The organism is Lacrimispora brassicae (assembly GCF_054772055.1).
In genome coordinates, this window is sequence record NZ_BRYH01000048.1 from 1 (window position 1) to 57,671 (window position 57,671).

The following is a 57,671-nucleotide window of genomic DNA, read 5'->3' on the forward strand; positions in this document are numbered from 1 at the left end:
GGGTGTTTCCTCTTTCCTGCCCTGCTTTTTGGGCATAAAGGTATACCCATAGGGTATTTCCTCTTTCCTGCCCATGCTTTTTGTAAAAGGTATGTCCCAGGATATTTCCTCCCATGGCCCATTTGCCCAGCCATAATCCAGGGATTCCTATCCTCTGCTTTTTAATATTTCAGCCAGTTGGCTCCTTACCTCCTCCACAGAACCATTATTTTCGATCACCCGCGTACAGCGGCTTAAAAACTCTGATTCAGAGGATTGGCTTGCTATGATACGTTCTGAATGCTCTCTCGTATAGCCCCTGTTTTCCGCCAAACGGCGGATCCGGTTCTCCTTTGAGGTGCGGACGTACCACATTTCGTCCCAACTGTCATCTGACTTTTCATTTATAATTGCAAATTCTACCACAATAAGCCCTGCTTGGGAAGCAGAAATTTTATCATTTATGGTTTTCCATACCATAGGATGGATAATGTCATCCACGGTTTTCCTTGCCCTGTCATCCTGAAAAATGAGTGCAGCCAAAACCTTGCGGTCAATGGTCCCATCGGGATTTAAGAATCCCTTCCCCAGGGCTTCCGTCACCGCCAGATAGCCTTCTTCTCCTGGCTCCATCAACTGGTGGGCAACCTCATCCGCCTTGATCACTTCCCCACCGTACTCTTCCTTTAAAATAGAAAGAACCATGCTTTTTCCGGCTCCAACCCCTCCGGTCAGTCCAATCACTCTCATCCTGCCACCGACCCTTTACTTGGAATCAAACCAGGAGTCTCCTACATTGGCCTCCACTTCAAGGGATACTGCAAGGTCTGCCGCATGCTTCATCTCTTCCACCAAAAGCTCCTTTACCTGGTCTGCCTCGTCCCGGTATGCTTCAATGAGAAGTTCATCATGAACCTGAAGGACGATCCGGGATCTTAATCCCTGTTTTCTTAAGGCATTGTCCACCCGTATCATGGCGATCTTAATAATATCGGCCGCAGTTCCCTGAATGGGAGAATTCATGGCGACCCGCTCTCCAAAGGAACGCTGCATGAAGTTGGAGGATTTCAGTTCGGGAACAGGACGGCGTCTTCCGAACATGCTGACCGCATAGCCCTGTTCTTTCGCCTCAGCCACAAGGCCGTCTAAAAATGTCTTCACTCCCGGATAGGTCTCAAAATATTTTTCAATGTATTCCGATGCCTCTTTTCTGGTGATGCTTAAGCCTTCGCTGAGCCCAAAGGAGCTGATTCCATATACAATGCCGAAGTTCACGGCCTTTGCATTCCTTCTCTGAAGCGGCGTTACCTCAGGAAGGGGGACATGGAACACCTGGGAGGCTGTGATGGCATGAATATCCTCTGCCTGCTTATATGCTCCGATCAGACGCTGGTCCCCTGACATATGGGCCAGAACCCTCAGCTCAATCTGGGAATAGTCCGCATCAACGAACACACAGCCCTCCTGGGGTACAAAAACCTTCCTGATCTCCCTTCCCAGCTCCACGCGGACCGGAATGTTCTGCAGGTTTGGTTCCGTACTGCTGATTCTTCCGGTGGCTGTAATCGTCTGGTTAAAGGTCCCGTGAATCCGTTCATCCGGCCCAATATAGGTGGCCAGTCCATCCGCGTAGGTGGAATTTAATTTGGTCAACTGCCGGTAATCCAGGATCAGGCTGACCGCAGGCCAGTCAGAGGCAAGCTTTTCCAATACATCCGCAGCCGTTGAATAGCCGGTTTTTGTCTTTTTCCCTCCCGGGATCTTCATATGGTCAAAAAGCACCTCTCCCAACTGTTTCGGAGAATTGATGTTAAAGGTTTCTCCTGTTTCTTCAAATATCTTCTGCTCCAGCTCCGCGATGCGGACCTTTAGACGGTCCCCATATTCCTTCAGCCGCTCCCTTTCCACCTGGATTCCGGCCTCTTCCATGGAAAACAGGCTGTAGGTCAAAGGCATTTCGATCTCATAAAACAGCTTATTCATGCCCGTCTTTTCCAGTGCCTCATGAAGCAGATCCTGACACCTTAAGGCCACATAGGACATATAGCAGATACAGGAAACAGCTTTTTCCCTGTTTTCCTCAAGAGCACGCTTTAAGGAGCCTTTTCCAATAAGCTCTGTTCTGGATGGAATAGAAAGATCCAGGTAATCCGCCGCCAGATCGTTATATTCATAGGAAACCTTTAATGGATCTAAGAGATACCCGGCAATGCTTGCATCAAATACCGGGCTTTCCGACGTAAGCTTTAAGAAGGAAAGCTGGCTTTTCAAATGAAGAACTGCTGCCTTTCCTGCTCTTTTGCATATCTCTGTCCCTTTCTCTGCCAGATATTCCGGCTTAAGAGACTCCTGGGGAATGAAGCAGTAGCATTCTGTTTCGCTGAGACAAAGAGACAGAGCTGTCAAGGCCTTGTCCTCGACCACCAACTGGATCCCCAGGCGGCAGCCTTCCCCGCATCTTAAAAAAACAGCCTCAGCCTCTGAAAGATCCGTGACAACATGAAAGCCTGATTCCAGGGAGTCTTCCTCTTCTTCTCCCGGGAAAACGGCGGGTACAAAATCCATGTCAATAATCTTCTGGATCTCAGCCTGTTCCAGGGTTTTTGTGTAATCCAGGCGGACATCGCAATCCCTGTGAAGGGCAGCAAGTTCTTCCTTTCTCCTGACTTCTTCCTGATTTTCTGTAAGCGCCTCCCTGATCCTCTGAGACTCTATTTTTTCAATTTGCTTATAAATATCTTCAATGGTTTGATACGTTCTTATCAATTCACAGGCGGTTTTTTCTCCGATTCCCCGTGCTCCGGCCAGTCCAAAGACTCCTTTTAACTCCTCCGGCTCAAGGCCGAATTCTTCCCTGATACGTTCCGTGGAATAAGACTTAAATTCCAGGCCTTCTTCTCCTACAGCAGGAATCTTAAGGGTTACATGTTCCCCCACTGCCTGCAAAAGCTTCCGATCTCCGGACAGGAGCATGACTTCTCCCTCCTCTTCCTGACACCTTTTTGCCAGTGTAGCCAGTATATCGGAAGAAGTGTATCCTTCCTTATTAAAAACAGGAATCCCCAAGGAAGGAAGGGCCTCTTTTAAAAGCTCTTCCTGCTTTAAAATCCCTTCATACAACTCTGTACTTTTAAGGTTTTCCTTACGGATATCTTCTGTTCCTGAATCAAAGGCCGCAGCAAAATATTCCGCTTCTTTTGCCTCCATCAATTTCATGACCAGGCTTTGGACCCCTTTCGCTCCACTGGAAGGTAATCCATAAAAAGCATTCTCTATCATGCTGCTTCCGTCAATTAATATAATTCTTTTTCTGTCCATATTTCCTCTTTCCTGCCCACATTTATGGCATAAAGGTATACCCACAGGGTGTTTCCTCTTTCCTGCCCATTACTTTAGGGCAAAAAGTATACCCCAGGGTATTTCCTTCCATCATAGTAATCCCCACTGCATCCAGATCCTGCACTGCAGAAGGACCGTTAAGACCAGCGCCATGATACTGACCGTGGACACCGCATATCTGGCAATTTTAATACACCGTATCACCTGCAGCCTTTGCCTGGACTGTTCTATGGCAGCCTCCAGCGCTCCTTTTATATTATAATTCCCCGTTTCGGAGTCCAACTGCCTGATTCCTACGTCCACAGTAAAGTATATTTCCAGTTCCTCCCTGCAATCCGTACAGGATTCCATATGTTCCAGAAATTCCCTCAGCTCTTCGTCCGTCAATTCATCTTTGATGTATGGCATAACCAGACGTTCCGCTTCCTTACATGTCATGGTCCAGACACCTCCTTAACCTCATCTTCTGTCTATCATACAATATATTTTACTTATTTTCAATTTAATAATCGTAAAAAAACACTTGCCAAATGGAAAATCCTATGATAAAATAATGAACGTTGTAAACAACGCCGGCATGTCGGAATGGCAGACGAGGCGGACTCAAAATCCGTTGATGGCGACATCGTGTGGGTTCAAGTCCCACTGCCGGCACTACACCCTTGGCAGGGAGCAAGGTCTTGGAAACCTGAATTTTTTCAGATTTCCAGGGCCTTTTCTCTGTCCTTTAGGGCTCATTCCCAGTAATTTCCAACAATTTTCTTAATTCCGGAAAAATCCAGGCACAGCCGCAACATTTGTGGTATACTGTAAAAAAATCACGAAAAATGAAGGGAGGCAATTCTATGAAACGAAATACAGTCATCCCAGCCCTTTTCATCGGCTGCGCCCTGATTTTAAGCGGCTGCGGACACAAAAATTACATGAAAGCCAATATATCAGCAACCACTGTTGCCGGAGAATCCATGTCCTCCGCCGCAGAAGCCCCAAAGCCCGAAAAAAACGAAAGCTCTGACGGCAAAGGATCGGAAAACGAAACAAGCAAGGCTGCTTCTGCCGCCCGCATCACCACCGTTCTTTGCACCTATGAGGAAGGAAAGGCTTCCATACAATATCCGGCCGTCTCCGGATCAGAGGATGGAGCAAAAGAGAAAAAAATCAACGACCTGTTAAAAAGCAATGCCCTGGAAATACTAAAGGCATACTCCGTCAATCCGGAAAAGGACAACCTTTCCATTACAGCTAAAGTAATTTCCGCAGACAGGAAGCGGATCACTGCCGTATACACCGGGCTATTGTCCGGGGAAGGGGCGGCTCATCCGGTTAATGTGTTTTTTACCAACACGGTCGACATGTCCCTGGCAAAGGATATAAGGCTCACGGACTATGCGGACCCTAAGGCACTGGCGGAATACATTCGTTCCGCTGACTGCCAGTTTTATGATGTTTCCCCTGAGCTTAAGTCAGCCTTACTTCCTATACTTGCTGAAACCAGCCTGGACGAATACATGAAAATGTTTCAAACCGCGGATTTTCCCCTGGAATCAGCCGCCTCAGACAGCGCCCCTGTTTTCCCGGAATCCTTTAGCTATGAGGATCATGGCACCATCATCGTTTCCATTCCAGTACCTCACAGTTTGGGGGATTTTGCGCTTATAAAATATACTCCTGAGACAAAATAGGAAAAATAGTTGCCATTTACCCCTTTCTTTGATAAAATAGGACGGAAAATAAAAAGAAATGGGGTAGAAAAATGAGTGACAACGCAAAACTGACAGCCAGGGATTATCTGCTCAGCATCCAGCATCTGTTCGCCATGTTCGGCACTGCCGTAATGGCACCCGTATTGACAGGTCAATCCACCGCCGGCATTATTTTCTGCAGGCGCCGCCACCTTAATATTCCACTGCTGTACTAAAAGATTCCTGTATTTTGGGGTTTATCCTTCACTTTTCTGGCCGCCGTCACCAAAAGTATCCGGCCGGAAGGAACCGTGATCCCAGGAAACGTATCTTTAGCACAGAGTGGAATTATTTTTGCGGTCTGGACTATCTTATTTTTGCCTTGATTGCCTACATCTCGGCGGTGATAAAATCTAAAAGGTGTTTCCTCTTGTGATTACCGGTCCTGTGATCGTTGTCATTGGAAATCAGCCTGGCAAACACCGCATTAATGATGCTACCGGCAGTTTAAGCTTTGCAGGCAGAATTATTAGGGGCATCCCTTTAAACCTTGGAATTGTCACCTTTGCTATGCTTGTTGTCATCCTCTGCTCTATTTTTGCCCATGGCTTCTTTAAGCTGGTTCCCATTCCAGCCCCGAACCGGTCAAGAACGGTATTAAGATCCTGCGGTTGGGTATGCTCCCAGCGGTGGATATCCGCTCCCTGGGGGAATCTGCTCCTGACTTTGCACACAGCAGGAGTCTGACCGCAGTTAGACCGATTCTGTATTTGGGCTTGGATTCCCACAGCTTGGAGGGCTTAAGGTTTTAACTGACTCTGTTACATGAAACTCTCAGGTTCCTTTCCTGCAGTTATAATCGGTGTTTTCATAAACCTCATATTGCCGGAAACTCCTGATACAGTAAGAGCTTAAAGAAAGGATTAAAATTATTATGGACTTTTCAATGGACAATGTAACCATTTTTAACCACCCTCTCATTCAGCACAAGATCTCTATTTTAAGAGATAAGAAGACAGGCACCAACGAATTCCGTGCCCTCATCGAAGAAATCGCCATGCTCATGGGATTTGAAGCCTTAAGAGATCTTCCCTTACAGGAGGTGGAGGTGGAAACTCCTATTGAGACCTGTATGACTCCTATGATCGCCGGTAAAAAAATGGCTGTCGTTCCCATCCTTCGTGCAGGACTGGGCATGGTCAACGGAATCCTGGCGTTGGTACCCTCTGCAAAGGTAGGACATATCGGCCTGTACCGGGATGAAATTACTCATGAGCCCCATGAATACTACTGTAAGCTGCCAAGCCCTATTGAGCAGAGAACCATTGTTGTTACCGATCCCATGCTGGCAACCGGCGGTTCCGCAGTGGCTGCTGTGGATTTCATCAAGCAGCATGGCGGAAGGAACATCAAGTTCATGGCCATTATCGCTGCTCCTGAAGGCTTAAAGAGGCTTCAGGAGGCTCACCCTGACATTCAGATCTACATCGGGCATCTGGACCGCCAGTTAAATGAAAACGCCTATATCTGTCCTGGCTTAGGAGATGCAGGGGATAGGATTTTCGGTACAAAATAACAGGCAGTAAAGAGACTGCCCTAAAGCAGCTCCATAAAATACGAAGTAAAAACGCGCATTGACCGGCTTATAAAGCCGATTCAAAGCGCGTTTTCATTTGCCTGCTTTTGGATATACTTCTTCCTTATAGATTTTATCCGATTCCTTTATATAAAATGCTAAGTGCGAACACCAGGGCCGCAAGAAAAACATAGACATATTTTGCAGTAAAAAGGTAGGCCGCCCCTAAAGGCTTCTCCCGTCCCTTGTTTAACTCTTCCATGATCCTTCCATCCTTTAAAACCCAGTAAATCATGATGGAACACAAAACAGCCCCAAAGGGAACCACGTATATGGTAATTAAATCCATAAAGAATCCCATATATGGCTCATATTCTATGAAAAGCCCTGGAATAAATACCGCGGCTCCCACCAGAAAAATGGCTTTTCTCCGGGATAGGTGCAAATGAGTCTGGACAGCCTCTGAGCATACCTCAAGCATGTTCACCAGAGAAGTTACTCCGGCAAACAACACGGAAAGGAAAAACAGCACTGCCACCCATCTTCCCGCCGGTATCATGGAAAATACCTTGGGAACTGTGATAAACATGAGGGGAGGGCCGCTGGCTGGGTCCATCTGGAAGGCAAAGACCGCCGGAATAATGGCAAAACCGGCCAAAAGCGCTGCGACCGTATCCAATAATGCGGTAGTAATGGCTGCCTTGGGAATATCCTCCTTCTTATCTAAATAGCTTCCGTAAATGACCATTCCGGAGCCTGTAATGGATAAGGAAAAGAATGCCTGGCCCATAGCCATTACCCAGGTTTCCGGCTTCAGCAAGTATTCCCATCTGGGAACCAAAAGGTATTCATAGCCTGCCAGAGCACCTGGAAGAAAAAAGACCCGTACCGCAATAATGGCGAACAGGATAAAAAAGGATGGCATCATGATGGCATTTACCTTTTCAATGCCCTTTAATACACCGCCTGCCAGCACTGCCACCGTAATGACCACCACAAGGAAATGCCAGGGCACGCTGCCGAATTTTCCCGTCATGCTGGAAAAGTACTCTCTTGTATCTGAGTTCATCATGGCGCCGGTCAGGGAACCGAACAGATACTTAAGAACCCAGCCTACAATGATTGCATAGCCAATGGCAATGCCGAAAGAGCCGATCAAAGGAATTGCCCCGAAAAAGGCTCCTCCCTTTTTCCCCCTGGTCTTCATGGCATAATCGTAGGAACCTATTGGTCCTGTCCCGGTCAGCCTTCCAAACGCGAACTCACCGGAAAGTCCGACTATACCAAATAAAAGAACAAAGCCAAAATACACCAGTAAAAAAGCAGCTCCCCCATACTGCCCCAGGCGGTATGGGAACATCCAGATATTCCCCATACCTACCGCAGAGCCAACAGAGGCGAGAATAAATCCCATCCGCGAACCAAAGGTTTCGTTTTTCGCCCCAGAGTGTTGATTATCCATTGTACTGTTCCTTATTCCTCGATCAATTTTTTCTCTATAACTTCTCCCTGGTTCTTATAGATGGAGTTGGCATCTACACAGCCTCTGACACAGGAAAGAGGATAAATATTGGACTTCGGTCCGATCACGGTTCCAGGATTTAAGACTGCGCCGCAGCCGATCTCAACGAAGTCACCTATGATAGCTCCGAATTTCTTAAGGCCGGTCTCAATATCCCCGTCTTCTGCATGAACCGTAACCAGAGACTTATCGGTTTTTACGTTGGAAGCCAGAGAAGAAGCGCCCATATGAGACTTATAGCCTAAGATGGAATCTCCTACGTAATTATAATGAGGAACCTGTACTCCGTCAAAAAGAATGGAATTCTTAATTTCAGAGGAGTTTCCTATGACAGCGCCCTCTCCAATGATGGCATTGCCTCTAATAAATGCACAATGGCGGATCTGTGCGCCCTTGCAGATAATCACATGCTCACCCATACAGGCTGTTGGCGGAAGGTTTATGGATTTGTGAATCCACACGGCTTTTCCCACATGAACAAATTCATCCTTTGGAAGACGCGCTCCCAGGGAAACGATGAATTCGCTGATTTTGGGAAGGATCTCCCAGGGATATGTGGTCTGTTCAAATAATAATTTAGCTATGGTATGATTGATATCAAATAAGTCCTGGTTTGTCATATCTTCTTTTTTCATTTTAATAATCTCCTATTTTTGTTTTTTATAATTAGCTGCCGCAGTGTCAAATACGCTATGAAGGTCATAATGATTGTTAAGCCTCAAAACTCCTGAGGTCCGCCCGGCAACAAAATTTTCCAGTTTCTCCATATATTCTTCAGGGGTTATGGTCCCCTCCGCCACATAATTCAGCCCTTTTTCCCAGCTTGCCGTCAGTTCCGGATTAAGGAGCTGTCTGATGGAGGCATTGACCACATCAAAAATCATTTCTCCCAAAAGTGTGGGAATGATCACCTGGGTCTTGGTGTTTAGGGAAAGATACTTAATATGAAACAGCTTTTTTAAGATCTCAGCCCTGGTAGCACTGGTTCCGATCCCGCTTCCCTTTATCTGGGCCCGAAGCTCTTCATCTTCTATAAGCTGTCCGGCATTTTCCATGGCTAAGATTATGGAACCGGAGGTATACCGTTTAGGCGGAGATGTTTCTCCTTCCTTAATGGTCAGTTTCTTAAGAGGAAGCTTCATTCCCTTTTTTAAACTTCCAAGCATGGCGACAAACGCCGGATTATCCATTTGATTCTGAGAGGATTCCGGATTATTCTCTTCCTGGCCAGTTCCCTCAGAGGGCGCTTCTCCGCTGCATTCTTCCTGCTGCTTCTTTTTCCCCCAGGATACCTCTGCAATTTTTAAATAGCCGGCTTCCAGCATGACTCGGAAATTGGCATAAAAATGTTCCTTGACCGGTGGATCAGGGCACGGTGGATCCGCCACAAGCTCCAGTGCATATTTCTGGTAGACAGCCGGTGGATAAAAAACACTTAGGAATCTTCTTGCTATGACTTCATAAACCCTGCCTCCCAAAGAAGACAGCCCTTTTACTGCTGCAAGGCCCTGCCCTGTAGGTATGATGGCATAGTGGTCCGTGATCTGCTTATCATTGACATACCTGGTTTTTTCAATGGTCCGGTAAGAGCCTTTCTCCATGACCTCTGCCGCAGCTTCCGCCAAAGGCTCAAAACCCTTAAGCCCTCCAATGTTCTTATGGATCTCCTTTGCAACTGCCGTGGACAGGACTCTGGCATCGGTTCTTGGGTAGGTGACCAGCTTCTTTTCATAGAGCTCCTGGACCAGCTTTAAGGTTTCATCAGGGCTGATCTTAAACATCCTGGAACAGTCATTCTGAAGCTCCGCCAGATTGTAAAGCAGAGGCGGATTCTTTGTTTCCTTTTTCTTTTCTATGGAAGCAACGGTTCCTTCCATGGGGTCCATAAGAGACAGGGTGTTTATCAGCTCTTCTGCGTATTTACGTTCCTTAAAGCCGTTTTCCTTATAAAGAAAAGGAGATTCATAATACCTGGATCCGGGGGCGCTTCTCCATTCCCCGTCAAAATCCATGCCAGACAATTGGGGATTGGCCGGATCTTCCCTGGAAAAGGTTCCGATCACACGGTAAAATGGGGTCTTCACAAATTCCCTTATCTCCCGCTCTTTCCGCACCACCATTCCCATGACACAGGTCATGACGCGGCCCACGGATATTACCGTGTTCTTTCCGCTTTTTAAATAATTAGAAATGTGCTGTCCATACCTTAGTGTAAGCAATCGTGAAAAATTAATTCCCATGAGATAATCTTCTTTTGCCCTTAAATAAGCAGATGCGGAAAGGTTATCGTATTCGGATTCGTCCTTTGCTTCCCGGATGCCTCTTAAAATCTCATCCTCAGTCTGGGAATCAATCCACACACGCTTCTGCTTCTTGCCCTCAACTCCTGCCATCTGCGCCACCAGACGGTATATGTACTCTCCCTCCCGTCCGGAGTCCGTGCACACATAAATAGTATCCACATCAGGACGGTTCAGCAGACCGCTCACAATCTTAAATTGCTTTTCAACGCTTGGAATCACCTCATACTTAAATTCCCTGGGAAGAAATGGAAGGGTGGAAAGGCTCCACCGCTTGTATTTTGGATCATAGCTTTCCGGATAGCTCATCGTTACCAGATGCCCCACGCACCAGGTTATGATCACCTGGTCCGATTCCATGTATCCATCCCTGCGCCTTCCGTTAGCCTTTAAAGCATTGGCAAATTCCTGGGCCACACTTGGTTTTTCTGCAATGTATAACGATTTTGACATATCTCTCCCTACCGCCTTATGATAGTAACCCTTCTATTATACCATTAAAATTCACGAATAGCAAATCTTTCTGGCAACTATGATTTTCCAGAAACCTTTCTTTTATACTCAGACAGGATAACAGAAGCAAACATCAGAGCGCATCCTGCTGCCAGTTTTAACGTCACCGGTTCCTCCAGAAAGATAACGGAAAACCCCAGTCCGAATACGGCTTCAAAAGATAATATGATGGATGAAGTATTAGGGCTTAAATGCTTCTGCCCCACATTCTGAAAAAGGAAACAGAGCATTGTGCTGAAAATCCCCAGATACAGCAGGCTGGTCATCATGGAAGGGTCAATCACCTTAAAATCAAAGGAACCTTCCAAAGGAAACGCCATTGCCCAGCTCAATATTGCCGCCACAACCATCTGGATGACTGTCAAGACAATGGGGTCATGGTCCTCAGTATAACGGTCGATAAAAACGATATGAAATGCAAAGAAAAAGCCGCATACTAAAGTCATTAAATCCCCTGTATTTACAGAAAGATCTCCCTCCAGGGACAAAAGGGCAAGTCCCAGCACAGCGATCGCCGCGGCAGCCACATTGTTCCGGAAAGGCCTTTTTTTATTATAAAACCAATGAAGAAAGGGTACCAGGATCACGTACAATGTGGTGATAAAAGCATTTTTGCTGGCAGTGGTATATTTAAGGCCATAGGTCTGAAATAAATAGCTGATAAACAAAAATACGCCCAAAAGCCCGCCGCACATTACATCGGTTTTACGGATTCTTCTCACCCGTTTCCAAAACACAGCTACCAGCCCGGCGGAAGCAATGGTAAAGCGCAGAGCCAGCAGATAGGCAGGAGTGATCACTTCCACCGAATGTTTCATCACAACAAAGGCACTGCCCCATATGATTGTTGTTATAATCAGACCCAAGGCAGACAATGCCTTGATCCCTTTTCCGTCCTGTTTGTTCATGTATACACCTGATGTCCTTTCACATAAGAGCAGGGGCGCAGTATCCTGCGTCCCTGGTTTATCTTTTTGTTACCTTTTATTTTATATTGGAAAACTTGTAAATGGTGGCTGTCTTATATTCCTCGCCAGCCTTTAAAACAGGAGACTGGAATTCCGGTTTATTCACGGAATCGGGATAATACTGGGTTTCAAAGCAATAGCAGCAGCGATTTCCATAAACCGTTCCGCCTTTTCCCACGGTTCCATTTTTTAAGGAGTTGGCAGTGTAAAACTGTATTCCCGGAAGGTCTGTATAAACCTCCATCCGAATGCCTGTCTTATCTGACTCCGCTGCGGCACACAGGGAAACCTCTCCGGCCGGATGGTTTAAAACCCAGTTATGGTCATAGCCATTGCCAATAGCCAGTGCCTCATATTCTTCATTAATATCCTGTTCAATGGGCTTCATCACCGTAAAGTCCATGGGAGTTCCCTTAACAGGAATCAGCTCTCCGGTTGGAATGGAACCTTTATCCGTCCTTGTATAAGCATCCCCGTCGATCCAGACCCGCTGGTTCATGGCGTTTGTGCCATTCTGTCCATTCAGATTGAAATAGCTGTGATTGGTGAAATTAGCCACGGTATCTGCATCGCAGATCATATGGTAGGAAATCTCAAGGCTGTCATCGGCTGTAAGAGTATAGGTTATGGTAATGTTTGCATCTCCCGGAAATCCCTGGTCTCCATCTGGGGAAAAGAGGGAAAAGCTGATGCTGGTTCCCAGATCATTTTCCTCTGCCTCACTGTCCCAAAGGCGGCTATGGTAAAGATCCGGACCGCTGTGAAGATTATTTGGTCCATTATTGGCTTCCAGTATGTATTCTTTTCCCTTAATGCTGAATCTCGCGCCGCCAATGCGGTTGGCGTTCCGTCCGATGGGAGCTCCAAAATGAGGCGGGTTTAACAGATACTGGTCCACACTGTCAAATCCCAGGACTACATCAACCATAGTTCCATTTCTGTCAGGCACGTTCATGGTAACCCAAACTGCACCCAGATTCGTAAATGAAGCGGAAACTCCGTTTCGGTTTACCAGTGTATACAAATACACCTCTCTTCCATCGGACATGTTTCCCCAAAGCTCTTTCTTGTACGCCATGTTCTTTCCTCCATATACCTTTTTACTGAAAGCTCTCTCCCATAATGGAGAGAGCTTTATGATCCAATCATTCCTTGGCTTTAATATATCCCTTTGCGGTTAAAAGCTCTGCTGAGAGAACCGCTCCCCCGGCCGCTCCGCGGACCGTGTTGTGGGACAGGCCCACAAACTTATAATCGTAAACCGAATCTTCTCTTAAACGTCCTACGGAGATTCCCATTCCGTTTTCAAAATCCACATCAAGGGTCACCTGAGGACGGTTATCTTCTTCTAAATATTGTATGAACTGCTTGGGAGCGCTTGGAAGCTTTAGTTCCTGAGGAAGGCCCTTAAAATTCACTATGCGGTCGATCAATTCTTCCTTGGTTGGTTTTTTGCGGAATTTTACGAATACAGCCGCCGTATGTCCATTTAATACGGGCACCCGGATGCACTGACAGGTGATGACCGGTTCACTTGCTTTCACGATCTCCCCGTTTTCCACCTTTCCCCAAAGGCGGAGAGGCTCCTGCTCACTCTTTTCTTCTTCCCCTCCGATGTAAGGAATGATGTTTTCTACCATCTCCGGCCAGTCCTTAAAGGTCTTTCCTGCTCCTGAGATGGCCTGATAGGTGGTGGCTACCACTTCATATGGTTCGAATTCCTTCCAGGCTGTCAGAACAGGAGCATAGCTTTGAATAGAACAGTTGGGCTTTACCACAATGAATCCCCTGTCCGTTCCCAGGCGTTTTTTCTGATCCTCAATGACTTCAAAATGCTCAGGATTAATCTCCGGCACCACCATAGGAACATCTGATGTCCAGCGATGGGCGCTGTTATTGGATACCACCGGTGTCCCGGTCTTTGCATATGCTTCCTCAATGGCCTTTATTTCTTCCTTTGTCATATCAACAGCGCTGAAAACAAAATCAACACTGGCTGCAACCGCTTCCACTTCATTGACATTCATGACAGATAACTTTTTTACGGACTCAGGCATTGGGGTAGTCATTTTCCAACGGCCGCCCACTGCTTCCTCATAAGTCCTGCCTGCAGAACGGGGGCTTGCCGCCACAGTCACTACCTCATACCAGGGATGATTCTCCAGAAGAGATATAAATCTCTGTCCCACCATACCGGTTGCTCCTAAAACGCCAACTCGCAATTTCTTTTCCATCGCTTTCTCCTCTTTTCTTTTCATTTTGTATTCTTATGATATGCTAAATTCTTAACTATCCTATAACAAAGTGAAAAAAAAATCAATATTTATTCGCCAGAAAAATACATTTGTACGCCCACGGCATACGTTTTCTCGAAATGTATGCTGCAGTAAAGCACTAAAGGCGCACCTTACTGCCTTTTCCGTCACGTTTTCCAATCTTCAGCCGGTTTAAATGAACCTCTTTTTCCTTGTAATGAATGACCGGATCTTCCCCTATCAAATGCACTGCCTCCAGCTCTTCTCCAGGAGCCAGCTTGATGCCCCTCACGCCTCTGGCGTTCTTCTTCATCTCTGGGATTTCCTCTGTCAGGAAACGTAAAAATACGCCTGCCGACGTCTGAAGCACCACATCCATCTGCCCGTTTACAAGCTGGACCTTAAGAAGCATATCGTCATCCTGAAGCTTTGTGGCGGCCACTGTCCTGTTGTTGGTTTCAAATTCTTCTCCCGGTACCAGTTTTACAAGGGCCTGCTTTGTGGCAAAGAGGAATTTACGTCCTTTAAGCCCCTCTGCATGGCACAGGTGCACGATCTCTTCCCTGGTTCCGTCAAACTTGCTTAAGTTCTCAATGGGCGTCCCTTTATCCCGCAGCTTTCCGCCTGGAATATCCTGAACCTTCACCTGATGTAAATTTCCTTTATTGGTAAAGATGCAGATCTTGTCCGTGTTTAAACAGTTTACCACATAGGGGTTCTCGGTTTCAATGGTTTCTTTATTTCTCTCATAGGCTGCCTTGTCCAGGACCTTGCAGTAGCCGAAGCGGTCCATGACAAAGGTCACCTCAGACACTGCAACAGCCGTTTCATCATAGACGGCTTCCTTTCCGTCCTCGATTAAAGTCCTTCGTGGAGTGGCATATTCCTTTTTGATCTGGTTTAAATCATCCTTGATCACCCTGTCCATATTTTTCCTGCTGGAGAGGATTTTTTCATATTCCGCAATTTTAGCCAAAGTCTCTTTATATTCCTTTTCCAATTGGAGGATTTCCAGGCCGATCAGCTTATAGAGGCGCATTTCCAATATGGCGGTAGCCTGCTTCTCCGTAAAGTGCATGGTCTTTGCATCCTCTTCAAATCCCTTGACCTTGAAATTGATATTTGAAATGTCTCCGGTCATGAGACAGTTCTTTGCATCCTTTAAGTTTTTGGAACCTCTTAAAACTGCGATAATCAGGTCGATGATGTCACAGGCCTTAATAAGGCCTTCCCTGATCTCCTTTTTTTCCAGCTCTTTTTCCAAAAGGGTCTGGTATTTTCTGGTGGCATTTTTATATTGGAAATCCAGATAGTTTTTAAGAATACCCTTTAGGTTTAAAATCTCCGGCCTGCCACCTGCAATGGCCAGCATATTGACGCCGTAGGTGTCCTCCAGCTTTGTCTTCTTATAAAGGATGTTGCGGATCTTTTCCACATCCGCATCCTTTCGCAGTTCCAGAACGATCCGGATTCCTTCCTTGTTGGACTGGTTTGAAATATCCACCACATCCCCCAGCTTCTTGCTTTCCACCAGATCGGCCACATCTATCAGGAATTTATTGATCCCGGCTCCTATCATAGTGTAGGGGATTTCCGTGATCACCAGCTTGTCCTTATCTGCCTTCCTTTTTCCCAGCTCCACTTCAATCTTGCCCCGGAGCTTGATTTTTCCTGCGCCTGTTTCATAGATGGAGGGCAGATCGCTTTTATTGGCTATGATACCGCCTGTGGGAAAATCCGGCCCGGGTAAATATTCCATCAGCTCACGGCTGGAGATATCCGGGTTGTCAATATAGGCCTGTACTGCGTCAATGACCTCGCCCAGGTTATGGGCCGGGATGCTGGTACTCATACCTACTGCAATACCCTCCGCCCCGTTTATCAGGAGGTTGGGCACCCGTACCGGAAGGACCTCCGGTTCTTTTTCCGTTTCATCGTAATTGGGGACAAAGTCCACCGTTTTATCCAAATCCCTTAAATAGACTTCCTCTGCAAATTTTTCCAGCCTGGCTTCCGTGTAACGCATGGCCGCTGCCCCGTCCCCCTCAATAGAACCGAAGTTTCCGTGGCCGTTTACCAGCGGCATTCCCTTCTTAAATATCTGGGACATGACCACCAGGGTTTCATAAATGGAGCTGTCGCCATGGGGATGGTACTTACCCATGGTATCGCCCACGATACGGGCCGATTTTCTGTGTGGCTTATCGTGGTTTAAGCGAAGCTCGCTCATATCATATAATACACGCCGCTGCACCGGCTTTAGACCGTCTCTTGCATCCGGGATGGCTCTGGCTGTGATGACGCTCATGGAATAGTTCATGTAGCTCTTCTGCATTTCCTCGGAATACTCTGTTTTAATGATTTTTTCTGCCATATTTCCTCTCCTTACGCGTCAATCTCGGCTTCATCTGCATGTTCATAGATAAACCGCCGCCTGGGGAGGACGTCGCTGCCCATAAGCATTTCCGTTATTTCCGAAGCCATGCGGGCGTCCTCGATCTCCACCTGCTTTAAAACCCGCCGTTCCGGGTCAAGGGTTGTTTCCCAAAGCTGTTCTGCATCCATTTCTCCAAGACCCTTATAACGCTGTAAGGTAAATTCCCCGGTATGGGTCCTGCGGTAGCGCTCCAGCTCTTTTTCATCATAGAGATATTGCCCCTCCCCCCGCTTTGGAATGACCTTAAACAGCGGCGGCATAGCAATGAACACGTGGCCGTTATAAATCAGCTCCGGCATGAAGCGGTATAAAAAGGTGAGCAGAAGGGTATCAATATGGCTTCCATCCACATCCGCATCAGTCATGAGAATGATTTTATGGTACCGAAGCTTTGAAATATCAAAATCATTGCCATAGCCTTCGGAAAATCCGCATCCAAAGGTATTTATCATGGTCTTGATCTCCGCATTTGCCAGAACCTTATCCATGGAAGCTTTCTCTACATTCAGGATCTTTCCGCGAATAGGAAGAATGGCCTGGTACTGCCGGTTGCGGGCGGTCTTAGCGGAGCCTCCTGCGGAATCTCCCTCTACAATAAAGATCTCGCATTTTTCCGTATCCCGGCTTTCACAGTTTGCCAGCTTTCCGTTGCTGTCAAAGGAAAACCTGGATTTAGAAAGCATGTTGGTTTTGGCCTTTTCCTCTGCCTTCCGGATCTTTGCAGACTTTTCCGCACAGCCGATGACCGCTTTTAAAACCTCTAAATTGCGGTCAAAATACCGCTGGAGCTCGTCGCCGGTCACGGTGAACACTGCCTTTGTGGCATCTGCGCTGGCAAGCTTTGTCTTTGTCTGGCCTTCAAAAATAGGATCCGGATGCTTCACCGCCACAACGGCTGTCAGGCCGTTTCTCGTATCAGCTCCGGTGAAGTTGGTATCCTTTTCCTTTAATATCCCCAGCTCTCTTGCGTAGCTGTTGACCATCTGGGTAAAACGGGTCTTAAAGCCCGCTAAGTGGGTCCCGCCTTCCTGGGTGAAAATATTGTTGCAGAAGCCCAGAATATTTTCTTCAAAGGTGTCCACAAACTGCAGGGCCACCTCGATCTCCACCTTGTCCATTGTTCCCTTAAAATAAATGGGATCATGGATTGCTTCCTTTCCGGCATTTAATTCCTTTACATAGGCAATGATCCCATCCGGTTCATGATAGACGACGGTTTCCTCTTCGCCCTGACGTTTGTTCATATAGATGATTCTGAGAGCCGGATTTAAATAGGCGGTTTCATGAAGACGGCTTTTCAGCCAGTCCGCCTTAAAACGTGTTTTTTCAAAGATCTCCCCATCGGGCAGGAAGTTGATCTCTGTCCCGGTTTCCTTTGTTTTTCCTAACGTAGGAAGCAGGCCATCCACCAGTTCTACCGTTGGTATGCCCCGCTCATATTTGTCATAATGAATCAGACCATTTTTATATACTTTGATTTTCATGTGAACAGACAAGGCATTTACCACGGAAGAGCCCACTCCGTGAAGTCCGCCGCTGGTTTTGTAGGCATCATTATCAAATTTGCCGCCTGCATGAAGTGTAGAAAGAACCACACGCTCTGCCGATACGCCTTTGCTGTGCATTTCCACCGGAATTCCCCGGCCTGCATCCTTGACAGTGCAGGACCCGTCTGCTTCCAGGGTTACCCATATCTGATCACAGTAGCCGGCCAGATGCTCGTCCACTGCATTGTCTACGATCTCATAAATCAAATGGTTCAGTCCCTTTGTCCCAACGCTGCCTATATACATGCCCGGACGTTTCCGCACTGCTTCAAGACCTTCCAGTACGGTAATACTGTCCGCATTATACTGTGCTTTTGCCATGATACTCCTCCACATCTAGTATTGTCATGTTCCATTATACAATGCCTTTTCCATTTTTGGCAAGTTGCTGGCAATTTTTTTACTAAATTTCATAAAAAAGTATTGTATTTTCCCAGTGCTCTATGCTATAATATAAAACGTGTCAAATGACATTAAGCAGATATAGTTCATTGGTAGAACATCAGCTTCCCAAGCTGAGGAGGCGGGTTCGATTCCCGTTATCTGCTTTAAACCTTTTATTTACAAGGAAAAAGAGGGCTTCCATAACAAACTGGAAAGTCCTCTTTTTTTGCTTTGACACCACTTTGACACCACTTCTATTTTTTCACAGTATCTTTTCGATCTTTTTCATTTCCTCGGCTTTCGTATCTGGCAGTACATGCGAATATAAATCTGCAGTCATAGCCAGGCTGCTATGGCCTAAGATCACCTGCATGACCTTTAAAGGAATTCCCTGCTCCAGGCCTCTTGTGGCAAATGTATGACGTAAGGTATGTGGGGTTATTGGATCAAATTTTATACCATCTTTATTAATCTTATTGGCGATTTTTTTCATGTCTACCCGGATCCCCGTATCCCAAAATGCTCCGCCATCTTCATAAGTTAAGGCCATATTTTTTAGGTTATCTTCTTCTTTCCATTGTTCGCCCAGTTTTAACCGATTTTCAAGCTGCCTATGTCTGATGCTTTTCAGAAGTTCTTCTATATTATTAAGCATCGGTATATCTCTCCGGCTGCTCTCTGTCTTCGGGCTATCCTTGTACCTGCCTGACCCCTCACGAAGATATACCAGGGTCCCGGTTACATGGATCAGTTTATTCTTCCAATCAATATCAGACCATTGCAAGCCCGTTATCTCATTGACACGCATGCCCGTTGATAAAGCCATTACATAGAAATTATAGTATACAGACCCTTTTGCATATTTCAAAAAAGTATGCTGCTCTTCCAGTGACATTACTCTCTTTTCATTCTGGTTCTTTTTCCTGTATTTAGGAAAAACCAAAGCATCAGCCGGATTACTTATTATCAGCTTATTTTTTTGTGCCTGATTGAACATTCCCGATAAGATAACAAATGCAAAATTAACACGTGACTTAGAAAAACCTTTCTTGTAAAGGTCATTAATGATTTTCTGTAAGGCCTGGGGCTGTATGTCAGTCACTTTCCTTTTCCCTAAAACCGGCTCAATGTAGCTTGAAAATGTCTGCTTATACGTCTGTATCGTTGAAGCTTTGCTTGTATTATTCTTATATTGCTCCAACCATGTTTCAAACCAGGCAGAAACCGTAATATCTTTAGGCTTGCAGAAAATGCCATGCTTTAACTCATATTTCATGTTTTCCATTTTCTCCAGCAAGTCCTTCATATTTATATCATATATGGTATACCTCTCCCCATCATACTGAAAGCGGGCCATGTATCTCCCGTCAGAACGCAAGGTAATCCCTTTCGGTAACGTCTTCCCGTTCTTATCTACTGCCATATTATATACTCCTTATAAGGAATGCAACAATATAATTGCTATATGCTGCATTCCTCCAACATTTTTCAACATGAAGGTTCTCTCTACTTTTCCTCTTGATCCTGGAAAAGAAGTTCTGCAACATCCCGATCACAATTATGTTTGTCCATAAAGTCATATATCTTTATCTCTCGCTCCACATCATCTTCTTCTATTTCCAAAACACTGCGCAATGTTGATAGACCTTTCATAAGTTCAAAAATCATGACATTTGCAATATCAACCTTTGTACTTGCCTTGTCATAATAATATCCTATGGCTTTCCATACATCCGCTTGTGGTCTATTACTGAAATAATCCTCACTTAAATCCTCAATCATTACTTTTGCCCTTTGAGCCAATATCTCAATGTCTGTAAGTTTACTGCTGATGTAGAATTCTCTATCCATTTTGAAGATCCTCTCCTTTACGTTAGGGTTTGCAAAGGGATAAATCTGTGTTATAATCAGAGTACCCCTTTGCATTGGTGTGTGATCGGGTTTAATTTTTTTATTAGCCCTGTGCGTTTGCCGACGCATAGGGTTTTTACATTTGGTGTGTGATCTGGCAGCAGGTCCATGTAATTGCCGTTACTCACTGCTGCTTGTTATTCTTTTATTGGCCCTGAGCACTTACAGGCCTGTTATGCTACGGTAAACCGCTTTTCGCTTGTCTGACTCATGTACTGGCTGTAAAGCGTCTTGTGCTCTTTCTGGAAGCTCTTGGAATCGAATCGGTTCTTGATGATTGTTTTCCACTGTACCAGGAAAGCCCCGGCCTTTAATTCCTCGGCTCCTCTTGCATGCATTTCCTTCTTGATTTCCTCTTTCAGCTTATCCGCTTCTGCCTTAAGAGCTGCCTGCTGCTCTTCAATGGCCTTTAACTTTTTTACTCTGTTTACAATGGCTCTTTCTCCCATGTGGTTGATCTCCTTTCCTTCTGGTGGATTCTTACCGGGCTATTGTTCGCCAGTCTTGGCACCTCCTCACCGGGATTGAATCCTTGCGCCGTTCCGGTAATCTTCCTGACTATTGGTTTTGCCTCAGCTCACTCACAGGGATATTGACTGGAATTTCATAACCTTTTCGGGGTTATCGGTGCTTTGTTGTTTTGTTATCTTATATACCAATCATACACAAAGTTAAGTGAATATTCAACCGTCATTATACACAAAGTTAAGTGAATGTTTTTGGCGCAATTGTACACTTGTCTTTGTGTATATAAGATGCTATAATATGCTTATGATGGAAAAGATATATCTATTTTTATCCACCCAAAACAAGAAGGGATGTGAATGTATTGGCAATCAGTTATAAAAAGCTCTTTGTTCTTCTGGAGCAACAGGGTTGGACTACTTACAAAATACGTCAGGAAAAGTTGATAGGACAAGGAACTTTGACCGCTTTAAAAAATGGAACTGGCGGACTTGACAGCAAAACAATATCAAAAATATGCAAGGCTCTTAACTGCCAACCCGGTGACATTATGGAATATTTGCCTGATGATGAAGAATAGGCTTTAACTCCCACATCAGATATGCACATTGAGTCAGAGAGGATTTTAAAATTGAAAGAATAATTATGACAAGGCGGACCAACTATAATGCAATCCATTAACTATATATGATTTATCATCTATAGATACTTGAATAGTGATTCCAGATATGCTATATTAGAATTACAAAAGGAACAACCGCCCCCTACAAGGGGTTGGCCATGAATAAGATAGAAAATTCCGCCCTCAAACCGACCAAAGTTTACAAGGGTGGTTTTTCTATGCCTGTTTCCAGGACTTTATAGAAAAACGCTACTTACAATTAACGAAAATAAAGGTAAGTAATGCGATTATGAACATACCAAAGGCCATAAGGTCCTTAAAGTCATATTTCATCCGCACCACCTCCCATCTATGTATGATGGAAGGCCAACGCCCTTGCAGTGACACGATTATTCCTTGTCCCTATGGTAACATATCCCATTTCAATGTGCAATTACTTTTCCCAGGCAGTAGGCTATAACAGTCCTGCTGCCTTTTCGTCCTTCATGACGAAAACCTCCGCCCATTAACCAGCGCAATCTTGCGCTCGTCCTCTGGTGCGAACGTAAGGGGTATCATTCTGTGATCCCATTCAACACTAATATTGAATACCTGTGTTCTACGTCATGTTGACCCCTGCAATCTGAAAGGGACAATCTGTCCCTGACGGGAGTATGGACTGAGCACCCGTTGTTATAATAGGGGTGACAGATTGACACCCCTATATGATCACACTTTCCCTTCTGACCTATTGCAACCGCCGTAACTCCCCCTTAACCGCTTATGTATGCTTCATATTTCCTCTGTTTTGATCTATTAATCACTTAGTGGCACATTCCTCCTTTAGCCTTAATGATCGAAGTATGGACATTTCCTTGCTATAGACAGCGCAAGTGCTTCCCAAATTTGGGAAGCGGTTCCAATAGCGGTCAAAATATGGCTGAATACGGTTTTGAAGAGAAAAAAGACTTTTTTCCAAAAATGGAAGAAAGTACCGGGGCCGTCCCTCCACTGATTATAATGCAACTCCTCTTTCACTTATGGTCCATTGCAACTACCTCCACTACCCACATCCAAGGAGACAAAATACTCAACGCAAAACTGCGTTCAGCTTACTCCGCCCTGATGGCTCAAAATTTAGCCGTCCTTTGGTATGGACTGTGCAAAATTGCGTTGTCCTTTACTCAGCCGAATTTTCGGTTCTGCTTAATTGGGATTCTTTTCTCCACAAATGGAGGACTCCATCATGACTCTTCAAAATTGAGGAGTCCAAATTCTTTATCACAAGAAAGCCTAAGTAATTCAGTACAGCCGTATTCTCGGCTCTACTTGCTTTAGACTCTTTTCTACCCAAGTGGATAACTTCATCATGAGTCTCCAAAATTGGATTGTCTAAATTCTTTACCACAAGAACTATCAGACATTTCAGTACAGCGGAATTTTCCGCTCTATGTAACTTGGTTTCTTGTTTCATTACCTGTTCCGTAAATAACTCTGATTAAGTTGTTCATTTGGTCTTATTTTTTGCTTAATGGGAATCCTTTTCCACTGGCTCCACGATAAACCCCAATGCTTCCATTGGTACTCTTCGCACCCGATTTCCAAGAGCTTGCTGTGCCTTTTTTGGCAAATCAGATACCTTTACAGGCTGTCCATCGATTGTTACCCAGTTTGTCCAGGTTAAAGGTTCATTCCTTTTGATTTTTAACACCTCCTTTCTGACCGCTATAGCCTTTTTTTCCTAACCTCCACTTTTCAAATTCAGCGGTATCAAATACCCATTTACCGCCACCTTCTGTTTTAAGAGCAAAAGTCTGTCCTTTTGCGTGCACATTTTTATTAAGCTCCCGCCTTGAAAACCCCAGTTCAACTAACTCTGTAATACTCATAATAGGCCTTGGATACCGCATGATTATTCTCTCCTTTTTTATTCGACAATCCAATATCCTATTTTTCTGCCATCACCTCTAACAACCAGATCTTTCCTACTGGAAATCTCTCAATGTTTGCTTTCCAGTAATTAAAAGTACTTAGTGGTGTCCCAATCTTTTTTGCTAATTGAGCATTGGTAAGTTTATGTTTGATTTTTACCGTTGCAATAAGTATCCTTAATTCTTCTGCTCGTTGCTTCATGTGACTTTTTTGCATTCTGATTCTCTCCTTTACATATATGCTTTAAATATACTACTGCAAGGAGATTGTACCATAATTATTATTCCGTATAGCACTCCAGGTATCTTACACACAAATGCTTACTCTCAATATTCTGCCTGCTATATAATTTAACAGGCCACTAATTGCCACTATTTTTTATATGATATCTGGTGTTCCTGTTGTTCTGCTATATAGGCTGAAATTGTAGTGTTTTATAGTAGCTTAACTGCTTTGTCTTAATTGCCAGCTAGTTTACCGGTCCGCTATATATACAGATATGGCATCATAAGTCATCATCCATTTAATATTTTGTTCCAGGCAGACCTGTAGGCTATATGCTTAAAATGCAACTATTTGCAACCGTCTGTACGCTATACGGGATATTCCCGCTATATAGCCCAGTACACCAACAAATGTCAACATGCTTTCTCCATTTGATCTCGCAGTACTCTTCAAAAAGCCAACTGATTTGCCAAACAGCTATATAGGCAGATATTCCAACATTTTCCAACAAACAGTATATTACTCTTGATTACTCTGAGTCGGCAAAATTGCCGTACCAGCTTATGTATTGGCGGCGGAATTTTCCGCCACGAGAATACCGAACGTTCGCAACGTTCGTTTTGCAACGTTCGCTTTGCGTTGCATTCATTTTTTCTTAAAAGGGCCTACATTACATACTATTTTCATGATATAACCTACACTTTCCAGTTTAAATTACTCCAGCATTTTCCATCATTTCTATCCGAGGATCATACTGGGATTTACAAGGGTTTTGTGTGCATTATTGTGTGCAGAACTTTGCATACAATTTCCTGTATTGGAGGGCATGACAATGTATAATGTCTTAGGGTTTCTTAGTGTACACACCTTAACATTTTCTAACATCATTTGCTTTTAAACCTTATCATTTACAAGCATCATCGACCACATTCAATTATACTCTTTCTTAAAGATAGGGTGCTGAAATTTCAGCAGACTCCCAAGTACAGAACCGTGCTTTCTGCATTGTTTTGTTGTACTTTCTTTGCTGTACAACATTCCATTTGTCCCGACTTTTCCAGATAGCAATAATTTTCATCTGTGTCAAACCTCATATCTAAGGGCTGCCCTTTCCGTTGCACTGGTCCATGTCCGATTAAACCTTTCAAAGCCAGTTCCCCTTATCCCCTCACTATAAATAACATCTGTTTCTGGTAGAAATGGCCTCAGTTTATTCCTGTTATGCGATTTCCGCAATTCTCTCATTGCCTTATTTTCGTCCTGGCGGATAGCTTCTGGCCGAACCCCAAACGATTCGCCTATGGCAGCCAAAGTCATATTTTTCCGAAATCTCTTACGGATAATTTCCGGCTGATTCCCCGGTAAACTATCTACGCATTCCCATAGCACCGCCTTAAGCTGCTCCTGCTGCAGCCGATCAACAGTATCCCCTTCCATATCCTCACCGGAAGGAATAACATCCCCCACCGTGTATTCTCCCTCTTCTATGTTTTTTACAGGTGCATCTAAACTCGTTATGTTGCCAATACAGGCGTTTCTATGTATATCCCTTACTTGTTCTATGCTTAATCCCATAAAATAGGCTGTCTCGGCCTCTGAAGGCTCCCGGCCATGTTCCTTAATAAAGGAATCGCAGAGACGCTTATATTGCCTTAATCGTGCCTGACTCTGAAAGGAAATGCGTAAGCAAGAAGAATTCCGCTCTATGTATCGCATGATCCGCTGGCTGATCCAATATTCTGCATAGGTGAGGAACTTGCAGCCAGCTTCCGGATCGTAGCCATCTATTGCATCATAGAGAGCAAGATATCCCTCTTGCTCCAAATCCTCCAATTCCTCCCGTCCTCTATATCTCCAGGCAATGGAGCCAATAAAGGCTTTTACCTGCTCATACAGGGCAAGCATATCCTCTGCCGGATTAATACCGGCCTTGATCCTGATTACAAGCTCCTCATTATTCATATCCTGCTGCCTCCCTGCATTTTACAATATAGATTTAAACCTCAAGTTTTTTCAATGCCGCTCTTATTAGGGGGTATAAGAGGGGACTGAATTTTCAGCCGCCCTCTGAATAACCTACCTCTCATGACTTTGCATCACATTTTGCGATATTAATCATAACCCCTGGTAAAATTACTTTCTTTCCATATAAATCCCGTATCCTCCCATAACTTCTTAGGAGAAATATAGAAATTTCTTTTATTCTCGCTTCGTGTCATGTGTCCTATAGGTAGCCACCCATCTTCTATACCTTGGCGAACCCATGTAGCATCTTTCCCGTATACCTCTGCTGCAATTGTCATTGGTACTCCGCCAGCTCCAAATTCAGGATATTGAGCTGCGCTTAATAGCTTTCTTGTCACATGCTCCGCAATCTGTTGGGCATCATACAAAATTTTAACTTCCTGCTCTGCATTCATTTATTTTTCCCTCTACTTTCATAGTATTTAAAATAGTATTCTTATATCTTTTCTCTTTTTTAATACTATAAGTGACAAAAGCCGAGGTTTTAGGAGGTTCTTTAGACTCCCGATGTTACCAGCCTAACCCCTACACGGTCAGTTTCCTTGTTGTTATACTTATAGACCAACTGCCCGAACTTTGTACCGTCAACGATCAAATCTGCCTGTACGGTTCCGCCTCCGATTCCTCCCATTTCTTCAATAGCTTCCTTAAATGCCTGCTTCATTGTTTCAAGAGGGGATACAACCTCATAATCTTTGTTGTTATCGCCCAACATAGCCATGAAGTTGCCGGCTCTTGGGGGGACAACCGTTCCAGTAGCCAGACGTGGAATATGATCGGCATAGGCGGCATAATTGACCGGAGTCCTTGAGGCTGAAAACCCATTTCCAGAAACCGCCACATGTTTTATATTAAATCCAAATGACTTCCCACCAATTCCAGGAACCCAGTCCGGCACATCAAATTTCAATTTGTTCAAAGTATCAATAATAGAGTTTACTGCATTTGCTGCTATACTCTTCACACCATCAAACGCACTTTGGAAACCATTTTTAATCTTTTCAGAAAGGTTTGTCAGTGGCCGAACAAGATTACCCATTGAATTTTCAAGTCCCTGTATCAATCCTTCCATTAAATATTTTCCAATTTCAGCCATAACCGTAGATGGCGAATGAATCCCAAACAAATCCTTAATCCATTTCATGAATGGGTCAACTATATGCTTTTTAATCCATGCCCCAGGATCTTCGGAAAACTCTGCAATTCCTTCTGTAATACCTTCCCATAAAGCCTTTCCGATAACTTTCAGCATTCCCCATGCCGCTTTTACTACTGCCAAAGCGATCCGGATAACCACATCCACAACACTTGTAAACACTTTCCACCAGTCAACATTTACAAGGAATTCTCCCAGGTCCTGTCCTATTGCTTCCCAGTCGGTTTCTTTTAATGCTGTGCGTAGAGTTTCTAAAAGACCTAATGCAAAATCGCTCAATGTCTGACCGAAATCAGCCCAATCAATATTTGCAAAGAAGTTATTAAGAGTCTCAGAAATTTTCTTTCCTAACCCTGTCCAGTCTATGGTTTGGATAAAATTATGTATGCTGCTTATCATTCCCGACAAGGTCTTTCCCAGCGTTTCTCCAAATCTGGCCCAATCAATTCGATTTATTAGACCCATCACACCATCAGCCATAGCTTTTCCAATAGCCGGCCAGTCTGCAGTTGTAACAAATCCATATATCAAATCAATCTTTGCCTGAACAAAACTTCCGATTGTGGCACCAAATTTTTCCCAGTCCACCTCATATATAAGCCCGTTCAGCCCTTTTGCAAAAGCCTCGCCTAACTTTACCCAATCAATCCCATTTAACAGAAGGTATAACGTATTTACGATTGTATTAATACCCTTACCTAACATTCTGCCCAGTGAATCCCAATTGATCGTTGACACCATAGCATTAAACAAACTCACAAATCTTGTTACAATTTCTGTAATCCGTCCGCCCACATTATTCCAGTCAATCAAAGAACTGATTCGGGCTATAGCTCCATTAATCTTTTGTCCCAACAATTCCCCAATACCAGCGAAATCCTCACTATTGAGCAATTCCCGTATTTTATCTGCAGCCTTTTGCACATTCTCTGCTACTTCCACGGTTTTGAACATCTGATCCGGTGACGGTCCGGTATATTCTTCCTTGTCAGAGTTCTTGCCTTGTGCCTGAATCAAAGTATCAAAAGCGAATGTAGCTTTTTTAGTTTCTTTTGCTGCATCCTTTGTAGCTTTTTTGGTTGCTGCAAGACTGGCCGCATAATCCTCTTGAACAGCTATGGCTTTAGTAAAGGTATCTTTCCCGGCCAGAGCAGCCATTGTCTGCGCAATCCAGTTATTTAGCTCTACCATTTTTGATATCAGCTTTGTTAGAGCCGGTGCCACAAATTCTATGATAGGTGCGAATGCAACTGCAAAGCTGTTCTTAAGCATTGTGAGCGAAGATTTCAATTGAGACATTGTCTGGTTAACTTCACTCGAATAACGAGCCAGATTCTCAATTCCCCCTCTTATAGCAGATGTAATTCCTCTTATAGCCCGGTAAAACATGCTAAACACAAGTGTACGAAAAAGCATGCCCAGCATACTAAAACTCTTCCCCGTCTTCTGCGTGCCTTTTCTAAGACCTAACAAGGATTTTGTGATTTCTCCCGCTGACTTCATCACATTTTTAGCAAGGTTTTTCATCTGTCCTGCTGCCTTTACTGCCAAGTTCCCAAGAGATTGAAAGGCCATCTTTCCTACTGTTGCCATACCCTTTAACGCAGCTTGCGCAATAGCAGGGATCTTACTAAGGCCGGATCGTATAATAGTTGGGATATTCATAATTGCGGATATTAAAGTGTTTTTGACTGTGTTCATTCCCCACAAAACAGAATCTTTTAAACTTACCATTGAGGTCTGACCGGCAGCGGCCGTTGACTTTAATGCTTCAGAAGCTATTTTCCCTCCACTGGAGACCTCTTTTAAGGCACCTCCGGTCTGCTTTCCCGCATTTGATGTACTTCTCAGCGAGGAAGCTGCCTGTTGGCTATCCACGCTCATCTTGTTCATGACCATTCCCGCCTGCTGCCCGTATTGTTGAACCGCCTGCGCATAGTTCTTGATATTTGCTGCTGACTTGCCAAATACCATCTCCATTGCCTTAGGGTCATAACCGGAACCAACACCGGGTGAAGATTGCCCCACTTCTTTCATGGACTTTGAAAAAACATCTTTTACCTTGTTACCTGCCGCTTGAGCACTGGACACTATTTTTTCAAATTCTGATTTTAAATTCCTGGTTCCTTTCTCTGCCCCATCAGCATTGATTTTTGTATCAATAAGTACCGAACCATCATATTGCTCCATGTTTCACCACCTTAAAATAAAAAGGCCGACAGCTCCCATTTCTGAAAGCCATCGGCACCATTTAGCCATTAACAAACACCATTTTGTCTGTCATACTTATATACAATTTTTTTAATTACCTCCAAGATAATAACATCATCTTTGCGCTGTTTGATTTCAGCGGTATTCCCCCGGCTATGTATTTCTTGTATCACTCTCTGCATTTCTTCATTCATGTTCATCAGCTCCGGGGATCTTTTTTCTTATATTTCGCCGTATACTTGCCAACCCTTTCCCTGGTGGCCTTTTCCACTTCTTCAGTGATCACCTGAAAAGCTGCATCCATAAATGCTTCAAACAGCAGTTGCCTTTCCTTTCCCACAATAGCCATGGGGGACTGACCATCAAATATGGTGTCATATACGTCAGATTTAAAAATAAAATTCAGCTTCTCACGGATTACCTGATTGAACTTTTCCAACACTTCCGAAGTCTTTTCCAGTGTAGCATCATCATCAAGCGCAACGGTCCCATCTGGATTAAGGCTTACATCTTCCAGCCCGTCCTTCTCTTCTCTCAGTTCTTTCATTGCCTGATTAAATCGTTTCACGATATCAATATCAGTCGGGTTAAACCGGATTACCCTGCCCGGGTCATCGTTAATACAGAAAGATTTATAACCGTCCGAAAAATTGATGCTTTGCATTTTACTACTCATTGGCATTTCCCTCCATCATTGTTTCTTCACATTCCTTCATTGCCTTATCGTACTGCTCCTTATGTTTTCTCAGGCTTTCAGCTCCCCTCGTTAGAGATTCCAGCGTTGCCTTAAGAGCCAATGGTACAACCTCTTCTGCCTGCTTCATGGCAGGTTTAAGACCTTTTAATGCCTCCGTTACTCCACTTAATCCAGCTAAAATAATTTCTTTTTGATTTTGCGTATCATTCATGATTCTTTTCCTCCATCTTTCCGTAGATTGCCGTTAACTGACAGATAATTACGAACAATAAAATACCGACTGCTATCATGTTTATAAGTTCCTTTCTTCTTTTATTTTCAAGGCCTGAGTCTTTGATTTAGATACCGTTGCAAACCACTACACCCCCCACTCCGTTTTAAGCTGATTGAGAACCTTCATTTCCTCGGATGTATCTTTTCCTGGGTTGCTATCCGGGTGATATACCTTTGAAAGCGTCCGGTAAAACTGTTTAAGAGTTGCTTTGCTCTCCTCGTTTCCTTGTCCGCCTGCAGAGCCAAAGCTATTGGAACTGCTTCCAGTGTAGTTACTATAGAAATTCTCATAATAACTACGGCTTTGCTCCTGGCTCCTTTGCTCATATTCCTGTCTTTGCTTATAATTCTCTTCAATTTTTTTGAGATATCCTGGATTCCTTAGGTTTCCGAAAACATCATAGCAAGACTTATAATCACTCTCAGCAGACTCGTATTTTTTTATGAATTCAGCAACCTTCTGCTGATGCTCCTTTAGAATACATCTGTGTCTTTCCTTAGCCTTATATTCCTCTGTCTGATGGAATTCCGCTTCTACCTGATCAACGATAGGCTGAAACTTCTCATAAATCATGTTGGCAAGCGCTTCCTCCGACAGTCCCAATGTTTCCGCTTTATTACTCAACCTGCTGCCTTTTATGTAGTCACCGACCCAACTACCCCAGTCAATAAGATCATAATATCCAATGGTGCATATTACCGTTTGCTTTTTATGGACTCTGCCGCCTTCCCGGAAACTTTTATGGATACTGATGCGGTAAGCCTTCCTGATCTGGCGTTCATAGCGTTCCTGGCTGTATCTATATCCATAAGAGGTGTAAGGTTCTCCATTTATCGTCCCGTTGGTTTCATATACTTCAATTTCTTTTGGCTCACCCACCGGCACTGTTATTTTCTCAATTCCCTGAATAACGCAGTACATCCGTTTCCCTTCCCGTAGTTACTGCCTTATAGACCGTAGTAACCACGTCTTTTACTACCTATCGTTTATTCCTTTTTGCTCTTAAAAGAATCCTTCTGACAGGTAGTAGCCTGAATTCTTTCCTGACTTTGCGAACCAGCGCCATAAAAGGCGATCTCTGACGCATCTCTTCTTGAATCAACTCCCGGGCACTGACGCTTTCTGGTAATTGTAATGACTCGGCTTCTCTGTACAACTCTTTTAAGCGTGAATTACTCATATCCCGCAAGACTTGAACAGCAGTATTAATATTTGCATTTATGGATTCCTCAGAGCACATCCACTTGAACACATCACGAAGAGTATTTTTGTCAATGTAAGATTCCAGAATATCCCGGCACACCATAATTCCATTGGCAGTAAGGCAAAGTCCTGACATATTGATTAAATCGATTTGCACGTCCTCCATGTCTATTAGGTTCTCATCCGCTATGCGGTCACAACACAACCCGGTCCATGTTTCCACCTTGTCTATTTTTAAAAGGTTATACACACTAATCATCGGCGGACTTAAGTCCCTCCTTGCTTTAATTGCTGTTAAAGCCCGTTCCCTTGCTGATTCCATCCTTTTCTCCTCTCAATTCATGCTTTTCCCGGACAACACCATACTCCCGGCATCAGGAAAATGGTCTTCTATTTCCCTTCTACTTTTCTGCATCAAGAAGTCCTTGAATAAACTTCTTGTTCATTTCTGCTGCCTTTTCCCGGCGAATGCTGCGCTCTGGCATCTTCACATCTACAGAAATTGAAATAATCCGGTCCACGGTTCTATTATCCATTTTCAACTCCTCCGAATCGCAGTTACTGGTAAATATGGTTGGCAGGAATTCTCTCTTGCGATAGTCAACCAGGCGAAACAGGGCATTATCAATCCATTCATACTTCCCCGTCTGAGCCCCTATATCATCTAAGACCAAAAGCCTGGCTTGATAAAGTGAATCGGTCCTCTCTTTGCTTTCTTCTCGCTTGTCCTTTATCAATTCTACAAAATCAGGAACCGATATGAACTTTACCGGAATAGCATACTGCTCTATAATCTCATTGCAAAGACAGCAGGCCAGCATTGTTTTTCCTGATCCTTTAGTTGCAGAGTATATGTATAATCCCCTGCCCTGTCTTTCAAATTCTCTGAAATTGATAATAAAGGCATTTACAATTTGCTTCTGGAGCTTAACATTTTCGCCATATATGTCCCATTGAAAATCCTTTGCTCTTTTATACACATACTCCGGCGGAATCATGCTTTGGTTTCTCCGCGCCTCTGTCCCCTGCACAGTTCCATCTGGAACCCAGAACGGCTGTGTCTCACCATAATTTTCTACATCATAGATTATAAATGCCCCGCCAGGTACAGCATCTACCGACTTAACCAATGCTTGCACCGTATTTCCTGCGATAGTAATCTGCTGTTGACTCCCCTGTTTTAATACTGTCTCCGTTTTCTTTTTCCTCCTCTCCCTGCTGCTGGTTAAGATATCCTTCAAACTTTGTCCCGAACAATGTTTCTGGCCTTAAGTATTGCTCCATCTTTCCGCCCTTCCATTCGGCTGCCTTGTTGTCTATAACCTTCTTAAAATCCTCCAAGGTATATCCTTCTGCAAAACGAGCATTGATATGGCCTTGTGTAGCCCTTCCCTGCCACCGATATCCCTTACCCGTTTTGTCATTAAGATAATCAATAATTTCCTTGTAAGGGGGCTTGTCGAGATCCTTCTCGACTATATCTTTATATTCTTTCTTTAAATTCTTTCTTTTTTGGGTACAGACGTCTATACCTGTCGTAGTACAGACGTCTGTACCTGTTGAAGTAATGATATCTGTACCTGGTATAGACGTCTGCCACTGTGGCGGTAGAACAGACCACTCATTAATGTGTTTATTCAGCTTCACTTTCCTGGGACTATTAAAGGTTGATTGCTGCGTTACCACAATCACTTTCCCCTCTTGCAAACTGCTTATTACTGCAATTATACTACTCTTGCTAAGCCCGGTACCTTTAGCCACAAAACTGTTAGAAAAGTCACATTCCTTACGTCCAAATCCATAGGTATTTCTTATCAGGCAAAACAGTATCCTTAGCTGAGCACCATTAAAGTTGGCACGAGAAACAGCTTCTAATAGTTCATTGGCTATCCTGGTGTAACCGTCCTCCAGTTGAGGATTGCTCATCTTCGGTCACCTCCTGCTGCCTCAAAAGCCCTCTGGCCGAATGCAGCACCGCAAAGGTATTCTTGGCCCGGTTCTCCAAAGTCCTTATGAACTGCCTGATTTCTTGGTCATTCTCCGGAAGAAAGTACCCTCCGCCGTCTTGGCAGGTGGAAAGAATAACGGCCCCTGCCTTTCTCTCTCTGGCGATCTCGTTCTGCAGCTCCCGAACGCTGTTAAATCCCAAATATGTACATAAATCCTGTGCGCTGATAGCATTTTCTTTTCCTGCTTGTAAAGCCTCCACTATCACGAATGGTAAGGCTTTGTCAGGTTCTACGTTTGCCGACGCTCCCTGTGGTGTGTGATCCTGGGCTTTTTCTATTGGCCCTGTGCGTTTTTCTTCCTGCATAATCATGTCCCCGTTAATTCATTTAAATGTTGATCAATCTTGACCTTATCCCATAGGACACGCTTTCCTATCTTAACCTTGGCTCCGATTTCTTCCCCAAATTTCATGGCATTGTTACGACCCAAGTTTGTATAGGCCCTTAATTCCTCCGTGTCCAGCAAACGACTTTCTCCTGCTATCGTGTTCATGGCTCTTGCTCTCATTGTGTTGACTCCTTTCACGTTTAAGATTATTTAATTCAACCTCTTGACTATATATTAAACTATAGTTATAATTAAATCAAACAGCAGTTTAATATTCAGAAGTTTAAGATAAATCACAATTAGGAGATTAATGATGGAGGAATTAAACAAAAAAATAGGAAACCGTTTAAGAGAGTGTTTGGACAATAGTAGCATTACACAAAAGCAATTAGCAGAAGATACCGGATACACGCCTCAATACATTAGCAATATTATTGTTGGGAAAAAGAGGCTTTCGGCTGAGGCAGCAAGATGCATATCCAAGATACTTCATGTCAGGGTAGAATATCTCTTATGCGAAGATGATTATATGACTAATCAGCACTGGTGGTCTAAAAGACATGAATTATTTGAAAACCAAGGTAACATTCTAGAATCACTTGTTAGCTTGGCTGGTTACAGAAGAGTCTGTGAATATATTGCCAATTTCCAGGAACTGGGGCTCGATAGAGTTGTTTATGGTCCCTTTCAGGAAGGAGAAAATATCGAACACCGTATTCCCGACTATTATGATAGTAAAATGGATTTTTATACTGTTATTGAGGCCCCAAATGGAAAAAGGTTTGCCTGTTCCTCTATAGACTACTCCCTTTTGGAACATGAACTATTAGAATTTATACACTTTCGCTTCAAACAATTGGAAAGTAAATATTGGTGGGAAATTGAGGATGGCAAAAAAAATGGTTATGTTACTAAGGGCAGCATCATAAAGGTATACGAGCAAAAGAAAGTATACGACTATCCGGATATCTTATCCAATTCTTTATGGGTGGATCATAATAAAGGAATGGGTTCTCTGGCTTATGTTGATTGGAATAAATGTGCTCATGGTGGCCGATATGATGAGAAGAAAAAAAGATGGATATACGATAATTCAGAAAAATTCATGCCTGAGGAAGGGGAAGATTGAAATTATCAAAAATTGATGGAGAGGCCTTTTCAAAATCTGTGTTAACTCGAAAAAATAAAGCTTCTCTCTAAGTAGCATAAACAAGGCGTAGGAAAAGGAGAATCCAAAATTGGACTTTCCTATTCCTACGCCTTATTATGGCTTACAGACTGAGATCTGGGGTGCTAACCTTTTGTAATGTTCATTTTAACATCTGTATAGGCTAAACAAATTTTCCAAATACGTCTTCTAAAGTAATTTGCCTTGTATCATTTTTTGAAGACATAAAATCCCATATAACTTTATCTAACGTACTCTCACCTATGTTTAAGTGATGAGCTGTTTTTTTTAATAAAAAACTTGCCTCTTTATAATTACTCGTAATTATATTGGACATTTCCAGAAACTGAAACATGTGTCTATCAATCGGTATAGCCTGCTGGCCAGAAAGTAATTTTAAATAGTCAACTGTTTTAAATCCTATTCCTTTTATTTTTAGTAATTCGTTTTGGTTCTCTTCAAACATTAACCAGTTAGCCAAGTCTTCCTCATTATTAACTCCACATCCATATAAAAACCATGTTAATTTGCAAATAGTATTTTGCTTTGTTTTATTTTTCCATTGTATAATTTTTTCTATTGGATACGTTTGAAATAAAATTATAAAATCACAAGTAGTTTTATAATGCTCATAATTATCTAAAATATTGCAAATTCTTGGATATACAACATTTCTGTAATTCATTCCTGCTTGTAAAACAGCATCTGTTAAAGTTGCTGCCATATTATGATATGGAGTTCTTTGACTTACTTCCTGATAACTGCTCGGAATTTTATTTAATAGTGTAATAATTTTTTCAATAGATTGTTCTATATTATCCATTGTTTTGTTCTCCCAATACATTATTAATGGCCGTTAAACGATCAACACAATTAGGACATGCACCGCAAGGTGTTATAGAATTTACTTGACATGAATATGTTTTTTCTATTGGAGCTCCTAAATTTATTCCTAACTTAGCCACTTCAGTTTTAGTCATTTCACGAAATGGCATTTTTATCTTGATAGAACCATAATCATAAAGAAGATTTTCGAGCTTAGTGAAGAATTCCATTGAGCAATCAATCTCTTTTGCATGGTTACTGTTAATAAAAGCAGTATAAACTTCCTTTATACCCATCGACTGAGCATAAGCAGCAGCTAATGAAATAAATAGTATATTCCGGTATGGTAAGTACATGTCTTCAGCTACCACTGTATCCTCCCATAAATTTGCCTCTATAATCATTCTGGAATTCGATTCTCTATATACATCTCCTATTTTAATAGTCTTAATGTTATCCTTATACTTTAAAGGTATTACCTCCAACAGTGTTTGATATTCTTTTTTCTCACAATGTTGACCATAATCAATGAATAGTATAATTAAATTTTTATTTTCTTTCTCTAACTTATATGCCAAAACTGTAGAATCCATTCCACCTGAAGCCAATAGCAATCCATCGTATATATTCATTTACTCTACCACCTTACCTGTAATTTCAAATACCGCATCGATAACTTCATTCAAACTTTGACAGTATTTATTACATGAATGCTTTAAAAACATATTATCTAATAATTTGTATGGATCATATAGTATCACATTTTTCCGTTTTGCTTGATATGTTCCTATTTCAACTAATGTACCTTGATCATTATACAGCAATGTTGCAATCATAAAATTACATTCTTCTAATAATTCTAAATCTTTCGAAAAAATTACACGTTCTTCATGAAAATTCATATTTTTTGTTATTTGACCATTCTCACGTATTGGCAACCTTGGATTATAGTTATGATATATAAGGGCTTCTACTAATTCATCTAATTTGGATGTATCTACATAACTAAAGTCAGGTGCTGCCATATAAATATTAATTTTTTTTCTGAGAATCCATGGCACTCTAATTCCCATTAACTCTGTCTGCTCATCTGCGTTTTGTAAAAGTAAATCCAATTGTTCTTTAAAATCCTCAAAACACATTGTTTTTGCATAAAACACAGAACTCCAAGCGCAAAATTTCATTGTTTTTTCAATATCTTCCGGAAATTCGTTATAAATATATGCAACATCATAAACATCTCCTACTCCCACGGAATGCATTATGCGATCTAAATAGGCGGGTGCTTGATGCCACCTTTTAGATTCATAATCATATAAGCATGATCCCCCTCTGTTTTCTTTGATTAACAACCTTTTTATATTCCTTTTATCAAATAAATCTACTATTGTGTCATAATTATAATCACTAAAACAATTACTAAAGGTTGTTGATGATGTCGAAAGTATAGCTGTAGTAATATTAGTGTTTGTAAAATTCAGTATATCTTCACTATCATAGTTAAAATCAATATGTATACAACCCTCAAACTCTACTAAATTATTTAATATTTGCTTTGTTCCGTATCGTCCAGGAAAAATAAGTATATCTGTTGGGTTAAATTCTTCCAACAACCCGGATATATTATTTTCATGTATATATTCGGCTTGATCACACAATACATTATTATATACCTGTTTTCCACTCTCATCAGACACTCCAATGATGAAAACATTCGGAGCTTTATCAACTAATCCTAATCTATATGTTCCAGAAGAATTAAGGATTTTTGAATACTTTTTAATATCCTTTTCTAAGTAATCCGGTGCATAATAAGCGAAAGCATAATCAAGATTTAAAGCAGAACAAGCTCTTATAGCATGAAAAATGCCACCTAATCTAACGAGATATGAATTATTTCCTTTTAAATCAAGATGATTATCTACAAAAACTTCTCCAATTATAAGCATTTTCTTGTTAAGCATACAAATTTACCACAATATATGGAATTGGTGATAAGCCAGATGATATTATTTCCCCAGAATATCGCATTTCCTTTTTTAAACACAAATTTAAATAATTATAATGAATCGGCAGATTTCCTATAATTTTTTTTGTATCTGACAACACTACAACCATTCGCTTATTGACTAGGTTTTCACTCAGTTCAATTTTTTCATTTACAAAAGGTACCTTATTATAATTTTGATAATAATCACACATGCCCACATCGTCCAAATTAATGTTTTCTATAGATAATGGACATTTTAATTCTCCACCACTTCCATCTCCACCACTTCCATCTCCACCACTTCCATCTCCATAAAACGATCCCGCTCCACTTCCACGATAGTTTCCAAATTTACCACTTCCCGCAGATCCCATAATACACCTCCAGATTTATTTATTTTATTCTATAACATTTTTATTTATATGGCTAGACGGAACGTATGGTTGTATAGTAATTATAATTATTGTTAAAACAAGTTTCCTTGATACCGACTTCCTATCATCGTTCACCATATAAATCTTTTGCGCTTACAATTAATAGTAAAGTAGACATAGTCCTGTCAAGTAAAAACAGCGTTCACAATGCTGATCCCTTTTAAGATTGAAACTGTTAATATCTGCTTAAGTCATTCCATTCACTCAGCATCCATATTTGATCGACCATACAAATCTTCAACACTTTATTTTGACACCACTTTGACACCACCTTCTATAAATAAAGGTAATTTAAGATAAATACATACCCAAGATTTTACCAGTAAATAGGGCAAGATAAACCACAGTAAACCTTATTCCAAAGAACATCAGCTTCCCAAGCTGAGGAGGCGGGTCCGATTCCCGTTATCTGCTTTTTTTGTTTGCAAAAGCGGATTGTCCCTTCAGTGACAGTCCGCTTTTCACTTTCTCCCGTTCAATACCTTACCTGGAATCCGTTTTCTTCCACCGCGGGAATCTGTACTGACTGGAAGCCGTCAATCACGATATAACGGTCCTGTCCCAAACGGCCGAGCAGACGGTCAATTTCTTCCTCTCTTCCCTGCAATTCCATTTCCACCCGCCCGTCATCTAAGTTTTTTACCCAGCCTGTAAGGCCAATGCCCCGGGCAAGCTGCTGGGTCCGGAAGCGAAATCCCACTCCCTGGACCCGTCCGCTGACATAAATATGCGTTCGGATCTTTTCCCATTTTTCCATCACTGTCACCTATACCCTGACATCCTCCGGCGTCAGAGCTTCCCCATTTTTCATTAATAACATCTCATCAAAGGCCTCAACCGGCATTGGCTTCGCAAATACATATCCCTGAATCACATCGCAGCCCGCAGATGTTAAAAAATCCACGGTTTCTACATACTCCACCCCCTCTGCGATGGTTCTCATCTGAAGCTCCTTTGCCATGTTTATGATATTGGATATGACGATCCTCTCTCTTTTTATATCCGTGCTTTTCCTGAAAAACATAATATCCAGCTTTAATACGTCAATGGGAAGATTCTTCAGAAGATTCAGGGATGAATATCCCGAACCGAAATCATCCAGGGAACAAACAAACCCTTTTTTATGAAGCCGGCTCACAAGGCCGCTGAAAACAGCATCGTCATTAAGCATGACGGTTTCCGTAAACTCCAGTTCCAAAAGTCCGTCAGGTATCTGATACTTTTCTTTCACTCTTCCGTAAAAATCCACAAAGTCTTCCCGCAGTATTCCGATCTTTGAAACATTGACAGCCAGGTTTATGGGCTCTCTGCCGGTCTTTAAATAGTTGTGAAGCCATTGGCAGGCCACCTCAAACATGTACCGGTCAAGCTTCACGATCTTTCCGTCACGTTCCATAAGAGGTATGAACAGTCCCGGCGGTATGGTGCCCTTACGGGGATTCTCCCATCTCACTAAAACCTCGCCTCCTGCGATCCGGTTTCCTTTTTGGATGGATACTTTCGGCTGTATAAACGGCTTAAATTCCCGGTTCCTGATTCCCCTGTCGATTTCCGATTCCAGCTCAGACTCATATACCACCTTATTGCGTATTTCCTTATTATAAAAACCAAACTGGTTTCCCGGCTGGCTCTTTACATGTTTCTGTGCAATATTTGCCCGGTTTACGATCTGTTCTATGGACAGCTCCCGGTCATCTTCCTCCATACAGTAGACGCCCATGCACAGCTCCATGGTAATCTTTTTATTGAAAGGCAGTTCCCTGCTCTGAAAAAACTCAACCAGCTTATAAAACCAACTGCGCATATCCTCCCGGGTTTCATATTTATGGAGGCCTGCGAAATTATCGGCCGATACTCTGCAGAATAAAGCTTCCTGTTCCCCATAATCCCGAAACAGATCCGCAATGGAAGTCAGGATCCTGTCCCCCTCCTCATATCCCAAAATATCATTGATGAATTTAAATTTCTTTATATCACAATACCACACTGCGTAAGAAGAGATACTTTCTTCCTGTATCACCCGCTCCGCTTCTCTCTTAAAGGAAGAAAAATTCCTGCACCCGGTCAGGCTGTCCCTATAAGCCAGTTCCAGAAGAGCTTCCTGGTTTTGGCTGATGATCTTGCACTGCCTGCAGAAAAAGTAAAGAAACAGCCCTGAGGACAGCAAAATCAGCGCCCCGATCCCTGCTTCTATATGTCTGCTCCTCATACTGTATTGAGGAAAAACGCTTAATACATACCAGTTATTAATTCCCAAAGGAATCAAAACGGCCATTTGCTGCCGGCTGCCCTGTGACGCCATGGTAAATGGTTTCTGACTTCCCTTGTGGATTACTTCCCTGACTTTTTCCTGGTCCTTCACGGCCGCCCCTGCGATCACCTTTCCATTCTGGTCAAGGATCTCCGCAAAACCGCCCTCAGCAAGAACAGTTCTATGGATCATATTGTGTATCATGTCACCGGAATTTGTGGCATAAAGAAAGCCCACAGGCTGATCCTCCCCGTTCTTTACAGGGACCCTATAGTAATCATCATAACCACCCGATTCTTTCCAATGGGCGCTGTCTGCAAGGCCGATCTTCATAAACCGGCTTTCACCGTTAATCTCATTTATGATCCGGTCCATCTGCTCCTTATTATCCGGATCCATGGCGCCAAGACTTACAGCCAGTCCCTTAAGAGCATGAAAATCTCCTTCCATCTGGTTCTTAAAAGTGACCTGATTCTGTTTTGCCGCACTGTAAAAGTATGCCGCGTTTTCCTTCTCATTTTTTTGTATCATATATGTCAAAAATATAAAGCAACATGCAATAAAAATCAAACAAAGGAACACAGGAACCAGCATTTGTCCTTTTTTAATCTTTACATCTTTCATCCTTTGCATAAAAAATTAACTCCTCAGAAATAAGATTTCTCTCTTGGACTCTTCATTAATTATAGCTTTTTATGGAAGATTTGGCAATCATTACGTAATTTAAGTTTTTTTTCATGTAGGGGTTGATTTTTCACTGCTTTGCTGTTATACTATCAGAGGCTCAAATCTTATATGGAAAAGCCGGATTGCTTCCGTAGCGCAGTTGGTAGCGCAACGCATTCGTAATGCGTAGGTCGGGGGTTCGAGTCCCCCTGGGAGCTGGTTGAAAACCTCGTGTTTACGGGGTTTTTTTTATTTTATGAATTAATTTTTATTTTTCAAATGCTATGGAATAATATTCCATTGAAATAAAAAAAGAAAGAACACAAATCAGCAGATCTGTATTCTTTCTATCTGGCTCATGAAATGATAAGTCTTATATCAAAGATGCCGTAATAATAGACATTTTATAGACTTCCTCTGCATTACAGCCTCTTGAAAGGTCGTTAATAGGAGCATTTAATCCCTGTAATATAGGGCCGAACGCCTCAAAGCCTCCTAAACGCTGTGCAATTTTGTATCCGATGTTACCGGCATCAATGTTGGGGAAAATAAAGGTATTGGCTTGTCCGGCCACTGGGGAATCAGGAGCTTTTGTCTTAGCCACGACCGGAGAGAACGCAGCATCAAATTGCAGTTCCCCATCTACCAGGAAGTCTAAATCCATGTCTTTCAATTTCTCGGCTGCATTGTGCACCTTATCTACAGATTCCCCTTTGCCGGAACCCAGTGAACTGTAAGACAGCAGTGCAACTTTCGGATCAATGGAAAAGGTTCTGGCTGTTCTGGCTGTTTCCAATACGATTTCCACCAGCTCAGTTTCATCAGGATTAAGGTTAATGGCACAGTCACCCATGGCATACATTTCATTGCCGTTTTCTGCCTCACGATAAAGGATAAAACAACTGGAAACAATCTTGCTGCCAGGCTTGGTCTTGATCAACTGCAAAGCCGGCCTTACCGTATCAGCAGTGGAATAGGTGGCACCGCCCAGCAGGCAATCTGCTTTCCCCATTTTAACCAGCATAGTACCGAAATAATTGGATTTGGCAAGCGCTTCCCGGCAAGCATTTTCATCCATCTTGCCTTTTCTCACCTCTACCATTTTAGCTGTCATTTCTCCAATTTCCCCATAGTTAAGAGGATCTATTTTCTCAATGCCGTCAATGGGCCAGCCGCATTCTTTGGCAGCCACATCTATTTCATCAAGATTCCCCAGAAGTATGGGGGTGAGAATTCCTTCTTTATAAAGGCGGCTTGCCGCTTCCAGGATTCTCGGATCAGTTCCTTCTGTAAATACGATTTTTCTCTTTTGCTCTTTCAGTGCAGCAATCATATGTTTGAACATGTTTTTACCTCCGTTGTTTAAACTCTTTTTATGATATAAAGTATAATTCCTGTTGCATGAATAAATCAACTAAATTTCTATATTTTATAAAATATTTTGACTTCCCTGCATTTTTAAACAGTTCCAACACCTTTTTGTGAATTGGATCCACCGGCCCTGCTACATCATATATCTTAGTGACATACTCCCACCACTTAGAAAAAATCATTCACTGAATGATTTTCTCTTGAAGTGGGGGCTTCTTGCTCAGGCCGAGTAATCTCGACAGTATCAACAAGCTAACCCCGTGTGCCCCACGGTTTATATCATCTCTTAGGCTATGCCTAAGACTCTAAGTCCTTCTTGCCTTATATTTATTGCGGCATTTTTATCTCTGTCCATTATATTTCCGCATTCACAGATGTAGACCCTCTCAGATAATGCAAGTTCGTTCTTTTTCTTTCCACATACAGAACAGGTCTTGCTTGATGGAAACCACTTGTCCACTTTTATAAGCTGTTTCCCAGCTTCATATAATTTATACTGCATGAACTGCACAAACATACCCCAGCCATTGTCATGAACGGATTTGCCAATTTTTAATGCCCTTGACATATCTTTCATGTTGAGATTTTCCACAACAACTGCATCATAGGCATTGGTTATCTGCCTGCTTTGCTTATGCAGAAAATCTTTTCTCTGATTTGATACTTTTTTGTGGAGTTTGGCAACTATTTTCCTCTGCTTATTCCTGTTATTGCTGCATTTTTCGCATTTAGACAGCTTCCTCTGCTCCCTGGCAAGTTTTTCCTGTGCTTTGCGATAATATCTTGGATATTCTGGAATCCCTCCGTTACTATCAACGTACAATTCTTTCATGGAAAAGTCTAAACCTACGATATCTTTTACTTTTTGCTGCTCCAGCTTTTCCTCATACGCAAATAAGATGGAAATGTAGTATTTTCCATCTGGATCTTGTGTTATTGTACAAGATTTTAGTTGATAGCTCTTTGGGATTTCCCTGTGCTGCTTTATGCTTACGGTTCCAAGCTTTGGCAGCTTGATTTTGCCTTGGTCGATTCTTATGTTTCCATTTACATAATTAGTTGTATAAGAATTCTTGTCTTTGTGCTTACTCTTGAATTTAGGGAATCCCACCTTGCCTTTTCCATTCCAGAAATTCTTGTAGGATTTCTCTAAAGACAGCTGTTCGTTAGCAAGTGCCAGACTGTCCACTTCCTTAAGCCAAGGGAATTCTTTCTTGTACTTTGCGGGCGTTGTCTTTAGGGTTTTGCCCGTCCTTTCGTAATAATCTTTCTTATCCGACAGTATCATATTCCAAATAAACCTTGTACAGCCAAATGTCTTAGTCAACAAGGTTCTCTGTTCTTTATTTGGATAAAGCCTGAAGACATAAGCCTTGTTCATTACTTTTCCCCCTGCGATTCAATATATTGCTTTATTACTGAAAGTGGTGCGCCTCCTGCCGTTATTAAGCAAAAACTCTGACTCCAGAAATAATCTTTCCATAATTTTTGCTTAATTTGCGGGAATTCTTTCTTAAGCAGCCTACTGCTTGCACTTTTGTATGCATTAATAAATTTGCTCACTTCTGTTTTTGGATGTGCACGAAACAATATATGTACATGGTCTTTGTCGTGATTCCATTCCATCAATGTTATATGATATTTTGGGGCGATATACTCAAAAATAGTCCTTGCCCTATGGGAAACCGTGTTGTCAAAGACTTTTCTTCGGTATTTCACCACAAGCACCAAATGATAATGCAGCAAAAATACTGAATGTGCATTGCTATCTAATTCCATTATAATAAGCTATTTTCCTTTCGTTCGACTGATTATATTATATATCTAATCTTTTTCTTTTGCAAGCCATTCTTGTGGGTTGTTGCCATATGGTTACAAAATACGTAACCACACCTTACTACAAAAACCGATTCAGCCCACCGCCTAAGAGGACGGGGAAATTCTCGGCTAAAATCTGTTAAAAAATCCACTTTATCCTTTATCTCATCAAGTGAAATGTAATCCACTTTTGCCCCGCAATACTTATAAACCCCGTATATAATTTATCAGCGGCAATGTTGTTTCCCTATTTGTAAAATCAACGGTTTTTCCGTAATTGGCAAGCATCTCTTTCTCTTCATCTGTCAAAGTATTTTCAGCTTTTTTTGCCAGCATTTTACAGACCATAGCCATCATTGCACGGTGCATCAGGCTGAGTTTGGAATAATCCATGGCTCCGCGAAAATGAAACACTTTGATCTTATCCCTCATGTCCGGAGAAAGCACCTTATCCAGGCTCTTTTGAATTTGTTCCCTAATAATTGCATTGGAAGGGTCAGCCAGTCCGCAGGTAAAAATCACCAACTGCTTTTATGTGTTTCCCTTCCAGCAGATCACAGGGTAATTCCTTTGCGATCCACTGCGCATAGTTTCTGGTGGCCCCATATTTTGACTGAAATACAACAGCAATTTTGTTCATAACAGGTTCCTCTTATATTCTATATTTATGACAAACCTATGTGTTCCCAATGGTTGTATACCATCAATCAAAAAATATCAGAGCCCATTTTTAAATTGTTTCATTTAACGCAAAAACCTTCAGGTTGCACCTGAAGGTTTTTATTATGACCTATCCGAGAATCGAACTCGGGTTTCCGCCGTGAGAGGGCGGCGTCTTGACCGCTTGACCAATAGGCCATGACCAAATATCTTTGATGCAGAATCGAGGCGACAAGATTCGAACTTGCGACCTCTGCGTCCCGAACGCAGCGCTCTACCAAACTGAGCCACGCCTCGATTACGTTAGGTAGTATAATATAAATTCCAGCGTATGTCAACCTTATTTTCAAAATTTTTTTATTATTTTAAAATTCTGGAAAAATTACTATAAAATTCTGTAATTATTCTGTCCGGAAAATCCCGGGCATCAGAGGTTTTTATTTTTCCCTCATCAGCCCAGGTCAAACAGGGACAACTGATTGGATTCCGGAAGTTCAAAAAGAAGGCCCAAGTCCCCCATCAGATCACAAACGGTCTTACTGACCTTTGTCCTGTTTCTGAAATCTTCCCTGGACAGGAAGGATCCGTCCTTTACCGCATCCACAACGGCATCCGCCGCCTTTTCTCCCAGTCCGTCAATGCTGCTTAAGGATGGCATCAGCTTGCCGTCAATGATCTGGAAATGCCTTGCCTTTGCCCGGTAAATGTCAACGGGCATAAATTCATATCCTCTGGCGTACATCTCCTGTACGATTCTCATATCTCTTAAGGTGTCCTGCTCCTTTTTGGATAGAGTATCCATCCGTTTCTTATAGTCAGCCAGATAATGTTCCAGCTTATCCGGCCCCTGGCACATCAGCTCATAGCTGAAGCCGTTGGCCCTGATGCTGAAAAAGGAGGCGTAATAAGCCAAAGGATAAAACACCTTGCAATAAGCAATTCGCCAGGCCATCATAACATAGGCAGCAGCGTGGGCCTTAGGGAACATGTACTTGATTTTTTTACAGGACCAGATATACCAATCCGGAACTCCGTGGGCGGTCATCTCTTCCTCCCATTCCTCCTTTAACCCTTTTCCCTTTCGGACGCTCTCCATAATGGAAAAAGAAAGGCCTTCTTCGATTCCCATTGATATCAAATAAATCATAATATCGTCACGGGTACAGATCGCCGTCTGAATGGTGGCTGTCTTTTCCTGGATCAGGGTCTGGGCATTTCCAAGCCACACATCCGTACCATGGGCAAGACCGGCAATGCGCACCAGGTCAGAGAAATACTTAGGCTGCGTGTCAATCAACATCTGCATGGCAAAATCCGTACCAAACTCCGGAACGCCCAAAGCTCCAAGCTTGCATCCTCCGATATCCTCCGGCTTGATCCCCAGGGCCGAGGTATCCTGGAACAGGGACATGACTTCCTTGCTGTCTAAGGGAATATCCTTTACCGGGTCAAATCCGATCAAATCCTGAAGCATACGGATCATGGTAGGATCGTCGTGCCCCAGAATATCAAGCTTTAATAAGTTGTGGTCAATGGAATGGTAGTCAAAATGGGTCGTTACTGTCATGGTGGTCATATCGTTGGCAGGCCGCTGGACCGGAGTAAAGGAATAGATCTCCTCTCCATGGGGAAGTACGATAATTCCTCCCGGATGCTGCCCGGTGGTTCTCCTGACCCCCACACAGCCCTGTACGATCCTGCTGATCTCACAATTGCGTTTTCTCACACCGTGTTCTTCATAATAATTTTTCACGTAGCCGAATGCGGTTTTATCTGCCAGGGTACCAATGGTTCCCGCACGGAAGGTCTGGCCTTTGCCAAAGATGACCTCCGTATAGTCATGGGCCTTACTTTGGTATTCACCGGAGAAGTTTAAGTCAATATCCGGCTCCTTGTCTCCCTTAAAGCCCAGGAAGGTTTCAAAGGGAATATCAAATCCGTCCTTTGCCAGGGGGCGTCCGCACACCGGACAAACCTTATCCGGCATATCGCAGCCTGCCATACCGGAAAACTGTTTTACTTCTTCCGAATCAAAATCATAATAATGACAGGCAGCACAATAATAATGAGGACTTAAAGAGTTTACTTCCGTAATACCTGACAAATAGGCCACAAAGGAAGATCCGACAGAGCCTCTGGAGCCTACCAGATACCCATCCTCATTGGATTTCCAAACCAGCTTCTGGGCAATAATATACATAACCGCGAATCCGTTGGATATGATGGAATGAAGCTCTCTTTCCAGCCGCTCCGTAACAATGGTCGGAAGGTTCTCCCCATAGATGGCATGGGCCTTGTCATAACAGATCTGCCTTAAATCCTCATCGGAATTTTCAATGACCGGCGCGCACTTATCCGGACGTACAGGAGAGATCTTTTCACACATGTCAGCAATTTTTCTTGTGTTTTTTATTACCACTTCTTCCGCCTTATTTGGCCCCAGGTACTCAAATTCCTTTAACATCTCCTCAGTGGTCCGTAAATACAAGGGCGCCTGATCATCAGAATCCTTAAAGCCCTGGCCTGTCATAATGATCCTTCGGTAAACCTCATCCTCAGGATCCAGAAAATGAACGTCACAAGTAGCGCAGACCGGCTTTCCAAACTGCTCTCCAAGGGTCACGATCCTTTTGTTGATGTCGATCAAATCCTGTTCCGACTTTACTGTACTTTTCTCATCCCTGAGCATGAACCCATTGTTTCCCAAGGGCTGTATTTCCAGATAGTCATAAAAGTTCACCAGCTTTGCAACCTCTGCATCGGAAACGCCACGAAGGAGGGCCTGGTAAAGTTCTCCCGCCTCACAGGCAGAGCCTACGATCAGCCCTTCCCGGTTCTGGTTCAGCACGCTTTTGGGAATTCTGGGCCTTCTTGCATAAAAATCAATGTGGGAACAAGAAATCAGACGATAAAGGTTCACCCTTCCCACGTCGTTGGCAGCCAGAATGATCACATGATGGGTGGGAAGCTTTTTGATCATATCAGCAGACATGGTGCTTAACCCGTTCAGCTCGTCAAGAGTCTCCACTCCCCGTTCCCGGAGCATTTTCACAAATGCCACGAACATCTCAGCCGTACATCCTGCATCGTCTACCGCTCTGTGATGGTTTTTCAGGGAAATGTTCAGCGCCTTTGCAACCGTATCCAGCTTATAGCGGTTAAGTTTGGGAAGGAGAAGCCTTGCAAGAGCCACCGTATCAATCACGGTGGGCTCAAAGGCCAGATTAAGCTTCCCCGCATTATGGGCGATAAAGCTTACGTCAAAGGAGGCATTATGGGCTACCAGAACAGAATCCCCGCAAAATTCCAGAAACTGCGGCAGGATTTCATTGATTTTGGGATAAGGAAGAACCATGTTGTCATTGATGCCTGTAAGCTGCTCGATCTCAAAGGGGATGGGGACATCCGGATTCACAAAGGTGCTGAATTTATCAGTAGTAACCCCATTTGTCACCCTTACCGCTCCGATCTCAATGATCCGGTTCCTGGAAGAACTAAAGCCGGTTGTCTCAATATCAAACACCACATAGGAATCCGAAAAACCCTGGTTCTTGGAATTTTCCACCAACTGCTTCAAATCATCCACCAGATACCCTTCTACTCCATAAATCAGCTTAAAGGTATCTCCCTTGTCCAGGGCATGATTGGCATCAGGGAATGCCTGGACACAGCCGTGATCTGTTATGGCAATGGCAGGCATCCCCCACCGTTTTGCCCGTTTCACAATATCCTTGACCTCAGAAACCCCGTCCATATCGCTCATTTTCGTATGGCAGTGAAGCTCCACCCGCTTTTCAAGGCTGTTGTCCACCCGCTTTCCCATAAAATCCTCAGATTTCTTAATTCCCACCACTGACCCAAGGGTCAGTTCTCCGTCGAATTTATCGATGGTGGTAACTCCCTTAATACGTATAAAGGTTCCCTGTACCACGGCTGCCTTTAAATCCTCAATCTGCTCTTCCCTGGCAAACATCTTCACAGTGATCGTATCTGTAAAATCCGTCACATCAAAGATCATGATGGTCTTCTGGCTTCTCAGTTCTCTGCTGTCCACAGTTAAAATCTTGCCGCGAATGACCACTTCACCGATTTCACCGTCGATTTTTTCAATCTCAATGGTTTCCCCGTCAAAGTCACGGCCGTATAAAACGTCAGGATTATCCGAGCGGCGCCCGTAAGAATTACCGCCCTTTTTAAAATCCCTCCACTCCTTTTTCCCGCCACCGGAATCTCCTGCCTTTGGTGCTTCCTTTTTCCCGCCCATGCGCAGTGAAGGCACGGGAGCCTGGTCAACCGGGGCAGAAGCCATATATCCTGCAGCCAAGGCATCTACGGAAGATCCATCCATCAAGGAAGGTCCGGCATTTCCCTGGCTGTTTCCCGAACCATACTCATTCCGGTCTTCTTCCTTTTTAACTGCCAGAGAGGTCCGGCTTACGATCTCCTCCACCTCCCGCTGCATCTGAAGCTCCTTTTGCTTTGCCAGCTCATTTTCCTTGGGAGCCACATATTCGTACTGGATCTCCACCGGCATGCCGCAGCGTTCATGAAAAATCTTTTCCAGGACCCGCTTTAAATCCCCGGCCTTTTCATGGGTAACAATGGTATCTTCCACCGTCATCTTAAGAAGGTCCGGCTCCGGAAACAGGAACTCCGCTTTGCGTAACATGTTGTACTCAATAATACTGTAATTCTTAAGCTCCGCTAAAAGGCTTTCCCGATAGGCCTTTAACAGCTTCTGAGGGGTATACTGGCCCGATAAGCGGAACCGCTCTATAATCTTTATGGTAAGCCGTTTGGAAGGAAAAAGCTGGTCCTTGATCCCCTTTTCTAAACCGTAAATATTCTTTTTATGTATTAATCTTGGACTCATCAGGTAAACACGAATAGAGCTTCTATCTCTGCCTAAAGTGACCTTTTCCACTTCCACCAGATTTAAAAGCTCCCGTAATTCATCTGTGATATGTAAGCTTGGAAATACTTCCAAAAATTTTTTTGCCATTCTATCACCTATTGCATTTTCATAAGTTCTTCCTTCAGGGCATTGAGAAGTTCAGCTTCCGGCACCTTGCGGATGATCTCTCCTTTTTTCATTAAAAGGCCTTCTCCGATTCCTCCCGCAATACCCAGATCCGCTTCCCTGGCTTCTCCCGGCCCGTTTACCACGCAGCCCATGACAGCCACTTTAATATCCAGATGGTCAAAGCCTGAAACCATTTCCTCCACCTGATTTGCCAGAGAGATCAGATCGATCCTGGTCCTTCCGCAGGTCGGGCAGGATACCACTTCAACACCGCCTTTTCTCAAACCCAGTGCCTTTAAAATCAGCTTTGCGGCCTTTACTTCCTCTACCGGATCTCCTGTCAGGGAAACACGGATGGTATCCCCGATTCCCTGGTAAAGAATGATTCCCAGGCCTACAGAGGATTTCACCGTTCCGGAAACATAAGTGCCGGCTTCGGTTATTCCCACATGAAGAGGATAATCTGACTGTCCGGCGATCAGCTCATGGGCTTTGACGCACATGAGCACATCAGAGGATTTAATGCTGATGACAAGATTTTCATATCCCAGTTCTTCGATCATGCGAACCTTATGTAGAGCACTTTCCACAATTCCTTCTGCAGTCACTCCACCGTACTTTTCAATCAGATTTTTCTCAAGGGAACCGCTGTTTACACCTACCCGGATGGGAATATCATATTCCCTGGCCTTTTCCACCACTGCCCGGACCCGGTCGGCTGATCCGATATTCCCGGGATTGATCCGGATTTTATCCGCTCCGGATTCTATAGAAGCCATAGCCAGCCGGTAGTCGAAGTGAATGTCAGCTACCAGGGGAATGGAAATCTGCTTTTTTATCTGTTTTAAGGCCGCCGCCGCATCCATGTCCGGCACCGCAACCCGGATGATATCGCAGCCCGCCTCTGTCAGAGCTTTGATCTGGCTAACGGTTGCTTCCACATCCTGTGTTTTTGTATTGCACATGGACTGGATCAGGACCGGATTTCCTCCGCCGATCACCCGGTCTCCAATACGGATTACTCTTGTTCCTTCTCTGCTCATGGGTTCCTCCATTCTGCTTACGCCTTTCCCACACTGGAAATCCTGTGCATGCCTCAAACCGGAAGCAACCAGCTTCGCCAGTTCCATCCGGTTATCACGGCAGCGGCCAGGTAAACATGCAGGCAAGTTGGTTTGGCCCGCTGCCTGTGTAACTATGGCTTGCTTACGTAAACCTGCTGATATCGTTAAACACTACAAAAATCATGAGAGCCATAAGAGCTGCCATGCTGATCATATTGACCAGGCCTTCCTTTTCCGGGTCCATGCGCTTGCCTCTGATAGCTTCAATGATCAGAAACAAAAGCCGCCCTCCGTCAAGGGCCGGAATAGGAAGAAGATTCATAACGCCCAGGTTTGCACTGAGCAGGATACACATGCTGATCACATTCATAAGGGCCGCAGCAATGCTGACCGAAAGTCCTGCCTTAACAGAATCATCAATCATGACCACAATGCCTACGGGACCGCTTAAATCATTGACGCTTGCCTTTCCTGTAAAGAGCATGCCAAGACTTTTTACTGTCAGTTTCACATCATATTCCATTTCCATGTATCCGTATTTTACCAGTTCTCCAAATGAAGCCGCCTTCTTATTCTCAGGTGCAATGGTAATACCGATTAAATACTTTCCGCTTTCTGCTGAATACTGGGGCGTAACAGTTGCAGACTGGATTTTAGCGGTGCCGGTAGACGGATCGGTCCTGGAAAATTCCACCAGATCCATCTTTTCCTCAGGTCTTAAAAGCTTATAAAGGATGTAATCCCGGTACATGGATACACTCTCCCCATTGATCTTAAGAAGCTTATCTCCGGGACGGATTCCTGCCTCATAGGCAGGGGATTTTTCTGTTACTTCCTTTATATAAGTAGTATCATATCCATTCATCCCCACAAGGATCACAGCCAGGAAAAAGGCTAAAATAAAATTAAATATAGGACCGGCCGCAATCACCGACATCCGGGCAGGAATTGATTTATTCTGGAATGCCCTCTCATCAGGATCTTCCTCATCTTCTCCCAGCATCATACAGGAACCGCCTAAGGGCAGTGCCTTAATGGAATAAATGGTTTCTCCCTTTTTAAAACGGACCAGTCTTGGTCCCATACCGATTGAAAACTCAACCACTGCGATCCCGTTCATTTTTGCGAATAAAAAATGCCCTAATTCATGAATTAATACGATCAGTCCAAAAACCAGAATCGCTACGATAACACTGGACAATTTACCACCTGCTTTCTATATATTCATAAGCTGCAGCCTCTGCTTCAAGAATTTCCTCTACTGTAGGATTCTCCTTTACAGTATGCCCGTTCATAGCCCCCTCTATCATATCAGTTATGGTTAGATATGAAATTTCTCTATTTAAAAATTTGGCAACTGCCCGTTCATTGGCAGCATTGAAAACTGTTGGAAGCGTTCCGCCTTCCCTGCCGGCAAGATAAGCCAATCTTAGTCCGGGAAAATTTACCATATCTGGTTTTTCAAAAGTAATTTGACCCATGGTCCAGAAATCCAAACGTTCCCCAGGAAGCAGTCTCCTCTCCGGATAATAGAGCGCATACTGGATCGGAAGCTTCATATCCGGCGTTCCAAGCTGGGCCATCACTGCTCCGTCCTCAAATTCTACCATGGAATGGATCACGCTCTTAGGCTGGATCACCACCTGGATCTGATCCATTTCTACATCGAAAAGCCACTTGGCTTCCATCACTTCAAGGCCCTTATTGACCATGGTAGAGGAATCAATGGTAATCTTCCTGCCCATAGACCAGTTGGGATGATTTAATGCATCTTCCACCTGTACAGATTCCAGCTCTTTTTTTGTTTTCCCCCGGAAAGGGCCGCCGGAAGCCGTTAAAAGAATCTTACGGATGGCTTTTTTATCCTCTCCGTTTAAGCACTGAAAGATGGCGCTGTGTTCACTGTCCACAGGAAGGATCTTCACTCCCCGTTCCTTTGCCAGGGGCATGATAATATGTCCTGCAGTCACGAGAGTTTCCTTGTTTGCAAGGGCAATGTCCTTACCAGCTTCAATGGCCGCGATGGTAGGGCGTATCCCTATCATTCCAACAATGGCAGTGACCACGATTTCTGCAGAGCTTTCTGTGGCTGCTTCAATTAGTCCATCCATTCCGGAAACAATGCGGACCGGCAGATCTTTTACCCATGCCGCCAGCTCCCTGGCCTTATCTTCCTTCCACACGCAAACCACCTTTGGATGAAATTTTCTGATCTGTTCCTCCAGCAGGCGGATATTGCTGTCTGCAGCCAAGGCGGTTACTTCTATGTCCTTTTGATTTTCAGCTACTTCCAGAGTTTGTTTCCCAATGGATCCCGTTGAACCCAGGATTGCTATTCTCCTCATCTTATGCTGCTTACTCCTTTTCTTTTCCAATTTACTGCCATTCTTTCCGGGCAAAAGGTACACCTGTAAGGTGTTTCAAAAATTCCAGATGAAGATATTCTTTAACGCAAGAATGTCATCGCAAAATAAATAGCAGGGGCTGTAAAAAGCATGCTGTCAAAGCGATCCAAAATCCCTCCGTGTCCTGGAATCAGTTTTCCATAATCCTTCACCTGATGGTTGCGTTTGATTGCAGACGCAGCCAGGTCCCCGATTTGGGAGATCACTGCCCCAATGGCGCAAGCCAGTCCGCAGGCAACCTGAGGATTGCGTATTTCCGTCATGAACCCACCAAAAACAGATGCGTAAAGAACTCCCAAAAGTGCCGCACCTGCCACTCCTCCCACTGCCCCTTCTATGGATTTTTTAGGGCTGAGTACCGGAGCCAGCTTATGCTTTCCCATAAGCATTCCCACGCAATAAGCACAGGTATCACATCCCCATGAGCTTAAAAACACCAGCCACACCAGGTATTTCCCGTCCGCCATAGTGCGGACCTGATAAAGATAAGACAGCATGACAGCAACATAAAAAACTCCAAAAAAGGCCACTGTCACCTCTTCCATCTGATACCTTGGAAAGGTAAATACATAAATACTCATGAGGATCATCAAAAATGCAATGGACATGAGCATCATAAACCGCTCTTCATGAAACCACAGCATCCCATAATAGGACAGGGCCGTCACATACCCAATATACCCCAATGGGTTTTTCTGTATCTTCATCACACGATACAACTCAAACAAACCAATCATGGAAATGGAAATGGTTGTGGCAAAAAGCAAGACTCCTCCGCTTCCAACTGTAAAAAGAGCAATTAAAACGAGAATGACTCCGCTTATCAGTCTGGTTGTAAACATGGCGCTTCCTCCCTCCGAATTACTTCACTCCCCCAAATCTTCGTTCCCTACTATTGTACGCAGCAATTGCCTTTTTCATTTCTTCCATATTAAAATCAGGCCAATAGCAGTCCGTAACATAGAGTTCCGTATAGGCTAGCTGCCACAGCAGATAGTTGGAAAGCCTTAACTCCCCGCTGGTACGTATAAGAAGGTCCGGATCAGGAATTTCCTCTGTGTCCAGGTAAGAGGCAAAAACTTCTTCTGTCATGTCCTCTGGCTGGAGCTTTCCCTCTACCGAATCCGTTATGATTTTCCTGGCAGCCCGGACAATCTCATCACGGCCTCCGTAATTGACTGCAATGACAAAGGTCAGGCCTGTATTGTTCTTTGTCTGCTCCACCAGCTTGCCGATTCCCTCTACAATATCCTGATCAAACTTATTCCGGTCGCCGATCATCTTTACACACACGTTATTAGCCTTGGCAACCTTTAAAAGCCTGACCATATAATAACGGAAAAGCTGCATCAAGGCTCCCACTTCGTCTGAGGTGCGCTTCCAGTTTTCTGTTGAAAAACCATAAACGGTCAGATATTTGATTCCCAGCCGGGCCGCATCCTCTACCGTCTTTTCCACGGTCACGCAGCCTTCCTTGTGGCCCATACTCCTTGGAAGTCCCCGTTTTTTTGCCCATCTGCCGTTGCCATCCAATATAATGGCTACATGCTCCGGAATCACCATATTCTCGTTCCTTTTATCCATAGAATGCCGCTCCTTTAAAAACACAAAACAGGACAGGCAAAATGCCTGCCCCCCTGTTTAAGATTTTTATACAGTAAGAAGATCCTTTGACTTTTCCTCAACTGTTTTTTCGACATTGTCGACCATCTTGTCTGTCAGTTTCTGGATCTTATCTTCAGCCTCTGCCTGCTCATCTTCAGAGATTTCCTCTGCCTTTAACTGCTTTTTGAAAGCGTCATTGGCATCCCGGCGGATGTTGCGGATGGCGATCTTAGCAGCCTCTCCCTTTTTCTTAACATCCTTTACCAGTTCTTTTCTGCGTTCCTCTGTAAGCTCCGGAAATACAAGACGGATCACATTGCCGTCATTGGTGGGGTTGATTCCCAGTTCGGAAGTGAGAATTGCCTTTTCAATCGCTTTTAACAGGCCCTTCTCCCATGGCTGAATCAAGATCATACGGGCTTCCGGAATGGAAATATTGCCCACCTGCTGGATAGGGGTGGGAGTTCCATAATAGTCCACCTTTATTTTATCCAATACATGTGGGTTGGCACGTCCTGCGCGGATCGTCATAAATTCATTCTCCAGCGCCTTTAATGTCTTGTTCATTTTGTCTTCATAAATCTGTAAACTTTCCTGCATATCGTCCTCCTGGTTATGCGGTCACTATGGTACCGTTTATTTTTCCCTGCATTGCGTTGGCAATGCCATTTTTTTCATTTAAGCTGAATACCGCAAGGGGCATTCTGTTTTCCATACACATGATGGAAGCGGTTAAATCAATGACACCAAGCTGTTTGTCAATGACCTCCTGAATGGAGACCGTATCATATTTTACAGCATTGGGATTTGTCTTGGGATCGCTGTCATAGACTCCGTCAATGGCTTTTGCCAGCAAAATGCAGTCTGCATTCATCTCAATTGCCCGGAGTGCAATGCCCGTGTCCGTTGAAAAATAAGGATGGCCTGTTCCTCCGGCAAAGAATACCACTTCTCCTTGTGCAAAATACCCGTTAGCCCTGTCTTTGGAAAAAAGTTCTGTCATGGAACCGCATTCAAAGGGAGTCAGTATGTGAGTGTTCATCCCGGAATTACGGAAAATCTCGGAAACATAAATGCAGTTCATTATGGTAGCAAGCATGCCAATCTGATCCGCCTTAGGACGGTCAATGGCATCGCTGGTTCTGCCTCTCCAGAAGTTACCTCCGCCAATGACAACGCCTACTTCGACGCCTGCCTCTACGGATATTTTAACCTGCCGTGCAACCTCCTTAACAGTAGCTTCGTCAAAGCCTGTCTTATTGGGACCTGCAAGTGCTTCGCCACTGAGTTTTAATAATACACGTCTTGGATTCATAGCCTTAACTCTCCTGTACTTTTGTATTGTCTTAGGAGATTATAACATACTTTCGGATGGTTGGAAAGAGGAAGTTTGCAGGCCGGGAACAAAGACCGGACAAAGACAAAACACCCGGGAAATAATTCCCGGATGTTCTCTTGAGATTCAGATGTTCCTTCTTATTTAATGATAAACCGGCATCCAGTCCTTGTGCGCCTCAAACAGCTCGTCACAGAGCTTGATAATTTTATCAAGAGGCAGCTCTGCCGCTGTGTGAGGGTCCAGCATAGCGGCATGATAGACCGCCTCTTTACTCCGGGTTCTGGCCGCCTCGATGGTCAATAGCTGTACATTTAAGTTGGTCCGGTTCAGAGCCGCACACTGCTCCGGCAATGCTCCGATATAGGTCGGGGTGATACCGGTGGAATCAGAAATGCAGGGAATTTCCACGCAAGCCTCCATGGGAAGATTGGAGATCATTCCATTATTGATTACATTGCCCCCAAACTTATATGGCTGATTGGTTACAAATGACTGTATGATATAGGCCCCATATTCGATGGACTTTTCATGGGTCAACCTGGAATTCTCAGTCAGCTCCGCTTTGATGTCTTCCCAGCGTTTGATATTTCTCACACACCGCCGGGGATACTCGTCTAGAGGAACATTGTAGTAATCAATCAATTCAGGATAGGCCGCCTTGATGAAATAGGGCATATACTCCGCATTATGCTCGCTGGATTCCGTTACATAGCAGCCGAATTTATCCATGATCTCAAATCGCACCTTATCGGTATCTACACAGCCCTTCTCCCGGTACAGCTTTTTAAGCTCAGGATACAAATCCTTTCCATTCTTTGATATCTCCAGCAGCCATGCCATATGGTTAATACCGGCAATTTTTGACTGAATATCTGTATCATCTTTAAGACCAAGCCCTGTCAGCAATTCCTTTGTGCATTTTTGAACGCTATGGCACAACCCTACGGTTTTGATATCCGTATGACGCAGCATATAGCCGGTCAGGATTCCCATTGGATTGGTGTAATTTAAAAGCTGTGCATTAGGACAACAGCGATTCATCTGCTCTGCAAATATCTCCATAACAGGTATGGTCCTGAGAGCCCTGAATACACCTGCGACCCCCATAGTGTCTCCGATGGTTTGGCGCAGACCATATTTTTTAGGTATCTCAAAATCCCAGATGGTACAAGGATCATATCCACCGACCTGAATGGCATTGATGACAAAGTCGGCATCTTCTAAAGCCTCTGGTAATTCATCCAGACCAACGTATTTCTTAAATACAGCACGGTTGTTGTTTGAATTGGCATTGATATTTACCATCATCCGGTAACTCTCTTCCACTCTGCTTTGGTCAATATCATACAGTGCAAATGTGGCATCGTTTATCTCAGGTGTTAAAATACAATCACCCAGGACGTTTCTTACAAACACAGAACTGCCTGCGCCCAAAAATGTGATTTTCATTGTTTTGTGCTCCCTTCGCCTTATTCGTCTAAAGCCTCTTGCATTTTTTCTTCAAGGTTTTTCA

Annotated in this window: 55 protein-coding genes and 5 tRNA genes (1 of these 60 running past the window's edge); 9 read left to right on the plus strand and 51 right to left on the minus strand. The window is 43.6% G+C overall.

What is annotated here, in order from left to right; genetic code table 11:
- Positions 1–147 precede the first annotated feature (147 nt).
- The 3 genes from coaE to ACYVD3_RS21050 all read right to left on the minus strand — a co-directional run bounded on the left by coaE (position 148) and on the right by ACYVD3_RS21050 (position 3,756).
- Complete coding sequence (coaE, locus tag ACYVD3_RS21040) at positions 148–729, minus strand: dephospho-CoA kinase (RefSeq protein WP_460644461.1); 582 nt, start codon at positions 727–729, stop codon at positions 148–150.
- Between the two features lie 15 nt (positions 730–744).
- The gene (polA, locus tag ACYVD3_RS21045) at positions 745–3,297 is read right to left on the minus strand and encodes a DNA polymerase I (protein ID WP_460644462.1); all 2,553 of its coding nucleotides are present in this window, start codon (positions 3,295–3,297) and stop codon (positions 745–747) included.
- Positions 3,298–3,408: 111 nt separating this feature from the next.
- The gene (locus tag ACYVD3_RS21050; protein ID WP_460644463.1) at positions 3,409–3,756 is read right to left on the minus strand and encodes an anti-sigma factor family protein; all 348 of its coding nucleotides are present in this window, start codon (positions 3,754–3,756) and stop codon (positions 3,409–3,411) included.
- Between the two features lie 133 nt (positions 3,757–3,889).
- Here ACYVD3_RS21050 and ACYVD3_RS21055 point away from each other — a divergent pair.
- The 5 genes from ACYVD3_RS21055 (at position 3,890) to upp (ending at position 6,576) form a co-directional block, all read left to right on the plus strand.
- Positions 3,890–3,972 (plus strand) — tRNA-Leu (locus tag ACYVD3_RS21055).
- Between the two features lie 191 nt (positions 3,973–4,163).
- Positions 4,164–5,000 (plus strand): DUF4163 domain-containing protein, encoded by an 837-nt coding sequence (locus ACYVD3_RS21060; RefSeq protein WP_460644464.1) that lies wholly within the window; start codon positions 4,164–4,166, stop codon positions 4,998–5,000.
- Positions 5,001–5,071: 71 nt separating this feature from the next.
- Positions 5,072–5,236, plus strand: coding sequence for a hypothetical protein (locus ACYVD3_RS21065; protein ID WP_460644465.1), 165 nt, complete (start codon positions 5,072–5,074; stop codon positions 5,234–5,236).
- A gap of 196 nt (positions 5,237–5,432) precedes the next feature.
- The gene (locus ACYVD3_RS21070; RefSeq protein WP_460644466.1) at positions 5,433–5,747 is read left to right on the plus strand and encodes a hypothetical protein; all 315 of its coding nucleotides are present in this window, start codon (positions 5,433–5,435) and stop codon (positions 5,745–5,747) included.
- A gap of 199 nt (positions 5,748–5,946) precedes the next feature.
- Positions 5,947–6,576, plus strand: coding sequence for a uracil phosphoribosyltransferase (upp, locus tag ACYVD3_RS21075; RefSeq protein ID WP_460644714.1), 630 nt, complete (start codon positions 5,947–5,949; stop codon positions 6,574–6,576).
- Positions 6,577–6,709: 133 nt separating this feature from the next.
- Here the strand turns inward: upp and ACYVD3_RS21080 are convergent, their stop codons facing one another.
- The 8 genes from ACYVD3_RS21080 to ACYVD3_RS21115 form a co-directional block, all read right to left on the minus strand.
- Positions 6,710–8,038 (minus strand): sodium-dependent transporter, encoded by a 1,329-nt coding sequence (locus tag ACYVD3_RS21080; protein WP_460644467.1) that lies wholly within the window; start codon positions 8,036–8,038, stop codon positions 6,710–6,712.
- An 11-nt stretch (positions 8,039–8,049) separates the two neighbouring features.
- Entirely contained in the window at positions 8,050–8,733 is a 684-nt protein-coding gene (locus tag ACYVD3_RS21085; protein ID WP_460644468.1) for an LbetaH domain-containing protein, read from the minus strand.
- Positions 8,734–8,745: 12 nt separating this feature from the next.
- On the minus strand, positions 8,746–10,851 hold the full coding sequence (locus ACYVD3_RS21090) for a DNA topoisomerase (protein WP_460644469.1): 2,106 nt from the start codon (positions 10,849–10,851) through the stop codon (positions 8,746–8,748).
- 77 nt (positions 10,852–10,928) lie between these two features.
- Positions 10,929–11,819 carry a DMT family transporter gene (locus tag ACYVD3_RS21095; protein ID WP_460644470.1) on the minus strand — a complete coding sequence of 297 codons (891 nt, stop codon included), beginning with the start codon at positions 11,817–11,819 and terminating at the stop codon, positions 10,929–10,931.
- A gap of 76 nt (positions 11,820–11,895) precedes the next feature.
- Entirely contained in the window at positions 11,896–12,957 is a 1,062-nt protein-coding gene (locus tag ACYVD3_RS21100) for an aldose epimerase family protein (RefSeq protein WP_460644471.1), read from the minus strand.
- A 67-nt stretch (positions 12,958–13,024) separates the two neighbouring features.
- Positions 13,025–14,113 carry an aspartate-semialdehyde dehydrogenase gene (gene asd / locus ACYVD3_RS21105; protein ID WP_460644472.1) on the minus strand — a complete coding sequence of 363 codons (1,089 nt, stop codon included), beginning with the start codon at positions 14,111–14,113 and terminating at the stop codon, positions 13,025–13,027.
- Positions 14,114–14,273: 160 nt separating this feature from the next.
- On the minus strand, positions 14,274–16,508 hold the full coding sequence (locus ACYVD3_RS21110; protein WP_460644473.1) for a DNA gyrase/topoisomerase IV subunit A: 2,235 nt from the start codon (positions 16,506–16,508) through the stop codon (positions 14,274–14,276).
- Between the two features lie 11 nt (positions 16,509–16,519).
- Positions 16,520–18,439, minus strand: coding sequence for a DNA gyrase/topoisomerase IV subunit B (locus ACYVD3_RS21115; RefSeq protein ID WP_460644474.1), 1,920 nt, complete (start codon positions 18,437–18,439; stop codon positions 16,520–16,522).
- 156 nt (positions 18,440–18,595) lie between these two features.
- Here ACYVD3_RS21115 and ACYVD3_RS21120 point away from each other — a divergent pair.
- A tRNA-Gly gene (locus ACYVD3_RS21120) sits at positions 18,596–18,666 on the plus strand.
- Between the two features lie 98 nt (positions 18,667–18,764).
- Here the strand turns inward: ACYVD3_RS21120 and ACYVD3_RS21125 are convergent.
- From ACYVD3_RS21125 to ACYVD3_RS21135, 3 genes are all read right to left on the minus strand, one after another.
- Positions 18,765–19,925, minus strand: coding sequence for a tyrosine-type recombinase/integrase (locus tag ACYVD3_RS21125; protein WP_460644475.1), 1,161 nt, complete (start codon positions 19,923–19,925; stop codon positions 18,765–18,767).
- 83 nt (positions 19,926–20,008) lie between these two features.
- Positions 20,009–20,353 carry a hypothetical protein gene (locus ACYVD3_RS21130; protein WP_460644476.1) on the minus strand — a complete coding sequence of 115 codons (345 nt, stop codon included), beginning with the start codon at positions 20,351–20,353 and terminating at the stop codon, positions 20,009–20,011.
- Between the two features lie 233 nt (positions 20,354–20,586).
- Positions 20,587–20,862, minus strand: coding sequence for a hypothetical protein (locus tag ACYVD3_RS21135; RefSeq protein ID WP_460644477.1), 276 nt, complete (start codon positions 20,860–20,862; stop codon positions 20,587–20,589).
- Between the two features lie 380 nt (positions 20,863–21,242).
- Here ACYVD3_RS21135 and ACYVD3_RS21140 point away from each other — a divergent pair, with 380 nt between their 5' ends.
- Positions 21,243–21,458 (plus strand): helix-turn-helix domain-containing protein, encoded by a 216-nt coding sequence (locus tag ACYVD3_RS21140; RefSeq protein ID WP_460644478.1) that lies wholly within the window; start codon positions 21,243–21,245, stop codon positions 21,456–21,458.
- 1,709 nt (positions 21,459–23,167) lie between these two features.
- Here the strand turns inward: ACYVD3_RS21140 and ACYVD3_RS21145 are convergent.
- The 14 genes from ACYVD3_RS21145 to ACYVD3_RS21210 form a co-directional block, all read right to left on the minus strand.
- Entirely contained in the window at positions 23,168–23,368 is a 201-nt protein-coding gene (locus tag ACYVD3_RS21145) for a hypothetical protein (RefSeq protein WP_460644479.1), read from the minus strand.
- A 58-nt stretch (positions 23,369–23,426) separates the two neighbouring features.
- Positions 23,427–23,627: a hypothetical protein gene (locus ACYVD3_RS21150; RefSeq protein ID WP_460644480.1), complete on the minus strand. Its 201-nt coding sequence runs from the start codon at positions 23,625–23,627 to the stop codon at positions 23,427–23,429.
- 1,092 nt (positions 23,628–24,719) lie between these two features.
- Entirely contained in the window at positions 24,720–25,598 is an 879-nt protein-coding gene (locus ACYVD3_RS21155; protein ID WP_460644481.1) for a sigma-70 family RNA polymerase sigma factor, read from the minus strand.
- Between the two features lie 149 nt (positions 25,599–25,747).
- Positions 25,748–26,056, minus strand: a complete 309-nt coding sequence (locus ACYVD3_RS21160) for a hypothetical protein (RefSeq protein WP_460644482.1) — start codon at positions 26,054–26,056, stop codon at positions 25,748–25,750.
- A gap of 101 nt (positions 26,057–26,157) precedes the next feature.
- Positions 26,158–29,007 carry a phage tail protein gene (locus tag ACYVD3_RS21165; protein WP_460644483.1) on the minus strand — a complete coding sequence of 950 codons (2,850 nt, stop codon included), beginning with the start codon at positions 29,005–29,007 and terminating at the stop codon, positions 26,158–26,160.
- A gap of 68 nt (positions 29,008–29,075) precedes the next feature.
- Complete coding sequence (locus ACYVD3_RS21170) at positions 29,076–29,222, minus strand: hypothetical protein (protein WP_460644484.1); 147 nt, start codon at positions 29,220–29,222, stop codon at positions 29,076–29,078.
- Positions 29,223–29,227: 5 nt separating this feature from the next.
- Positions 29,228–29,704, minus strand: a complete 477-nt coding sequence (locus tag ACYVD3_RS21175) for a hypothetical protein (RefSeq protein ID WP_460644485.1) — start codon at positions 29,702–29,704, stop codon at positions 29,228–29,230.
- Positions 29,697–29,936 (minus strand): hypothetical protein, encoded by a 240-nt coding sequence (locus tag ACYVD3_RS21180; protein WP_460644486.1) that lies wholly within the window; start codon positions 29,934–29,936, stop codon positions 29,697–29,699. Before ACYVD3_RS21180 ends, ACYVD3_RS21175 begins: the two co-directional genes overlap by 8 nt.
- Positions 29,937–30,083: 147 nt before the next feature.
- Positions 30,084–30,920, minus strand: coding sequence for a hypothetical protein (locus ACYVD3_RS21185; RefSeq protein ID WP_460644487.1), 837 nt, complete (start codon positions 30,918–30,920; stop codon positions 30,084–30,086).
- 58 nt (positions 30,921–30,978) lie between these two features.
- Positions 30,979–31,524: a hypothetical protein gene (locus ACYVD3_RS21190; protein WP_460644488.1), complete on the minus strand. Its 546-nt coding sequence runs from the start codon at positions 31,522–31,524 to the stop codon at positions 30,979–30,981.
- Positions 31,525–31,603: 79 nt separating this feature from the next.
- On the minus strand, positions 31,604–32,341 hold the full coding sequence (locus ACYVD3_RS21195; RefSeq protein ID WP_460644489.1) for an ATP-binding protein: 738 nt from the start codon (positions 32,339–32,341) through the stop codon (positions 31,604–31,606).
- Complete coding sequence (locus ACYVD3_RS21200) at positions 32,325–33,128, minus strand: conserved phage C-terminal domain-containing protein (RefSeq protein WP_460644490.1); 804 nt, start codon at positions 33,126–33,128, stop codon at positions 32,325–32,327. Before ACYVD3_RS21200 ends, ACYVD3_RS21195 begins: the two co-directional genes overlap by 17 nt.
- On the minus strand, positions 33,082–33,516 hold the full coding sequence (locus ACYVD3_RS21205) for a hypothetical protein (RefSeq protein WP_460644491.1): 435 nt from the start codon (positions 33,514–33,516) through the stop codon (positions 33,082–33,084). Before ACYVD3_RS21205 ends, ACYVD3_RS21200 begins: the two co-directional genes overlap by 47 nt.
- Positions 33,517–33,518: 2 nt before the next feature.
- Entirely contained in the window at positions 33,519–33,719 is a 201-nt protein-coding gene (locus tag ACYVD3_RS21210) for a hypothetical protein (RefSeq protein WP_460644492.1), read from the minus strand.
- Positions 33,720–33,849: 130 nt separating this feature from the next.
- On the opposite strand from ACYVD3_RS21210, the gene ACYVD3_RS21215 reads away from it, so the two are divergent.
- Entirely contained in the window at positions 33,850–34,668 is an 819-nt protein-coding gene (locus ACYVD3_RS21215) for a helix-turn-helix domain-containing protein (protein WP_460644493.1), read from the plus strand.
- Between the two features lie 202 nt (positions 34,669–34,870).
- Here ACYVD3_RS21215 and ACYVD3_RS21220 read toward each other — a convergent pair whose 3' ends face one another.
- From ACYVD3_RS21220 to ACYVD3_RS21245, 6 genes are all read right to left on the minus strand, one after another.
- On the minus strand, positions 34,871–35,530 hold the full coding sequence (locus ACYVD3_RS21220; protein ID WP_460644494.1) for an HhH-GDP family DNA glycosylase: 660 nt from the start codon (positions 35,528–35,530) through the stop codon (positions 34,871–34,873).
- The gene (locus ACYVD3_RS21225; protein WP_460644495.1) at positions 35,523–36,164 is read right to left on the minus strand and encodes a 7-cyano-7-deazaguanine synthase; all 642 of its coding nucleotides are present in this window, start codon (positions 36,162–36,164) and stop codon (positions 35,523–35,525) included. Before ACYVD3_RS21225 ends, ACYVD3_RS21220 begins: the two co-directional genes overlap by 8 nt.
- Positions 36,165–37,496, minus strand: coding sequence for a nucleoside 2-deoxyribosyltransferase (locus tag ACYVD3_RS21230; RefSeq protein ID WP_460644496.1), 1,332 nt, complete (start codon positions 37,494–37,496; stop codon positions 36,165–36,167). It abuts the gene before it with no gap.
- Positions 37,489–37,896 carry a hypothetical protein gene (locus ACYVD3_RS21235; RefSeq protein ID WP_460644497.1) on the minus strand — a complete coding sequence of 136 codons (408 nt, stop codon included), beginning with the start codon at positions 37,894–37,896 and terminating at the stop codon, positions 37,489–37,491. The genes ACYVD3_RS21230 and ACYVD3_RS21235 overlap by 8 nt, the downstream gene beginning before the upstream one ends.
- 535 nt (positions 37,897–38,431) lie before the next feature.
- Positions 38,432–38,713 (minus strand): acylphosphatase, encoded by a 282-nt coding sequence (locus tag ACYVD3_RS21240; protein ID WP_460644498.1) that lies wholly within the window; start codon positions 38,711–38,713, stop codon positions 38,432–38,434.
- A gap of 9 nt (positions 38,714–38,722) precedes the next feature.
- Complete coding sequence (locus tag ACYVD3_RS21245) at positions 38,723–40,840, minus strand: bifunctional diguanylate cyclase/phosphodiesterase (protein ID WP_460644499.1); 2,118 nt, start codon at positions 40,838–40,840, stop codon at positions 38,723–38,725.
- A 178-nt stretch (positions 40,841–41,018) separates the two neighbouring features.
- Here ACYVD3_RS21245 and ACYVD3_RS21250 point away from each other — a divergent pair.
- Positions 41,019–41,091 (plus strand) — tRNA-Thr (locus ACYVD3_RS21250).
- Positions 41,092–41,246: 155 nt separating this feature from the next.
- Here the strand turns inward: ACYVD3_RS21250 and pta are convergent.
- The 17 genes from pta to ACYVD3_RS21335 all read right to left on the minus strand — a co-directional run.
- Positions 41,247–42,218: a phosphate acetyltransferase gene (gene pta, locus ACYVD3_RS21255; RefSeq protein ID WP_460644500.1), complete on the minus strand. Its 972-nt coding sequence runs from the start codon at positions 42,216–42,218 to the stop codon at positions 41,247–41,249.
- 312 nt (positions 42,219–42,530) lie between these two features.
- The gene (locus ACYVD3_RS21260; RefSeq protein ID WP_460644501.1) at positions 42,531–43,625 is read right to left on the minus strand and encodes an RNA-guided endonuclease InsQ/TnpB family protein; all 1,095 of its coding nucleotides are present in this window, start codon (positions 43,623–43,625) and stop codon (positions 42,531–42,533) included.
- Positions 43,625–44,023 (minus strand): IS200/IS605 family transposase, encoded by a 399-nt coding sequence (gene tnpA, locus ACYVD3_RS21265; RefSeq protein WP_460644502.1) that lies wholly within the window; start codon positions 44,021–44,023, stop codon positions 43,625–43,627. The genes ACYVD3_RS21260 and tnpA overlap by 1 nt, the downstream gene beginning before the upstream one ends.
- A 243-nt stretch (positions 44,024–44,266) precedes the next feature.
- A complete protein-coding gene (locus ACYVD3_RS21270) occupies positions 44,267–44,584 on the minus strand; it encodes a flavodoxin domain-containing protein (protein WP_460644715.1) in 318 nt (105 codons plus the stop codon).
- Positions 44,559–44,702 carry a hypothetical protein gene (locus tag ACYVD3_RS21275; protein WP_460644503.1) on the minus strand — a complete coding sequence of 48 codons (144 nt, stop codon included), beginning with the start codon at positions 44,700–44,702 and terminating at the stop codon, positions 44,559–44,561. Before ACYVD3_RS21275 ends, ACYVD3_RS21270 begins: the two co-directional genes overlap by 26 nt.
- A 146-nt stretch (positions 44,703–44,848) precedes the next feature.
- A tRNA-Glu gene (locus ACYVD3_RS21280) sits at positions 44,849–44,920 on the minus strand.
- 25 nt (positions 44,921–44,945) lie between these two features.
- Positions 44,946–45,019, minus strand: a tRNA-Pro gene (locus ACYVD3_RS21285).
- 154 nt (positions 45,020–45,173) lie between these two features.
- Positions 45,174–49,724 carry a PolC-type DNA polymerase III gene (locus ACYVD3_RS21290; RefSeq protein ID WP_460644504.1) on the minus strand — a complete coding sequence of 1,517 codons (4,551 nt, stop codon included), beginning with the start codon at positions 49,722–49,724 and terminating at the stop codon, positions 45,174–45,176.
- A gap of 8 nt (positions 49,725–49,732) precedes the next feature.
- Complete coding sequence (ispG, locus tag ACYVD3_RS21295; RefSeq protein ID WP_460644716.1) at positions 49,733–50,800, minus strand: flavodoxin-dependent (E)-4-hydroxy-3-methylbut-2-enyl-diphosphate synthase; 1,068 nt, start codon at positions 50,798–50,800, stop codon at positions 49,733–49,735.
- Positions 50,801–50,951: 151 nt separating this feature from the next.
- A complete protein-coding gene (gene rseP, locus ACYVD3_RS21300) occupies positions 50,952–52,010 on the minus strand; it encodes an RIP metalloprotease RseP (protein WP_460644505.1) in 1,059 nt (352 codons plus the stop codon).
- A 1-nt stretch (position 52,011) separates the two neighbouring features.
- Complete coding sequence (locus ACYVD3_RS21305) at positions 52,012–53,154, minus strand: 1-deoxy-D-xylulose-5-phosphate reductoisomerase (protein ID WP_460644506.1); 1,143 nt, start codon at positions 53,152–53,154, stop codon at positions 52,012–52,014.
- A gap of 101 nt (positions 53,155–53,255) precedes the next feature.
- Positions 53,256–54,056 carry a phosphatidate cytidylyltransferase gene (locus tag ACYVD3_RS21310; RefSeq protein ID WP_460644507.1) on the minus strand — a complete coding sequence of 267 codons (801 nt, stop codon included), beginning with the start codon at positions 54,054–54,056 and terminating at the stop codon, positions 53,256–53,258.
- 19 nt (positions 54,057–54,075) lie between these two features.
- Complete coding sequence (locus tag ACYVD3_RS21315) at positions 54,076–54,798, minus strand: isoprenyl transferase (RefSeq protein ID WP_460644508.1); 723 nt, start codon at positions 54,796–54,798, stop codon at positions 54,076–54,078.
- Between the two features lie 66 nt (positions 54,799–54,864).
- Positions 54,865–55,419, minus strand: a complete 555-nt coding sequence (frr, locus tag ACYVD3_RS21320; protein WP_460644509.1) for a ribosome recycling factor — start codon at positions 55,417–55,419, stop codon at positions 54,865–54,867.
- A 13-nt stretch (positions 55,420–55,432) separates the two neighbouring features.
- Complete coding sequence (gene pyrH, locus ACYVD3_RS21325; RefSeq protein WP_460644510.1) at positions 55,433–56,134, minus strand: UMP kinase; 702 nt, start codon at positions 56,132–56,134, stop codon at positions 55,433–55,435.
- Positions 56,135–56,299: 165 nt separating this feature from the next.
- Entirely contained in the window at positions 56,300–57,607 is a 1,308-nt protein-coding gene (gene melA / locus ACYVD3_RS21330; protein WP_460644511.1) for an alpha-galactosidase, read from the minus strand.
- A gap of 20 nt (positions 57,608–57,627) precedes the next feature.
- A protein-coding gene (locus ACYVD3_RS21335; protein ID WP_460644512.1) for an ABC transporter substrate-binding protein crosses the window boundary here: on the minus strand, positions 57,628–57,671 show its end. Its footprint extends 1,336 nt past the window's final position; 44 of the gene's 1,380 nt are visible here — the last part of the coding sequence; the start codon falls outside the window, past its right edge — the gene reads right to left on this strand; the stop codon is at positions 57,628–57,630.

Coding starts and splice junctions, on each gene's coding strand:
- ACYVD3_RS21150 (WP_460644480.1), bottom strand. CDS start 23,627: ATGCAAAAAAGTCACATGAAGCAACGAGCAGAAGAATTAAGGATACTT.
- frr (WP_460644509.1), bottom strand. CDS start 55,419: ATGCAGGAAAGTTTACAGATTTATGAAGACAAAATGAACAAGACATTA.
- tnpA (WP_460644502.1), bottom strand. CDS start 44,023: ATGGAATTAGATAGCAATGCACATTCAGTATTTTTGCTGCATTATCAT.
- ACYVD3_RS21060 (WP_460644464.1), top strand. CDS start 4,164: ATGAAACGAAATACAGTCATCCCAGCCCTTTTCATCGGCTGCGCCCTG.
- ACYVD3_RS21050 (WP_460644463.1), bottom strand. CDS start 3,756: ATGACATGTAAGGAAGCGGAACGTCTGGTTATGCCATACATCAAAGAT.
- ispG (WP_460644716.1), bottom strand. CDS start 50,800: ATGGAGGAACCCATGAGCAGAGAAGGAACAAGAGTAATCCGTATTGGA.
- pta (WP_460644500.1), bottom strand. CDS start 42,218: ATGTTCAAACATATGATTGCTGCACTGAAAGAGCAAAAGAGAAAAATC.
- ACYVD3_RS21170 (WP_460644484.1), bottom strand. CDS start 29,222: ATGAATGAAGAAATGCAGAGAGTGATACAAGAAATACATAGCCGGGGG.
- ACYVD3_RS21095 (WP_460644470.1), bottom strand. CDS start 11,819: ATGAACAAACAGGACGGAAAAGGGATCAAGGCATTGTCTGCCTTGGGT.
- ACYVD3_RS21110 (WP_460644473.1), bottom strand. CDS start 16,508: ATGGCAGAAAAAATCATTAAAACAGAGTATTCCGAGGAAATGCAGAAG.
- ACYVD3_RS21125 (WP_460644475.1), bottom strand. CDS start 19,925: ATGGCAGTAGATAAGAACGGGAAGACGTTACCGAAAGGGATTACCTTG.
- ACYVD3_RS21210 (WP_460644492.1), bottom strand. CDS start 33,719: ATGAGAGCAAGAGCCATGAACACGATAGCAGGAGAAAGTCGTTTGCTG.
- ACYVD3_RS21305 (WP_460644506.1), bottom strand. CDS start 53,154: ATGAGGAGAATAGCAATCCTGGGTTCAACGGGATCCATTGGGAAACAA.
- ACYVD3_RS21080 (WP_460644467.1), bottom strand. CDS start 8,038: ATGGATAATCAACACTCTGGGGCGAAAAACGAAACCTTTGGTTCGCGG.
- ACYVD3_RS21290 (WP_460644504.1), bottom strand. CDS start 49,724: ATGGCAAAAAAATTTTTGGAAGTATTTCCAAGCTTACATATCACAGAT.
- polA (WP_460644462.1), bottom strand. CDS start 3,297: ATGGACAGAAAAAGAATTATATTAATTGACGGAAGCAGCATGATAGAG.
- ACYVD3_RS21230 (WP_460644496.1), bottom strand. CDS start 37,496: ATGCTTAACAAGAAAATGCTTATAATTGGAGAAGTTTTTGTAGATAAT.
- ACYVD3_RS21315 (WP_460644508.1), bottom strand. CDS start 54,798: ATGGATAAAAGGAACGAGAATATGGTGATTCCGGAGCATGTAGCCATT.
- ACYVD3_RS21090 (WP_460644469.1), bottom strand. CDS start 10,851: ATGTCAAAATCGTTATACATTGCAGAAAAACCAAGTGTGGCCCAGGAA.
- ACYVD3_RS21065 (WP_460644465.1), top strand. CDS start 5,072: ATGAGTGACAACGCAAAACTGACAGCCAGGGATTATCTGCTCAGCATC.
- ACYVD3_RS21175 (WP_460644485.1), bottom strand. CDS start 29,704: ATGAGTAGTAAAATGCAAAGCATCAATTTTTCGGACGGTTATAAATCT.
- upp (WP_460644714.1), top strand. CDS start 5,947: ATGGACAATGTAACCATTTTTAACCACCCTCTCATTCAGCACAAGATC.
- asd (WP_460644472.1), bottom strand. CDS start 14,113: ATGGAAAAGAAATTGCGAGTTGGCGTTTTAGGAGCAACCGGTATGGTG.
- ACYVD3_RS21240 (WP_460644498.1), bottom strand. CDS start 38,713: ATGGAAAAATGGGAAAAGATCCGAACGCATATTTATGTCAGCGGACGG.
- ACYVD3_RS21275 (WP_460644503.1), bottom strand. CDS start 44,702: ATGAACAAAATTGCTGTTGTATTTCAGTCAAAATATGGGGCCACCAGA.
- ACYVD3_RS21225 (WP_460644495.1), bottom strand. CDS start 36,164: ATGAATATATACGATGGATTGCTATTGGCTTCAGGTGGAATGGATTCT.
- ACYVD3_RS21205 (WP_460644491.1), bottom strand. CDS start 33,516: ATGCAGGAAGAAAAACGCACAGGGCCAATAGAAAAAGCCCAGGATCAC.
- ACYVD3_RS21085 (WP_460644468.1), bottom strand. CDS start 8,733: ATGAAAAAAGAAGATATGACAAACCAGGACTTATTTGATATCAATCAT.
- ACYVD3_RS21220 (WP_460644494.1), bottom strand. CDS start 35,530: ATGGATAATATAGAACAATCTATTGAAAAAATTATTACACTATTAAAT.
- coaE (WP_460644461.1), bottom strand. CDS start 729: ATGAGAGTGATTGGACTGACCGGAGGGGTTGGAGCCGGAAAAAGCATG.
- ACYVD3_RS21215 (WP_460644493.1), top strand. CDS start 33,850: ATGATGGAGGAATTAAACAAAAAAATAGGAAACCGTTTAAGAGAGTGT.
- ACYVD3_RS21145 (WP_460644479.1), bottom strand. CDS start 23,368: ATGAGTATTACAGAGTTAGTTGAACTGGGGTTTTCAAGGCGGGAGCTT.
- ACYVD3_RS21260 (WP_460644501.1), bottom strand. CDS start 43,625: ATGAACAAGGCTTATGTCTTCAGGCTTTATCCAAATAAAGAACAGAGA.
- ACYVD3_RS21200 (WP_460644490.1), bottom strand. CDS start 33,128: ATGAGCAATCCTCAACTGGAGGACGGTTACACCAGGATAGCCAATGAA.
- ACYVD3_RS21180 (WP_460644486.1), bottom strand. CDS start 29,936: ATGAATGATACGCAAAATCAAAAAGAAATTATTTTAGCTGGATTAAGT.
- ACYVD3_RS21235 (WP_460644497.1), bottom strand. CDS start 37,896: ATGGGATCTGCGGGAAGTGGTAAATTTGGAAACTATCGTGGAAGTGGA.
- ACYVD3_RS21190 (WP_460644488.1), bottom strand. CDS start 31,524: ATGGAATCAGCAAGGGAACGGGCTTTAACAGCAATTAAAGCAAGGAGG.
- ACYVD3_RS21135 (WP_460644477.1), bottom strand. CDS start 20,862: ATGGGAGAAAGAGCCATTGTAAACAGAGTAAAAAAGTTAAAGGCCATT.
- ACYVD3_RS21100 (WP_460644471.1), bottom strand. CDS start 12,957: ATGGCGTACAAGAAAGAGCTTTGGGGAAACATGTCCGATGGAAGAGAG.
- ACYVD3_RS21115 (WP_460644474.1), bottom strand. CDS start 18,439: ATGGCAAAAGCACAGTATAATGCGGACAGTATTACCGTACTGGAAGGT.
- melA (WP_460644511.1), bottom strand. CDS start 57,607: ATGAAAATCACATTTTTGGGCGCAGGCAGTTCTGTGTTTGTAAGAAAC.
- ACYVD3_RS21245 (WP_460644499.1), bottom strand. CDS start 40,840: ATGCAAAGGATGAAAGATGTAAAGATTAAAAAAGGACAAATGCTGGTT.
- ACYVD3_RS21185 (WP_460644487.1), bottom strand. CDS start 30,920: ATGTACTGCGTTATTCAGGGAATTGAGAAAATAACAGTGCCGGTGGGT.
- ACYVD3_RS21160 (WP_460644482.1), bottom strand. CDS start 26,056: ATGAATGCAGAGCAGGAAGTTAAAATTTTGTATGATGCCCAACAGATT.
- ACYVD3_RS21155 (WP_460644481.1), bottom strand. CDS start 25,598: ATGAATAATGAGGAGCTTGTAATCAGGATCAAGGCCGGTATTAATCCG.
- pyrH (WP_460644510.1), bottom strand. CDS start 56,134: ATGAATCCAAGACGTGTATTATTAAAACTCAGTGGCGAAGCACTTGCA.
- ACYVD3_RS21130 (WP_460644476.1), bottom strand. CDS start 20,353: ATGGATAGAGAATTCTACATCAGCAGTAAACTTACAGACATTGAGATA.
- ACYVD3_RS21165 (WP_460644483.1), bottom strand. CDS start 29,007: ATGGAGCAATATGATGGTTCGGTACTTATTGATACAAAAATCAATGCT.
- ACYVD3_RS21310 (WP_460644507.1), bottom strand. CDS start 54,056: ATGTTTACAACCAGACTGATAAGCGGAGTCATTCTCGTTTTAATTGCT.